Origin of the sequence: Citrobacter sp. CK194 (assembly GCF_030333395.1) — a bacterium.
GTDB classification, from domain to species: Bacteria; Pseudomonadota; Gammaproteobacteria; order Enterobacterales; family Enterobacteriaceae; genus Citrobacter_B; species Citrobacter_B koseri.
Map to the genome: position 1 here is coordinate 1,249,727 of NZ_JAOWGA010000019.1, position 55,932 is coordinate 1,305,658.

The window sequence follows — 55,932 nt, forward strand, 5'->3', positions numbered from 1 at the left end:
TATTTACGTCGATGTGTCTGGTGATGTTTGGGATGGAGAAACAACAGGAAGGCCAGCGGATTACATCAGTGTTACGAAAAACACAATAACAGCGTACTTTTCGCAACTTACGCCGGGTAAGGATGTGTTTTCCGGTCAAATTTATGCCCGATTGCTAACAGCGTTTCCGACTCTTACTGATGTTACAGTAAAAATTGGCACTACATCACCCCCAACGGATAAGCATGTTCCAGTAGGTAACGGGATAATCGCGGTGACTGACTCAAATTCTGTGACGGTGGCGTAATGGAACCGGTAATCAAAAGCCCCGAGCAACTCGCCAAAGAGCGACTGACCTCAAAAGTGCGCCATCAGAGAAACATTGACTTAATCGCAGGGCTAAAATCAGGCAACGCAAGCATGGTTGCGGCGATTGAGTATATAAAAAAGGGGTTTTCTCTGACGGACTCAACGGGGACTCTCCTGGACGCATGGGGGGAGCAATACAGCATCAAAAGAGACGGGCGAGACGATGATGATTATCGTAATGCTCTGCAACAGGCTAAAGCTGGGCTGAGCGTTTCCACGCAATCAAGGCCATCAGTAGGCGCATACATGCAACAGGTATATAACCTTATCTGGCTTCCATTAAGTCGGGTAGGCTTAACTACTGGTGCAGTTGGCGCAGCCTTCAACCGTGTTCCTCTGCGTACTGTATTTGTCCAGTGTGGCGGTATGGCTCCAGATATAGAGTTACCTGATTCGCTTGTTTCATCGACTTTTGGCGGTGACGTATACAGCGCCGCCACCCCACCAAATGTAAGACTCACACACCACGCGCCAATGTTCCCCGGAAATGCGTTTCCGTGTGTATGGGCTGGGATTAAGTATGAGAAAACACAAAAGACGATCCGGGCAACAGAATCTCAGGGAATCAGGGTAAGGGCGCTTAAGTCGTTATTAACCCGCATTGACGGAACGGCAACAGTAAACGATGGCGCTCTTATTACGCCATTCAACACACTGGTTACGGTCAAACAAATGAAGGTGAAAAATGGATAGCTGGGCGGAAACAGACAAAACCTATAAGGGGCAAGGGGGAACCGATATCCCCAATAAGCAGGAGCCATCACAAGAATTACAGGCTACCGGCTTTGCGCCGACATATTTTGATGAAAACGGAAATCTTGTGTTCGGCGATGGACTTTCAGCACAAGTGATGAATTTCATACTCAAAGACTTGTACAAAAAATATCGTGATTTGTTAGCCAGGGTGGAAGCGTGATGAATAGCTTCGCGACTGTAAGCCGCATCTATCCTTTTCGTGGTCAAAAATATGCCAGCGTAAAACAGCCATCAGTTGCTAAACAGACTGATGGTTTTAAGCCGACATACATCGACCAGACGGGAAAACTGATTCAGGGTGATGCAGTTGATTTTGCTGAACTGAATTACATCTTTAACGACCTGTACGCACAAGCCGCACACATTGACCAGCTTCTTACAGCTAAGGGGAAATAATGGCATTAACACCGGAAGAACTGGTAGCAATATCCGACCTTGAAAAGGCGGCAATTAACGACGCCAGCGTTGTACCTGATTGGGTCATGCCAGCGGAGGTACGCGGCAGTAGTGCGCCAATTAACAGCATACCGTATCCACAACACACTATTGATGTGTTTGGCGGGCTTCTGGCTGGTTCGTGGTCGCTAAAGTTCCAGAACCCGCTACAGCGCATCGTGTGCGATCTGGAGATATTTCACGGCGAAAATGCACCATCATCAACGCCGCCTGACCTGTCAGCGCTACAACTTACCGTCGCTGGCTTCGACAAAGCTGTGATTTTTTGCCCTGCAAAAACAGCGACAGACAGCGCCCCGGCAAATTACCTGAATCTGGCCGTGTCCGGGATAGCGCCGAAATACAAGCTGGGAGGTAAACGGCGTTTTCTGGAACAATCCGGGCTGGTGGTCATCCCGTTAACGATGATTTTGCTGTCCACGCAGCCTTTGACGAGCCAGGAAACAAGCCGCACGCTGTCAATCACGCTTAAGCGGAAAAATGAGAGCCAGATGACAACTGCGCCGATAATCAGCGGCATGGTATACAGTAACCCTCTGCCATCAGCGCGAGATATCGCACAGGCATCGTGACCGCTGGTGAATAAAAAAAGTCATTCCGTTGATTTGTGCCAACATATCCCTGATTTGTTAATAACATTTCGGGGATTTGTCTTTTATGAAAGTAACAACACGCAAAAAACCAGCATTTCGGGACTTTTACGAAAATGGCATGTTCACACGTATAGTGGCAACCAAAACGGAGGAAGGAAAATGGCGGTTGTTCGGTCTGCATCGTTCGGTTGAGGCGGCAATTTTCGTTGAAGCGGCAAGGGGAGGCATCCGGGAATGGTCTGGGCTAAACCACCTGGGTGATTTTTGTGATTCGATAGGGATAACGCTTTGGGAGGTACATCACAAAGGGGCAAAGAAAGAACAGGCCGCGTAAGTGCGGCCTTTGCGGTTTATTCTGGCGTTTCAGGCCATTCCGGTTTGCTGGTATCAACCCTGTTAACCTGTACGCGGTACTTTTTCCACTCAATCAAAAGCGCTGTTTCTTCTTCAGTTGCTTCACCAAGATCTACAGCATCCTGAAGGGGGGCAATTGCAGCCGTAGCCACCGAGAGCAACTCAGCTTTCTTTGCTTCCGCTTGTGCTATCAATTCTTCCTGAGAATACTGACGCGGCTGAATCACGCCGTCTTTAAATACACACTGACCAATGCTGAAATCCTCCGGCAAAATCGTCACTTCCGCAACGCTTAACCCGGCCGGAAATAACGATGAAGCATCCTTATCACATGCAACAATTAATCCCTCGCTGTCATAGGCTACTTTGTATGAATCACCCCCGAACTCTGACTGGCACTCATACCAGTCAAGCCCGCTTTCATCCCGCAGATAAAGAGCACTCGGCAGGTCTTTATTATCAGGTTCATATAATTCGAAGTGTTTAAAAATTTTCATAACTGAGATACCGTTACCCATTGGTTGTTAATGAATTTTTGGACTGGACGGGCATATGCACGATCGGGGGTGTCTGGTGTCGGCCATCGCGGAGTATCCCGGTCAAGTATGGCTGTCAGCATGTGCCCAGAAGGAGCGGTAAGAGAGGCGTCTGAACCATTAGCGGAACCACTCACCATCACCTGAGCGCCCAGCCTGACATCCCGAACAAAACGCGCATCGCTTTCTGCTTTCGTATAAGCCTGACCAGCAGGGGTGTAATTACCTTTAGCCTGATAACGGTTGTCAAAGTTTGCATAATTACCGGGAATGATTTGTTCTTTCATTACCAGTCGTCCCATACGGACATCTACATATCCCATGACGCCGCGTGGCGCATCAGCAGGAAACGAACTATAAAAACCTATTCCATACCAGCTTTGCAGTAATAAATTTGCGCCATTAAAACTGGCATCATCAGCACCAAAGTTAATGCCGACCATTCCAGCATCGCCGACCTTACTCCCCCGTAGAGTAAGCCCTTCATTAAATCGAACGAATTTACTAAAAACACCCCCATTCGATGCGGATACGGCATCAACATCTGATGAGGTGGGCTTATATAATGTATTGTAGAATTTTGACCATGTAGCTGTTTTATTCGCTGTATTAACAAGGCCGACATAAAAATGTACGTTGCTGGTCAAAGTTACCAAATATTGATTGCTGTAAATATTACCAGCATAAACGGCGAATCTTGTATTACCAGAATCAGCAGGGATGCCCACTGTCGGCGAGGTGGTTCCGCTTCCCATCGCGTTATACTCGCCTGAGCAAGTAATATCATAAATACTGGCTAACGATTTAACGCTACCGTTACTCACACCAAGACCATAATCACCAACTTTTAATACCCGCCCAGCGGTTACATCATGACTTGATGTTGTCACATCATTTGTTGCGGCAGTACCAAGTCCTTTCCAGCCACCTCCAGTTAGAGTGTATACATTCCAGTCTGATGCAATAAATTTTCGTTTGGGGCTGGAAACAGGTGGAAGAACAATTAACAAACCATTAGTTGTTACTGGCGCACTGGCATTACCAGCATCAACAGGATAGATGCCGGGTGCCGTTACATTTTTTAAATCAACACTGGTTGCCAGCGCAGATTTTAGCATTAGAGCACCGTAGTTATTTTCTGACATATACACCTCTTTTAGTCGTATCGTGGCTATTAAAAGGCATGAAGGGGAAGGGATACAGCAAAGAGGGGGAGCGGTAACGCCACCAGATGAACGCTGGCGGCGTTTTAGAGGATTCAGGCTATCATCTCAAGGCAAAGGCTATATAAATGCTCCTGTGTGCCGTTTAGCGCTTCGAATGCGGCTTTACCGCCATGAATACCATCAGCATGAACCGGAACCAGCCAAGGATAAATTGCGCGTATCGCTGGTGGCGCGGCGTATTGATGATGGTGATTGCACAGTGGCAGCACAAAAGCATGAGCACCGGCAATCGTTCGTCCGTTAATGTGGTGCAAACCTACAACTTCGTTAATGACACCATGCACATAACAGGCAATACAGGGTAAAGCCCCGATTTTATCCATCAGCAACCGTTCAGCGGCGCAGGGTGTCCGTCCCTTTAACCCGCGTTTAAATGGTTTGTTTTTTGCCCGTTCAATGTAGCGGGATTGACGTTCCCGCTGTTTTTCGTATTGAGCCTGACGCCATTCAGGGTTAGCCAGCTTTTCCCGCTGGCGCTCTATAGCTCGCTGTTGGTACGTGCGCTGACGCTCAAAGTTACGTTGTAACTTTTCTTCTGTAGTTTTCATGTAGAGCACCCCGCATATCAGTACGGTAATTCTGATTCGGGGATGTATACGGGCAACTCACTATTTAGCCCGTCGCATTCAACATGAAGAATAAGCGTGTCTATATAACTGGCTGTATGAGCATCACAGCGTTGCGCTATTTCGTGAAGCTGTTGCAGTTTGGTGTCTGTGTCAGTGTTTCCCGCAGCAATCTCACGCGCTATATCGGCTTTTTGTTGCATATCGTCAGGCGCATCAATGCGCTGTGCTGACTCTGTGAGTGTAGGCGGTAGTGTGTCAAAGTTCGCATTCCCGGCAATCAAAGCATTGGTGTAAAACACCTTACAGGCTTTGAGCCAGTTACGGCGAGCGTAGCGCGTGTCGTTGCGTTCTGCCTTAATATCCAGCCCCATAGCGATATCAGCGCCAATGAGTCGCTCGGCGATTTCCGCTATCTCATCATCATGACCAGCCTCAATTGCAGAAATAAAGGCTTCTTCTTCCGGGGTGGTAGGTCGTTTGTCTGGCACAAAGGCAGATGCTGTGACAACGCTGACCGCTTCGCGGGTATCAACAATGCTGTTGGCGGCAGCGGCAGAAACAGCACATGACGTAACTGATTCAGCAATAGCCATTGCCACATCAGCGGTTACATGGTTCCCTGTTTCATCGTCTATCAGTTCGTCACCGTCAACGCGATAACCATTGTAAAAATCCTGCCAGAGTGCATCCGTCAGGCCAAAACGGGCGACGGTATCACGCGCTATGCCTTCGTCATCCATGATGCGATCTGCGCCGCTTATAAAGTCCTCAGCAAGTTCAGAAGGTGTGCGCAAAAACGGGTTGCGGGACTTAGCCTGGGCGATGGTAGCACTACCAGAAAACTCGCCCGAGGCAACCAACACATTGAGAATGGATTCAGGTTTTGTCCGGCTGCTGGTGGTCGGCTTCCACTTGCGGCTACTGTTCCGCGCCCGTGCTTTCCGGCGTTCGCGTTTCGCGTCAGCCTGGTCAATGTCGTCATCACCGTCAGTGATATCCAGCGCCTGACGCAGACCATAGCGGCGAAAATAGCTAAACGACGCGCCCACGCGCTGACATTCGTCCAGGCGTTTATCTTCTTTGATGTAGGCTGGGAGACGGAAAGAAACTTCCGTGCCGGTTGGGATATGGATAAACGTTGTCACCATATCTAAAGGCAGTTCATCACCTTTCTCAAACTCCTGTTTGAGCATCAGGCCATGCTGGTAAATCGGCTCGCGCAATAAGTCCAGCAGTTGAGCCAGCGAAGCAAACGTAAAATCCAGCGTTTCGTTGTAGTTGTCGCGTTGCGGGTTTTTCAGTTCGCGCACCATATGCGCAAGCGCTTCCTGCGCGTTGGCATACTGCTTGCCGGGCGCTACATACACTTCTGGTGCAGTAGTGGGTTGCTGCTGTACTTCCGTTTTTTCGCCTTCATTTGAGGTATTTTTATGAACAGGCATCATTGCGGCACTGGCATAACCAGCAGCTTTAAGGGCGGTAAGGGTGTGTGCGACCAGTTCGGCGGCATCGGGGATAGTGAGTAATGTACTCATAGTTGTTGCTCCTTTGCATGAGACTGAAACCCTTTTGTAGAGGGTGGGGTGGAGCTACAAACCGTGCAAAGTCGGCGGACTTATTCACAGACGGAGAGGCCTGCTATTCGTCGCACTCCACCCCATAATTCAGCACTCATACGGCAACAGCCGCCAGAGCATAAAATACGGGCGCAAAAAAATCACACTGACGGGGTGATTCACCGCTTTGCATAGGTGTTTGTAGCACCTAAGATAGATCTTATTTCAACTACAAATTAGAATCAAGCAGGAATTGTGACCAGCAACGGGTATTGATTTGAAAACGCCAAGCTATGCCATCATCAAAGTAAATTCAAAAGGTGAGGCCAGAATAACAAAGCAACTGGAACAGCAGATAAAGGCGACATCGGAAACATTGAATAGAAATTGGCGCAGTGAGCGAAAAAACGCCCATATAGCTGGAATGAAGTATTTCCGGCTTAGGTGCATTTCAACTAATGGTGATATCTGGTGGGTGAATCCTTCGCACGTTGCTCTTGAAGGCGTTGCGTTCCATATTAGCGAGATTTTCAGTTGTCAATGTTGCTTTCCTGAATGGTTGTTTTCTGAGGATGATGTAGCTAAAGCTAAGGCTGAAATTGAGGGGCGAAAAGCAACTGTTTAATTGGTAAGTAATTTGTTGCTATAATCCCGCCCGGTGCTTGAGGCTATCTGTCTCATGTTACCGTGCGACAGATAGAGAAAAGCCCCGAAGGTCAATTTTCATTAACCAACGAGGCTCTTATCGTGACTTCGCAATCCGATTATAGCCTCCCCACAGCTAAGGAGGCAACTTTGTTTTACAAAGGAGTATTTTTGTTTGTCGCGGTATTTATCGCGGCGTTACTGGCGTACACCGCTCTAAACCGGACGCTTTGTGAAGCGTCAATAGGTCAGGGAGGTGTGCAGGTAGCGGCAAAGTTTGCCTACGAAGCTAAGGAGAGTCGCTAAATCAGGGCGGGGGTAACACCCCGCCTTTCTGACTGCGATGCATAGCCTAAGCACCTTTAAACGCCGCTCCTTCGGGGGCGGCTTTTCTTTATCTGCTGTTACCTCTCACACTATCTTTTGTCTTATCTCATCAAAAAACCATAATGGCATCTGCCACGGACAGGTAGCGCATTGCCTGTTACTCATTGCTTTTGTGACGCTTTGCCACTCCACCCCCGGAGTGGCTTTTTTTATTTGTACTACACGCCAGCGGTCACGCTGTTTTTGATCCTCTCTTTTCCCCGCTACGCTGCAAGCCTCACAAGGGGGGTATTGTGACAATAAAAATAAACAGGCGTGATGATGCATTTGCAAAGCTGGTTGCTGAGGCGCGGGAAGCGCCGGGATTCAGCTATGCAAAATCGCGCAATCGTGATTACAAGGGCTTTAACGATGATTTTCAGGCTGAAAAGTTACTTAAAGATAACGACATACAGCAAGCAGTAAGCATTTACCGTAAGCACATTATTGCGTCTGACATAGTCGGGCGTCAGGAAGCATTAATTGACCTGTCTGGCCGTTTTCGCGCCCCGGACGCCGCTGACGTGATGCTGCAATTACTGGCTCTGGAAAAAATGCGTCTTGAGCCAGAAGTATTTCAACGAAAACTAGCAGAAATAGACACAAGAGCCGTAAAAAACATCAAAAAAACAAAGCATGGCTGGCAAGTCGAGGGATTAGATAAAAGCCATCTTGCTCACCGCATCATGACGATAGCCGGGGTTGATGTGAGCAAACCTATAACCGATGAGGGTAAAGCCCGTGCGCGTCGTTTGTTGACAGATATTTTTGGTGATATGGGCGGTAAAACTCAATGACAGGAATGCCTGATTTCAAACTCAAGCCCATGCGAGCAATTATGCGACCGTTGTTTGAGTCGCATCGCGTCAAATGCCTCTATGGTGGGCGCGGTTCAGGTAAATCATGGGATGTTGTTGAAGCACTGGTAGAGCTTGCCGTCAGGTCTGATATTCGCATCTTGTGTTTGCGCCGGGTTCAAAAGTCTATTTCATCATCAGCCCACAAGTTGATAGCCGACACTATACGACGCCTGGGATATGAGCATGAATTCACTATAACCAATAATGCGATCCGTTCAGAGGAAGGCGCTGAATTCATGTTCATGGGCTTCCAGTCAAATCTGGATAGCATCAAATCTACCGAGGGCGTTGATATTGCATGGGTGGAGGAAGCGCAGGGGATTAATGCTGAGGCGTGGGACGTTCTCATGCCAACAATCCGCCGCCTGGCTTCTGAGGTGTGGATAACGTTCAACCCCGGCTATGCATGGGATGAAACGTATGTTCGTTTCGTCCTGAATGCAGAAGATGATTGGTTTGTTTTACGTGTTAACTGGGATCAAAACGAGCATTTCACGCCGGAACTGGAAAAAGAGCGTCAACACTGCCTGAAATATTATCCAGACCGATATGATAACATCTGGGAAGGCGTTCCCGTTAGTGAGTTGCCGGGCGCGGTGGTACATCGCGGCAATCTGGAAAAACTTTTTGTTAGTCCTGATTCGAAGCTGGCTAAAGCCTGTCGCACCGGGGTTAAAACGGCTGTTCTGGATGTTGCTGATGAGGGTGACGATGATTCTGTATTGTCATTCTTTGACGGGCGTTTTTTGTACCGTATGGAGCGATTACAGGCGCGTGACCCTGTGCAACTGGCAGTACAGGCGCTAAAACTCGCGGAAGAAGAAGGTTGTTCCGTTCTTATTTACGACTCCGTGGGGGTTGGTTCCGGCGTTCGTGGTGAGCTGAACAAACATGAAGATTCAGACATTGAATTTAGAAAATTTGTCGCTCAGGGCGAAGTCTTACGCAAAAAATCGCGGTATCGCGGTGGTCGTAAAAACGAAGAAGAATTCCATAACCTACGTGCCCAAGCGTGGTGGGCGTTCCGTGACGCCGTTAATGATACGGTTCGCTGGATGGAAACAGGTATTGTGCCACCAGACGGCTTATTTGCCATTTCAGACCAAATTCCGCGCCGATATCGTGAGCGCATCCTGTCCGATTCGACTGGCGTTATGTGGGAAACCACGCCAGACGACAAAATTCTTATTGAAGCGAAGAAGAAAGTTAAAAAACGGTTAGGCGTATCTACTGACTACGCCGACGCCATATTCCCCCATCTGGTACGCATGAAATCAGGAATTATCGAATGACGAACAAAACCAGCTTAATTCCCACTGAGGGAGTTTTAACAAAAGAAGGCTTGCAGCCTGCCAGCTATAACATTGACAGCTATGTGACCATGATGGAAAGCGTATCACATGGTGTTAAAGGTGCTGCCGGGATGGGTTCACCAACGGCTAACCGTATGAAGGCCAGAGCCGCAGAGGGTAAAATTCCGCTGGTGGCGGCGCTGGCGGGTGAAACATCCGGGATAGGCTGGCGCATCATTAGCGAGCCTGTAGCCGCTGCAATGCTAAACGGCTTCGATATCATTACCGATAACCCGGAAGATGATAAAAAAATAAAGCAACTGTTTGACGATATGCGCATCTGGCAGGGCGTCGAACGCGCCACTGTGCTTAAGCGCCATCAGGGATGGTCGGTGCTGGTCATGGGTGATGATTGGGTACGTAGCCACGGCGCGAACTGGATTACGCCATCAAATGACTGGTTCTCTGATTATAACGATCCACTATTCGGATTGCCGGAAGGCTGGCGTATTCAGCTTAAAAGCCCGATAGGTGGAGAAGTTTTTATTGAGCAGGAGGATTCGCTTCTGTTTGGCGATCCAGAGTATCAGCCGATTTATGGTAGCGCTGGCGTTGAATTTGGTGAGCCGGTTCTCTGTAAACCATATGCTGCGTTACAACGGCTTGGTCTGTCCCATGAGCTAATCATCAGCATACTGTCACTATCAGTACAGGATATTTATAAAAAAGAAGAACTTGCAGAAGATTTAAAAACAGCTAAAGGCGAAGCGAGAGCCGCGCGGCGTCTGGCTGGCATTGCCGCTACCAGGCATTTGAATGACATGGTGGCAATAGATAAAGATGAAGAAATTACCCGTTTGCAGTCAACCATGACGGGTACAGCCGACCTTGTTGATATGGCTATCAAGCTGGTGTGCGCTGAAACGGGTTTTCCGGTATCAATGCTGGCTGAACGGCGGTCAGGCTTATCTAATAGCGATACCAGCGCAGATGCACAATGGCAAAACCTTGTTTCACACATCACCACCAATGACATTATTCCTGCGCTGAAAAAACTGACCTTACGCTATCTGGGCGTGAAGGCCGACTTTGTGCCAAACAAATCACAGGGGCAGATAGACCGAGAGGTAGAAAGGGACAAGAAGGTAGCGGAAACAGCGCAACTTTATTACCAGATGAGAGCCATCACCAGCGAAGAGGCCAGGGCAACGGCGAAAGAAACCGCCGCCGTAACGTTACTGACAGAGACCGCGCCAGCAACTGGCACCATTGATGACCAGAATGATGACAATTCAGACCAGAACAGCGGCAATGTAAACCAGAATCACAATGATAATACCAGCGAGGATACCAATAATGCCGAAGAGTGAACCACGCTATGACGCTGGCTATCCACTGGCTATAGAACTGGTTTACGCGCAAAAGCTGGGTGATAACACCCGGCTTTTTTGTAAATGGGTTCGCGATGCCTGTTTAAAGACTTACCGGGCAATCGGTAAATCCGGCGCAATCCTTAATACTGATGCGGCTGACGGTAAAGATGTATCCGTTGACGATGTGCTGGGGGATTTCCTTGCTGCTGCAACGGTCAAAAAAGTGCGCGTTTACATTAAGCGGCGAGCCGGGAAGAACTATTCCCGTATGACGAGAGAGCAACAAGAAAGGCTGATAAGGTCTGTAACTCAGGAACTATTGCCTGATGCGTCCATTTTCCTTAAAGCTATACCAGCGTTATTAAAAGATGGGGAATTTGGCGCGGTTCCGGCTTATGTTATCAGTGAAGTCAGGCGACAGGCAGGAATAAGCCTGGCTAAAGATTTCGCCAAGGTCACAAACTCCAGACCCGATACTTATATTCGCATCATCAACCGCACCGCCGATGAAGTTCAGACCGCCATTGTTAACGGCAAATTTGGTTTTACAGATGAATACTGGCAGAACTATTACCAGCGCTTTCGCGTTGATGGCGTGAATCTGATTGACCTGAAAAAGGGATTGCCAGCCACACCAGATACGGCGGGGGCAATCTCTAAGCAGGTAGCAGCACTATCCGAACCGCTACGAACATCCAGCCTTATCCCGTCGCTGTCAGCGATGGACACGACCGCAACACAGCTTGCCGAATCTTCTCTTGATGATTTCCGTCTCATCATTAAAGCCGCCGCTAATGTTGACCTTGCGCCGGGGATAAAAATTCCACATGAGAGCATGGCAGACCTTATAGCAGTCGATATTTATGACGGTGATAAGAAGCTGTTGCAGCAAACCGCCGACTGGTTAACGGAAAGCATGGGGCGCATGGAGAATGTTTCTGATGAAGCGCTTCAAAGGGGGATTAACGTAGTCCAGCAGGGGTTACGCGAAGGGCGCGGTGTAGATTACATCGCTAATAAGCTGGCTGATGAAATGGAAATTCCTTATCGCCGCGCCCGTAATGTTGCCCGTAACGAGATTGGCAATCAGGCATGGAACCTTGAGGAAGCCAACGCCCGTATTGCCGGGATGAGCATATACCGCTGGCGGGGCATGTTAGACGAACGCGAGCGAAAAGAGCATGTTGAGCGCGAAGGTAAGGCATACACGCCGACCAGACCGCCAAGAGACGGGAACCCTGGGCAACCCAACGGTTGCCGATGCTTTCCTGAATGGTTGTTCTCTGCGTCGGATGTGGAAGAAGCGGAGAAAGAAATTGCTGCAAGAAACACAGGTTAACGTTGACGCAATAAAGCAATGGGAGATAACCCCGGAAGGTTATCTCCAGATAGATATCCCTATAGCCCGTCCGGGCGTACTGGTTTACGACCGCAAACGCGGTGACGCATTCACGGCTAAAGAGTACCGCTCAGCCGATGAATTGTTTAACCAGGACTCAATGAATACCTTAATCGGCAAGCCTGTGACGGTGTCACTACATCCTCGTGGCGGTCTGGTGACTTCCAAAAATTACCGGGCGGTCAGTGCTGGTGTAGTTACATCCGTGATGCGTCAGGGCGATGAGTTAGTAGCCCGCGCTCTTATTCAGGATGAGAAATCTATACGCCTGATTCAGCAGGATAAAAGTTTACGTGGGGCGTCTGCTGGCTACCAGTGTGACGAAAAACCCCGGCAAACGGGGCGAGCACCTGACGGGCAAGAATTCGATACAGTGCAAAAGGGGATAAATTACAACCACTTAAGCATTGTTCGCAACCCACGGGTAAAGACAGCAACATTCAATCTGGACGGTGAACCGATGGAATTAGAAGAGGCGTTAGCCAAAATCGAACAACTGGAAGCGGATAAAAAAACGCTGACCAGTGACCTTAGCACTGTGCGCGGTGACTTGCTCAAAGCAAATAACCGCCTGGTAAACATGGACTCAGCCAGCAATGAAGCATATGAGCGCGGCGTTGCTGATGGTCGTCAAGAGCATCAGCTTAAAGAAGCTGCAAAGCGCCTCAACATCAATACCGACAGTTTGGGTGATATCGGTCTGGTAAAACAGGCAATCATTCGTAAAGCCAACCCGGAAGTAAATATGGATGGCTGGAGTGATGAGCAGGTGGATGTTGCGTTATCTATGGCGCTGGTGGCTTGCGGCAAAAAATTTGAGCAAAAGCCCCGCAATCCACGCATTAACAACGATGAGCAAAATGGCATCAAAAATGACGCGCACAGTGATTACCAGTCGCGCATGTTTGGCAAAAAAGAGGCTGGGAAATAATGCAGACAACGATTAAAAGTGATTTTGACGCCGGGTTGCCGGGTGATTTGGCTGTCCTGCCGTCTTTCCGTTCATCTGCCAGCGTTACTTCCCGCCGCGCTGGTGGCGAAGTCGCGCCGGGCGATGCTGTAAAACTAACGTCAGGCAACGATTCCACCTGCATCGCGCTACCTGATGATGGTAACGCTGCTGATGCAATTGGCATTGCGGTTACAGCGCATTCAAACATGCCATCAATGCCGGGTTTTGGCAGCAATACCCGTATCGGCGTGGTCACTATCAACTGCCCGGTAGGTATCGTTGAAAATGGCCCGATTCGTGTAGCGGTTAAATCTGGTGAATCCCCGAAAGTGGGCGATCTGGCTGTGCCGAAAGGCCGTAACGCCACTACCGGCTATATGGAATGGGGCGTAGCGGAACAGGACGCAAAAACGCGTTTTCGTTTTGAAACGCCAACACAGCGCGGCGGTACAGCCATTGTGATGGTTGTTGATGGTGAACTACTGAGCGCGGGGTATCCGCGTGATGTTCCCGTAACTGGCGTGGCACTTGCCCCCAAAACAGCAACCAAAGCCGCAGGTGAGACACAGCAACTTACCGCCACAATCTCACCAGTCGGGGCAACCAATCAGGGCGTTACATTTGAGACCAGTAACGCGAATGTGGCAACCGTTGATAACGCTGGTCTGGTGACATTTAAAGAGGATGCTCAGGCTGAACAAACCGCAACAATTACGGTACGAACCGAAGACGGTGGTTTCACTGACACCGCTGTAATGACCGTTGGCTAACAGGGAAACCGCAAAACATGAATGAGAAACATTTAGGCGCATTGATGGCGCAAATTTTAGCAGAGGCTCAGGCTGGTGGCTCAATCCCAAACCTGAATACGGATGAGCAAGGGCTAATTTTTGCCCGTGACCTTATCTCCATGTCCAAAGATGTATACATGGAAGAAATGCCCGCACCTGTTGCGCTCACCATGTTCCAGCAAGAACCGGGAGTGAACGAAGGTTCAAAGTGGGTTGGATACCGCATGTATTCAGCTCAGGGTATGGCAAAAATCATGGCTGCATTCGGTACGGATATGCCAATGATGAGCGCAAGAGGGCGGGAATATTTTGCGCAAATGTATACCTTTGGGCTTGGTTATGGATATACATACGACGATGTATTATCGGCGGCTATGTCCGGGACTCCACTTGATAATATTCTGGCGCTGAATACCAGAGAAGCCCATGAGCGAACTATTTCTAACTTGCTGTGGCGTGGCAATAAGGAATATCAGATTGTGGGCTTCATTGAGCATCCGAACATCCCTATGGTGGCGCTAAAAGGTGGTTGGGCCACGGCTGATGGTGATGATATTTCGGATGATGTTTCCGCACTGATTGCTGCTGTTAACTCCAGCAAAATCTACGAAACAAACGAAGTTCATTTCCCGTCAAAAGCCTGGTCAAGGATTCAGGGTAAACGCCTTTCCGGTACGCTGGGTACTGTGCTTTCCTTCCTGCGAACGTCTTACCCGGAAATCTCATTCAGGAAAAACTCTGATCTGGACGATGAGGGAATCATTATTGCTGTTGCCATGACGCGCCGTCATTTCTCGCAAGCAACACCAATTCTATTCCGGCAATTGTCAGTTCAACGCTCAGGACTTGATTTGTCTATTCCCTGCCTGTCGAAGTCGGCAGGGACTATTGTTCGCGCACCACTGGCAGCCGCTAAATCTTCAAAGGTAATTTAAAAATGAATGAATTAAAGACCATTAACCTGATTAATTTAACCGAAGCACCAATTCACATTCTTGCAAAGAATGAAGAAGGTGGTATTGAAAATGTCGTCATTGCGCCAACCGATGTTGTACCCGTTCCCGCCGCAACGCTCTCTATTGGGGGAGTAAAACAGTTTCTGGATGAGAAAAAATTGAAACAACTTTCTGATGCAGAAGCTAAAAAACTCAAAAAAGAGCATGACGGCGCATTAACCTCCGAAGACGAATAGGGGCATAGCATGACGGTAAATGACTGGCTCGCCATTCTGCTACCGGGGGTATCACTTGATAAGGGCGCTGTTAGCGCCCTTTCTTCTCAATGTGAGCGGCTCTACGACCTTCGAGCCGCAGCGGATTCCGGTTATGACGTTGAACGCCTTAAAGCGCTGTACGTTGCCGCAAATCTTGCCCCTATAGCTGTTGAAGGGATTAGCGCCAGTGTGCGCGGCGTCGCAAGCAGACGCGAAGGGAAGGTGTCTGTGAGCTACACCGAGGCAGCGCAGAAGGCAGGATGGCAGGGGACGCAGTGGGGGCAGGAGTTTTTAGACGCTATGGGTTCTTTGTCCGGGGGTTGCATTCTCATTGGTCACGCCTCGTAACGGGATTTTATTCTGCGAAATGCTGTTGGCCAGCCTTGGCGCCCATAGTGAAAAAATGGCAAATGCGCATTATCACAGATGAATATTCCAGTTTTCAAAAAAAGCATACGGAGTTTGATCCATGCGCGGAGGTGCAAGGTTAGAAACGAAGGGGGCAGACAGGGTAATACGCCAGCGAATTAAGGCACTGGCTGGCGTACAGCTTACTGTCGGCATCCACCGGGGGAAAACCAATAACGGTGTTGATGTGGCGTTATATGGAGCATGGAATAACTTCGGCACTAAAAACGCTATGGGATGGGAGCTAATACCAGAACGCCCGTTTATGAAATTCGCCTCAGACCGTATTGCCGACTGGATGAGGTCAAATGAATACAAAGACATTTTACGTGATGTTGCGCGTGGGAAAATCACACCGCAACAAGCTATAGCAAGAATTGGCGCTAAAGCTGTATCCATTACCCGCAAGACTATAGCTGACTCTGCGCTATACCGCCCTAATTCCGATATCACTATTGCCCGAAAAGGCAGCACTAAACCGCTAATACACAGCGGTGTACTTATCCAGACCGTCAATTACAGGGCTTTCACATGAGACGATTAATTCAATTCTGGCAACCGCTACCCACTGAAATTGTAGGCGGCATAGTTCGCCAGGAATATTCAGAACAACAGTCAGCTTTTTTCAGTATGCAACCGGTTGATGGTGGCGGCTCATTCAAAGCGTATCTTGCAGCGCGTAAGCCTCAAGATTACATGGAAGCCATCGGAGAAGTTGATTTAGCTGTAACAGAAGAAGGCGAGCATAACGGCGCTATCGTATTTTGCTCTGGCAAATATTATGAGGTGGTACAGCGTCAGGAATGGCAGAACGGCGTTATTAACCACTATGAATACCTGTTATTTGGGATGAAAGAAAAGGACGCATTAGCGCTGGTGGGATAATGACTAATTATACGGTTAAATTAATGACCGTTTCAGGTGAGGTTGATTATCCAGATTACCGGGCTGAGAAAGCGACTTTCACCGCAAACGGAAACAGCAAAGATATTTTATTCACGCCATATAACGGGCGAGACCCGTCTTTCATTACATCTGTAACGCTGGATGATGGCAAAGGCAATAACGTTACCATCCCGGCAGATTTTCGTCTGGACGTTGGTTGTGTCGTCAAATTTCCAACAGGCACACTAAGAGTGTCGGACGAACAGGCAAAGCCAACGATACTTAACGGCGCACCGTATCTGGCTATGGTCAGGTTAAGACAGGCATTCATTGAATTAACTGGTGATAATCCGGTATATGCGCAACAAAAATTGCCCGAACCAGAAAGCCCGTTTACAGCCATTCACTTACTATCTTCAACGCGGGAACCAAATCCATTTGCTAAAACATGGGACGATGATTATCGCGTGTATCACTATAACTGCGCTGCACAGATTATAGCCATTCGGTCATCGGACGACGCGCAGGCTTTTCTTGAGAACTTTCTTTATGAAGCTGATTCAACTGAGGGGGAATTTTGGCAGTTTGATAACAACTGCGTCATTGACCGCTCAGGCGATTTCGAGAATAGCTCACCTCTAATTGATAACCTCATTTATCAGCAAATGGCACAGGTGACATTAACCCTGCAATTTGTTTTCCGGCACTACAAAAAAGAGCGCTGGATTGATAGCGCAACGGTGAAAAAGAACGAAGTGACGTTCCATATCAAGGGTGCATAAATGGCGAATTTAAGCAGGCTTTTTAGTGTGAAAATTGGGCGGCAAACAACAGCCGCGCAATATGGCGTGTTTGGGGTGGGGATTATCCTTGCTCCGGGTGCTGCATTTTTTGGTCTGAAATACTCAGATTTTGAGAATGCTGATATTTCCAGCTTCAATGATTTGTACCGGGTTTACACCAGTGCTGATGATGCTATTTCTGATGGCGTGTCAGGTGATAACCTGCTGGCGGTTCAGGCTTATTTCTCACAAAGCCCGTCACCTGACACGCTTGTAGTTGGCGATTTATCCGCAGCCTATAGCAAAACCATGATTAAGCTAACGGGCGTTCCTGTTGCTGGTGCTCCAGCAGAAACAAAGGCGACCATCGGATATATCAAGGGCAATGAATACCGTCATGGCAGTTTTGACGGTGAAAACTGGTCAGGAAGTAACGGGATTGCAGATGATATCGTTGCTGATTCCGGCGCTGAAGGTCAGTTCCTCGTTGAAGGGCGTATTGTTTATCTGGAAGGTGCGGCAGTTGCTCACGAATCGTCTGTTGCTTTACCAGCGGCGGTTAGCTCTGCAATTGCAGCCATTAAGAACCAGTACAACAAGTTTTTCATGTCCATGACGCCATCACGCAACCTTTCGATTCAGAAAGAAATTGCTGACTGGACTGAATCGCAAATTGATAAAATGGCGGTCTTTATTGATGATTATTCATCGCCAACCTGGGCGGACGATAACATCACCAAATACATCCACGATAAAAACATGGCGGGTTCGTTCGCCATATCCACCAAACGGGAAAAGAACTTCCTTGATGCGGCTCTGGCTGGTCGCTGTCTGGTTATGCAGCCGGGTTCCGAAACATGGGCGCTTAAGACACTTAACGCTGTCCAGGCTGATGACTTCACCGAGACCGATTATCAGAAAATTCAGGCGCTCAACGGCAACACCTTCGAAGATTACGGCTCAGGCATTACGGTAACGTATCCGGGAACTTGCGGCGATGGTGAATCCATTGAGGTGGTGCGCTTTGCGTACTGGCAGGCTGACCGTATGCAAAAAGACCTTGCGACTCTGTTTGTGAACAGAAACAAAATTGGTCACGACATGCCGGGTTATGAGTTGGTGTGTAACCAGATGGAAAGCTCACTGAAAGCAGGTCAGACCGCTGGCGGCATCCTGGAAAACTTCACTGATGAAAACGGCGACTACGTCCGTGGATTTGAAGTAATCCGCCCCACAATGGCAGAGGTCAGCGCAGCACAGCGCATCAAGGGCGACCTGACCGTTAAATTCAAATTCTACCTCCGCTATGCCATCAAGCATGTTGATGCTGTTGGTTCGGCAATGACTTACGGGATTTAACTATGTACTTAGGCATTATGTCATCAAAAGACTGGCTAATTACCGTGGGCGTTGTCCCGGTCATCGGCCTGGCAAAAGACAGCAACATCATCGTTGAAGTACCGGACGACCAGATTACTGTTTCATCCGGTATTGGCGGCGACTGGTCATTTATTGAAAACCCAAGTGAAGAAGGCTCCGTAGTATTCACCACCCAGCGAAATTCCCCGGTAAATACCGCGCTTGCGCTGATGCAAAAAACAAAAGCTGTTATCCCTGTAACCGTAACCAATACACGCAATCTTTCCGTGCACCGGCTGGGCTATGCGATGTTTGCCCGTCAACCATCAGACGGCGCTAACAATGGCGTTGGTGCGCAAACGCTGGAATGGAAACTTCTGACGGGAGAACTGGACTCAACGATTCTTGGGATGAATTTAACCAATGGATGATTCAATCAAACACGTCGATATTAACAAGCGCAAATACTGTATTGTCCGTATGAGCGCCTTTGACGCCATTCACTTTAATTTGCGTGTCGCTGAGATTCTGGCTAAGCACGGCATCAGCCAGGTAGAAAGCATTCTCTCTATGTCGTCAAAAATCTTCGGTATGCTGAATCGCGAAGACCACGACGAACTTTTGTTTACGCTGCTTTCTCAGTCACGCGCTCAACTAGTGGATAGTGGCGAGTTTCTGGATTCGTGGGACGCAGTGAACACCAATTTCACCGCAGCGAACATTGCTGATGTGTATCTGGTGGCGCTGGAATGCCTGAAATTGTCCATTCTTCCGGTAACAGCAGGGTTAAAAAAAAATATTGGACTGGACACAGCGGCAACAATGCAGGGAGCCATGCGGCAACTGTTCAACGCCTTGCTGAAAACCTTGACCGAACCATCCGCACAGAACTCGTCATCTGGCGAGTGATTGAAAGCGGCCTGATTAGCTACGATGCCGTAGTATCAGGCCGCGCATCCTTCGATTCCATTATGAGAGCCTCCGCCGTTATGCAGTTTGATAACGCGGTTCAGCACGCGCTTAGTAAGGTGAAGAAATGACAGACCAGTCAGCCGATCTCGTAACGAAAATTGACGTTATCCCCGAACTGGAGGGATTAAACACCTTTGACGCCGCCATAGAACGCGCTATTGCCAAAGTAAACCAGCTTGACGCTGCCATTAAGCGAGTTAATAACCTCAAACCAGCCAGCCCATACGCGCCAACCAGTACCGCCAGTACGCCATCAGTAGCAACCACGGCAGCGGTAGCCACAATCGCCGCTACAGGCGCAAATCTGGTAAGCAGGACGCCGTTAGCCGATACAGTAAGAAAAGAGGCTCAGAAAGTCGCCCGCGCAGCCGTAGAAGGTACTGGTAATGGTATTGCTGGACTATTACCACCTCCGGGACGTCAGCTAGCGGGTGGCGGCGGTGGTTTAATGTTGCCACCTCCGGGCGGGGCTAACTGGTCTGCTGGTCGTGCTGGTGGGCTGGTTGACCCACAATCACTAAGGCGTAGGCCGTTCGCGGATATAGACTTTTCTCCTTCTCGCTTTTCTGGCGAACCGCTGGAGGCGAAAAAGAAACCTGTTGCAGAGGGCGTAGAGAAAGCAACACGCAATCCCTTTGGTGTTGATAACATGTTGGCTGGTGCCGGACTGACGGCGGGCATAATTGCTGCTGGTAATGCTCTGGCAGACAGCCTTGATTCCATCCAGCGCCAACAGGCACAAATTGCGCGTCTGGCTCAGACAACTGGCGACGCAAAAGATGCATTTTTTGCCCTTAATCAGGCGGCTAGTGATGTACGAAGTGATAGCGGGGCGTTCATTTCGACTTATACCAACATGGCTACGGCAACCGAAAAGCTGGGGCTGTCACAGGAAAGAACGATAACGGCAACTCAGGGACTTGTAGGGGCGCTGCAATTGGGCGGTGGTAGCGCTGAGGCTGTCAACGCTGCACTTTATCAGATGGGGCAAGCATTCTCATCAGACCGGTTCGGCGGCGATGAATTTAGATCCTTCATGGAAGCAATCGGAACGATGGCACCGAAAGTAGCCGAGGCATTTGGTACAGACGTAAAAGGACTCCGTGAAATGTCGGAAAAAGGGAAGCTGACAGCGGAAACCATGATTAAAGCCTTTGAAAAGCTGGCGGCGAGCAACATGGATTTGCTGAAAAAACAGGGCTGGACGTGGGGGCAGACAATGACGGTCATGAAAAATGACTGGCAAGCCTTCTTAGCTCAGGCAACCATCGGCGGCGAGTGGCAGAAATTTACCGATTGGGCGGCTAATACGCTCATCCCGTTAGCGCGTAGCGCTGAAAAAGAAGTTGCGGAGTTTTGGTCTACCTTAGCTGATGAAAGTAAAACCGCCATACTCATTGGTATTCTTGGCGCTGTAGGTGCGGCATTTACTGCATTGGCTATTCCTGTAATGGCGGCTCTTTGGCCTTTCCTTGCCATTGGTGCAGCGGTATGGATAGTTTATGAGGCGTTTGTAGAATGGAAAGCCTGGCTGAATGGGGAAGGCGGGACAATTTTTGATAGTCTGTTTGGTAGTTTTGATGCCTTCGAGAAGCGTTACCCTGCAATAATGAAAATGCTTAGGGCATTAAGTGGCGCATCAGATGAAGCGGCTAATAATGTGAATAACGATGGCAGTAGTAGTGATAATGTTCCTGTTCAAAAAAGCACTTTTAGCGAATTATTTAACTTCTACAACTTATTTGGAAATGCTGGTGATTTCTTAAAAGAAAGAGGGAATGACTTTAACCCACTTAATGGTGTAGAGAGCTTTCTCAACATGTTCTTAGGTGAAGATAACGTAAATTCATCAGCAGAACTAATGGGAACATCAAAAGCAGGTACAGTCGTTAACAATAATAATAGCGGGAACAGGGAAACTCATATTCATGTAGGAAGTGCGAAAGAAGCCGCTGAAACTGTAAATAATTTAGATAATCCAGGTGCGATCTACAATGGTTTATCTGGTAACATAGCTGAATCAACTGGAGCATTGTAGGTGATGACATGGATTTTTTTAAGTTTGACCAATTGATAACACCCAAAATACTATCAATTGTCTATCTGTTGCTGGTAATATTTTGTATCGTTATGGCGGTTAAGACAGGCGGTACAAATGGTATGCAAATGATTGGCTGGATAATTGCCGCTATCGTTATGCGAGTGCCATTTGAGTTTGTCATGGTCACGTTCAAAAACAACGAGTATCTGCGCCGAATCTGTGAAGAAATAGAGTCGAAAAAAGCAGAGTAGCCGCCAGCGGTCACGCCATGTAACCCACGCCGATAAGGTGTAAAAATCCCCTCTACGTAGGGGATTTTTTATGGGGTTTTCATGGCTGACGGTATGGATGGGGCGATTACGGCACCACGCGACCAACGCGCAGTGATGGTGTTCGAATCAGGCGTTACAGTGTCACTAAGACTAAAAACCAGAGAGGGGTTTGAGGCCAAGCGCACAATAGCCCAGGGAAAAGTAGAAACGGGTTATAAAATCTCTGATGGTACTGTAGACGATCCAAAGATTGTAACTTTCGAAGGCATCATTACTGGTGCTGATTTCCCGTATACATACGGCCTTCTCTACACAACTCAAAACATGATTCAGGCCATGAATCAGGCACAGCAAATCATGGCCGCATACGAACTAAAAGAGTTTGTTTCTGTTTACACATCTTTCATGGCGATGCCTCAGAGCGTCATCCAGTCATTAAATATCGAAGCTGTGCCAAAGAAAAATTGCTACACGATAAAAATGACTGCTCAAAAAGTTGAGACAGTAACCTTCCAGCGTTCGCGCAATAAATCAGCACAGGCAAAAACTTCCAGCCCGGCAGGGAAGGGGACAGTTTCCGCAGGGAAGAAAAGCGCAACGCCAGTTGATGCCAAAAAAGAGCCTCAAAAAGTTTTCGCGCTTGAGAAGATGCGCCGCGTGTTCGGAGGCGTCTAAAAATGCAGCCAGCTTACTATGAAATTAGCGTTATTCCATCCATAGCAGCCCAAGAATTCACATCCTCATTAAACGGCATCGTTTTGAACATGCGGTTGTTCTTTGCGACCACAACAAAACTATGGTGGCTGGAAATTTCCAACGCAGACAGGACGGTTACACTGTCACAAATATGTTTGCGTCCAGGTGTCTGGCACAACCTTAGTGGAAAGTTACCGGGTTATGCCGGGGTTGGTGCTGTTGGTGTTGCTCGTTTACGTCCTAATGAGTCGTTTGGCGATGTGAATGCTTTTGCTGGTGGTTTTGGCCTTTTCTTTTACGACGAAGTGGAGAGTGATTAAGTGGGGAGATTCTGGAAGCGTTTTATTGAATCGCTATCGCCTAAAAAGCTGGGGCTAATGATGGCCTTAATAATCGCCGTAGCAGTTGGCGCGGTTAAGTTTTGGGACTGGTTTAAGTACAGGATAGGCATTATCACGGCGGCTCTCGCAATGCTCTCATTGAATGAATGGGCGGTAATAATCGGTATTTTATGCACGGTGATTACATGCCTTGTGAATTGGTATTACGAGCGGAAAAAGTACCTTATTGCATTAAGTGGGGGTGTCCGTGGCGAATAAAAGTAAGTTAAGTGCTGTAATGCTGGCGCTGATTGCAGCCGGGGCGAGCGCCCCGGTAATGATGGCGCAATTTCAGCATGAAAAAGAAGGCACCAGTCTTGAAGCGTATCAGGATAATAGCCGGGGAATCTGGACTATTTGCGGTGGCGTAACTTACGTTGATGGAAAGCCGGTAATTAAGGGCATGAAACTAACGCGTGAGCAGTGCGACAAAATAGACAAAGCTGAACAGGCTAAGGCGCTGGCGTGGGTTGATAAAAATATTCATGTGCCATTAACCGAACCTCAGAAAGTTGGTATTGCGTCGTTTTGTCCGTGGAATATTGGCCCTGGTAAATGTTTTCCATCCGGTTTTTATCGGGATCTAAACGCTGGAAATTTTAAAGGAGCCTGTGCACAGATTAAACGTTGGGTATGGGATGCAGGGCGTGATTGTCGTATCCGTGAGAATAATTGCTTTGGTCAGGTTATCCGGCGAGACCAGGAATCTGAGCTAACGTGCTGGGACTTAGATAAATGAAAACTGGATACACGCTGATAGCTGGTTTTTTAATGGCATCACTACTATGCGCCGCAGGTTATGTGATTCACCAGTCGGGGTACGATGCTGGAAAGCAAGCGGAGCGCAAAGACTGGAAACTGGAATGGTCAAAACGCGATGAAGCTGACAAAACCGCACAGCTTAAACAGGAACAGAAAGAGCGTGATGAAGAATTGCGCCGTCAGAGAGAAATACAGGAAATCACCAATCATGCTGAACAGGAAAAACAAAAAGCCCTGGCTGATGCCGTTGCTGCTAATGATGCTGCTGACAGGCTGCGCGGAGCAATCGTCAGTATCAGGCGTGAACTCGCAGCCAGTGAGACAAGCCGCATTTCCGCAGATGCCGCCCGAAGGCAGACAACCGCCGAGACCGCAAGTTTGCTTGCCGACCTGTACGAAGAATCTGACCGCCGCGCGGGAGAAATCGCTAAGTATGCTGATGATGCGGCAAGCGCCGGAAGTATCTGCGAACGCACCTACGAAGCGGTAACGCGATCTGTTGAGTGATCGAAACGGATCAATTAATGCCCGTATGTGATTGATAAAAGGGATGATGGAATGAAAAGGGCGGGGGTGTGATGTTTGTCGCTTGTTTGTAGTTGCATTATAATTGAACTACATATACGATTAGCACTTAGGGAGAGAAGGCTTTCTCTGAGTTAACGTAGATAACAAGCGGCTTACGTGTTCCCGCCCGCCATTTAACATAATATACATTATGCGCACTAAAGAGGATAAAGGGAGAATCTGTGGTTTTGTAGTCATCCTTTGTGCTGGCCGCTATAGTCTCTGAAGCACTTTCTCCAGCACGACTCCGTTGATTCTGGGGCTCTGTTTCACATCTCCGGCACTTCCCGCGATGTCTAAATACATTTTCCAAATACATGTAACACGCTTTTTTGCTTAGGCGTTGTGAATTCCTCATCCGCAAGATGCTGCATCCCCAGGGATTCATAAAACCGACGCCCGCTGTCGTTACCCTTAAGAACCTGCAACCAGAAAAAATGCTGCTCCTTATGCCTTGCTATCTCGATAGCTTTTTCGAAAAGAATTCGGCCATATCCTTTACCGGTTTCTCCGGGTGCAAAATACAGTTTGTTTAAGAGCGCTCCTGAGTGATTACCACCGCTAACTGGACGGTCCCAGCTTATCTTCGCAAAACCTACTGGCTTATCGCTTTCCGCAATGAGCCAGGTGACTGACGGATCATTTAAACTATTTTCAAGTTGGTCCGGCACGTACTCACTGTCAATAAATTGTCGAAGCTCTACAGGACAATCCCATAACTCTTTGAAATGATGGTAATAACTTGACCTCCCCAGCGTTTGCAATATCGGGGTATCGGCAGGTACAGCATAACGTATGGTCAAGTTCATACACTCTCCTGAAACGGCTTAAATTTAAGTTAACGCACAACATAATGCTGAATATGATATTTATCACAAAGCGCTCAGAAGTGCTGTAGCAAGATTAAAATATGCTATGGTTAATATATAATGTTTTCATCGGGTACATCCATCAGTTGTTGTTAACATACTAAGGAACCTGTCGCTTACTCACATAAACATACCGATATTACTCGTTTAAATCCTTGTCGTTATTATTTTAAGGAGAAGAGTATGAAAGAGCTTAATATCTTCGGTCAATATGTAGGCAGACATCTTGAGGGTAACCTTGATTTTATTTTACCTGACACGCGCCAGTTGTCAGGCCGTTACTGTCACTTACAACCCCTTGCGACTTACCACTGTGATGATCTTTATCAGGGCTGGCATAGCATAGAAGACCCACGGGACTGGACTTATCTTCCTGATGAACGCCCCGAGACAAGGCAAGCAACCTTTGACTATATCAAACGCATCATCAGTCAGGGCGGAATTTCATATTATGCCATAATAGAAAATAAATCTGCGAAAGCCCGAGGCACCCTCGCCCTTTTTAATATAGACAAGAATAATGGCGTTGCGGAAATCGGATATGTACATCTCACGCCAGCGATAAAACGCACCTTTTTAAGCACGGAAGCAATTTATCTTTTACTGATGTATGTTTTTGATGTCCTTAAATATCGTCGTTGTGAGTGGCAAACAGACACGCTTAATCATGCTGGAATGAATGCTGCTGAAAGAATTGGGTTTCGGAAAGAAGGTATCTTACGTGATAAGCAAATCATAAAATCAAGGAGCGTGGATATCGCAACATATTCAATTATTAGCGCCGAGTGGCCGAAGATATCCAGTGCGATATCTGTCTGGCTAAGAACGGAAAATCTCGACGAGCGTGGACATCAGATTCACCCTTTACGGCACTATCTGGCGGAGCCTGAAGTGTAATCAGGAATACGGGGCCGTGACGACGGCCCATGCTTTTATTTATCCCATAAGCATTCAAGTTTTAAACACTCAGCGCCTTTGTATAAGCATTCATCATAAATACGGTAGCCCACATGCTCAGCAACACGAATGGACGGAATGTTATTCTTTGCGATAAGACAAATTGTCTTCGAGGGTGAAAACAAATGGACAAACCACTGATGTGCAGCGGCAGCGGCTTCCTTTGCTACGCCAGCCCCTGAGCTGAACGTGAAATAACCCATGATGCCTCGACACAGTTCTCAAAGTTTTCATCAATGCCACGATGAAAATTAGCCAGTCCTGTTTCGCCTAAAAACGTGCCGTCAGACTTTTGAAAAATAGAAAATATACCGTAACCAAAAACAGACCAATGCCCGATGTTTCTCAACAGGCGGTTCCATGCCTCTTCTGGTGTAAAGCCTGGGGCATTAACCAGATGAAATATTTTAGGGTCTGAATACATCGGATACCATACATCATAATCTGTGATGGCTTGAGGGCGCAGAATGAATCTTTCCGTGACGATAGCAGACATTATTTTCCACTCATTATGCTTACGTTGCTTCTATTGTAACTGAGTTATCCACTCATTCCGTCCAAAACTTTCTGTGGATAACGCGTTGGCGTTAATCCCGTGTGTTGACGGAAAAACGCAACAAATGCGCTGTCGCTGGCAAATTCCAATAGACAGATAGACACGGTTTTCCCGCCATTGAGATATCTGTTTAGCCTCCGTTGTAACACAGATCCCGCTTTGTCATTATGATCCTGCGTCTGTTCTCCTTTCTGCCATTCATCACTGGTTGAGTGTGGGATCATCTGATAGTGTCGGGAAATGAATGTTTAACGGAAATGACGATGAGCAAAGTCTATACTGGCGGCTGTCTGTGCGGTTTTATCCGTTTTTCGGCAGTAGCGCCGAAAAATCCACATACCTGTTCCTGCTCGATTTGCCAAAAACATACAGGTGCCTATTCGGTCAGTTGGGTTGAGTTCGACGCTCAGGATGTGACGTGGACAGGACAAGGAGACAAGCCTGCGGTCTGGCGCTCTTCGGATATCTCCAGTCGGGCATTTTGTTCTCACTGCGGAAGTTCAGTAGGCGCAATTGATGATGCGCCTACCGTTGCGTTGTTAACTGGCGTATTTGACGAGCCTCAGGATGAAGATCTTCATGCGCATTAAGCGCATCGCCCTCACCCTGTCTGCCTGTTTCGCCAGCCCTTCCTTTTCTGTCTGACGGGTAAACGCACGGAAGTTTCAGACAGCGATTAATTTCCCTTCAAAAGTATGTTGTAACTAAATAACATGAAAACAAAACCCGGCCGCAGCCGGGTCAGATGATTAGCACAGCGGTTTTACCGCTTCACGCATCCCTTTCGTCAGGATTGCATCCAGGTCGGTCGTAACCTGTTCGACCAGACCTGCAACGTGCGTCAGATCCTGCTCCCAATGCGCGTCCACGGCCAGCACGGTATGAACCAAATCCTGTGTGCTGATAAGACCGTCGCTATGTTGATGCCACCACTGTTGATAGCGCTCAATCCAGTGCGCATCATCCTGGAGCGGATACGTCTCGCCGCGACGTTCACCACGATAAAATGCGATCAGCGCCGCAAGCGCAAACGTCAGGCGCGCCGGTAAAACGCCGCTGACCTGCTGCCCTGCCAGTAGCTGCGGTAAAATACGGGTGCGAAATTTAGTCATGCCATTTAACGCAATCGACAACAACTGGTGTTTAATATACGGATTCTGGAAACGCCCCGTCACCGCACTGGCGAACGACATTAGCTCGTCGCGAGGTAAATCCAGTACCGGAATAATCTCTTCATAGATGGCTTTTTCAACAAAGGCGCAAATGTCGCGGTCATTCATGGCTTCACCAACGGTATCCAGCCCGGCCTGGAACGCAACGGGCACCAGCGCCGTATGCGCACCATTCAGGATCGCGACCTTACGCTCTTTGTACGGCTTGATGTCATCAACAATCAGCACGTTGAGCGGATACTTATCAAGACGCAGCTCAGACGCTACCTTTTTTGGCCCCTGAATCACAAACAGATAAAAATGCTCCGCTGTATCGAGAAAAGCATCGTGATAGCCAAGTTCCGCTTCAAGTTGCGTCACTTCATCACGCGGATATCCGGTCACAATCCGGTCAACCAGCGTGGAGCAAAAGGTGTTCGCCTGATCCAGCCACTGCACAAACGCAGCGGACAAGTTCCACTCCTGAGCGTAACGCAGTACCAGCTCGCGCAACGCCTCACCATTGTAATCAATCAGTTCACAAGGAATGATAATCCAGCCTTTATCAAGCGCGCCGTCAAAACAGGTATAACGTTCAAACAGCAGTCGCGTCAGCTTCGCGGGGTAGCTGACCGCGGGCGCGTCATCAAATGCGTCACCGGCATGGTAGCTAATACCGGCTTCTGTGGTATTAGAGAAAACAAAACGCATGTCCGGGTTATGCGCCAGTTTCAGGAATTCATCGTAATCATCATAGACACTGATTTCACGGTTAACAGAACGGATCAAACGCGCGTCGCTAACCGCCTCGCCCTTTTCATTCAAACCACGAATAATCGTGGTATAGAGCCCGTCCTGGGTACTCAATGACGGCGGAAACGTGCTTTCGATAGGGCGAACAATGACCACTCCGGCGTTCAAATCGGTATGTTCATTCAGCAGATCAACTTGCCAGTCAACAAAGGCGCGCAGGAAGTTTCCCTCACCAAACTGAATGATGCGCTCAGGATAGCTGGCACCGGGAAAATCGCGACGGTTTAGAGTTTTCACAATGGGTTCCCTTCTTAATTAGTCATACAACCTGTTTGAATTGGTAGAACAGGTTAGCAAACTTTATGATATTGAAACCCTGTTTTGATCAAGTAGTCACGATTAATCAAAACTGTTTTATGCTTTAACATCTCTCACGACGCGGAGATTTACGGCTGAGTCATCTGGATAACCAGCCAGTGGTGAATGACGGCAACAACATACTGCTGCTGTTCTTCACTCAGCGGTTCTCCCTGGGGAATGTTGTGCCATTTCGCCAGACAACCACGGCAGCAGGTCGCCGTCGCGTGTTGGGCAATAAATACGGGGTGGCCGCGCATCGGCGTTTGTTTACCATCGTTGCGCGGAAAAGCCGGGGCCAGCCGCTTAGCAATAAACTCGGCGGCATGTTGTTCAATAACCTGCGCGCCTTTATCCCAGCAATACTGCCTTTCTTTTGCGCCAAGACGAAACCGCGCGCGAAATGGCGAACGTGACAGGCGAGAAAAAAGTGGATCAAGCGCGTTCATCAGTAAACCGAACGACCTAATTGTTGGGTGAGTTGTTCGAGTACCGCAATACCCGCCAGGGAGTTGCCCGCCGGGTCCAGTTCAGGGCTCCATACCGCAATCGCCATTTCGTGCGGGACAATCGCCACAATCCCGCCGCCAACGCCTGACTTGGCAGGTAATCCTACTCGCCAGGCAAATTCGCCTGCGTTCTGGTACATTCCACTGGTCGCCATCAGCGCGTTGATTTGTCGGGCCTGCATCGGCGAGACAACCGGTTCATCAAGGTGAAACGCCTGCCCCTGTCTGGCCAGAAAAACAAATGTACGCGCCAGTTCCGCACAGCTCATTTTCAACGCGCAGTAGTGAAAGTAATTTTGCAAAACGGTAGTGACATCATGCTGGAAATTACCAAATGACTTCATCAGCCAGGCAATAGCAGCATTGCGTGCGGAGTGCTCAAATTCAGAACGGGCGACCGTGACGTCATACGCAATATCCGACACGCCGCTAAGCGCCCGGACCACTTCCAGCATACGCTGGCGCGGCGCGCTCAGTCGCCCTTGCAGCATATCGCAGACCACCAGCGCGCCAGCATTAATGAAGGGGTTACGCGGTATCCCTTGCTCCAGTTCCAGTTGCACCAAAGAATTGAATGGCGACCCGGAGGGATCTTTTCCGACACGTTGCCAGATTTCCTCTTCCGGGTAGTGACGCATCGCCACCACCAGACTCAGCACCTTTGATATGGATTGTATTGAGAAGCGTTCCTGCGCATCGCCAGCCTGATAGTATTGCCCGTCAACGGTGCAAATGGCGATCCCCAGTTTTGACCCATCGACAGAAGCCAGCGCAGGGATGTAATCAGCCACTTTCCCCTGTCCAATCAACGGGCGCACCTGCTGAAGGATGGTCTCTAAAATTGAATTGTCCATGGCCCTGGCCACAATGTGCTCCTTGCTCGCAGGTCTGAAAAGGCCTGCGAGTATAACAGAGCTGAATGTGCGGCGTCAGGCAGAAAGACGAAATCGCGCCACCGCGTTCAGAAGCTGATGAGATTCATGATGCAGTTGCAGCGATGATGCCGATGCGGTATTCACCAGGCTGCTGGTCTCTTGCGCCGCACGGTTAAGCGCCTGTAGCTGCCCCGTCATCTGGTGGATGCTGTCCCCCTGGCTTAACGTGGCGCCAGAGATGTCATTCAACAGTATGCCCAGATTGTCTACTAACGAAATCACCTGCTGTAAATTCTCTTCCAGCCGATTAACCGCATGTGAACCCTCCTCGATTCCCTGCAAGGAGTGGTGGATAAGTTCCTGTATGTTCTGCGTGGACTGACTGCTTTTACGGGCCAGCAGTCCCACTTCTTTTGCCACCACGGCAAATCCGCGACCTTGTTCTCCGGCATGGGCCGCTTCGATAGCCGCGTTCAGCGCCAGGATATTGGTCTGGAACGCGACGCTGTCAATCAGAGAGATGATCCCGCGCATTTCTGACGATCGCTCAACAATCGCCTGCATCGAACGGTTAACGGTCTCCATCATACGATCGCCGCCAGCTGCTACCTGACGCGCCTCGGCTGCACGTTGATTAGCCAGTCTGGCAAAGCCGCTATTGTCCTCGACATGCGTTTCCAGAAACGAGATATGCGAGGTGACACTACTTAACTCTTCGCTCTGTTTCGCCGATTGCTGATAAAGCTGTTTGTTGCTCTGCGCAAGTTGATCGATGTTGCCGACCATTGCGGTGGTGGCATCGCTCACCTGCTGCACCAGCTGCCTCAGCCCCTGTTGCATCGCATCAATGCGTGAACTGAGTTGCGCGACCTCGCGGTTAAACCCGCTCACCTTCGGCATCGGTTCGGATAGATCGCCTGCGGCCAGAATATTAATATGGGCGATCAGGCGGCGCAGCGGAGAAATAACCCAACGAGACATGCCGCTCCAGACCAGCAGGGCAATCACCACCAGCACAAACGGGATGAACAAAAAGAGGTGCTGCAACCCTTCCAGGCTGGCAATCAGCTGCTGCCTGCCACCCTCTGTCTGACGCCCGCTCTCTTGCTGAAAGCGGGCATAGTTTTCATTGAAATCTGTCTGAAACGCCTGAACAGGAACTGCAAAGAACGCGTCGATGGCGTTAGTCTGGCTCAGACCATCCGCCTGTTCCTGAATACCGCTATAAAAACGCTGATAACTCTCAATCAGGCCGTCGTCTTTATGAGGGGCCATTGCAAGCCAGGCATCCCAGGCCGTTTTTGACTCTACCAGCGCCTGCTGAGCTTCATCCATCAACGGGCGCCAGCTGCCTTCTGATCCCGTTGCGGCATCCTGCATAAAGTAAACGCCCGCCCGGTTCAGCAGATCGCTTGCGGACAACAGCGCTACCCTCGCCTCATCCACCTTCGTTTGTTGCAGCAGTGCCTGCTGGTTACGTTGTTCGTTACGCTGAGCGTCTCGCACGGAAAACGACAGCATCAGGGATGACGCAACCTGCAAAATAGAAAACAGCGCGATAATGCAAAATATTCCCGTTAACAGACCAAACTGGCGGGGAGTGAAACGACGAATTAAGCCTCGAAAAATTTGCGTTAAGTTCATGATATTCTTCTGTATCAATGCGTTATGCGCGAGTGTACGGAGAGAAAATGACAGAACTATTGCAGTAATGTGACATGGCGCCTCAAGAAGACGCCAGAACGATCACAGACGGTTTTTCCAGACAGTTTGTACGTTGCAAAACTCATGCAGGCCAAAATGGGAGAGCTCGCGACCAAAGCCGCTTTTCTTCACGCCGCCAAATGCCACACGCGGATCGCTGGCGCTGTATCCATTGATAAACACCCCGCCGCATTCCAGGCGCGATGCCATCTCCTGAGCCAGTGCATCACGCGCAGTGAACAGCGTCGCCGACAACCCAAAGTCGCTGTCATTAGCCAGATGCAAGGCATGTTCGGCGTTCTTCGCCACGGTAATCGCCGCCACGGGCCCAAACAACTCCTGACGAAACGCCGTCATCTCAGGCGTCACATCGCCCAGCACCGTCACGGCATAATAGTTGCCTTCCCCGGCGAGCTTTTCACCGCCCAGTAATAAACGCGCGCCTTCTGCTATTGATGCCTCCACTTGCTGATGCAGCTCATCCCGTAGATCAAAACGCGCCATAGGGCCGAGATCGTTCTCTTCCGCCAGCGGATCGCCCATTTTCAGTGCGCTGGCGGCGGCAACAAACCGTTCAGTAAATTCCCCGGCAATCCCCTCTTCAACAATAAAGCGCTTCGCCGCCGCGCATACCTGCCCGGTATTTTGATAGCGACCGGCGACAGCGGCTTTAACAGCCAGATCCAGATCGGCATCGTTAAGAACGATAAACGGATCGGAACCGCCCAGTTCAAGCACGCATTTTTTCAGCGCAGCCCCGGCCTGCGCGCCAATCGCGGCCCCGGCACGCACGCTGCCCGTTACCGTCACGGCGGCAATACGGGGATCGTTAATCATCTGGCTAACGCCGTCGTTACTGGCATTCACCCAACCATAAACGCCCGCCGGAATACCGGCATCGGCGAAGATCTGCGCAATACGTTCAGCACAACCGATCACATTCGGCGCATGTTTTAGTAAATAGCCGTTACCCGCCAGCAGGATGGGAATCGCCCCGCGTAATACCTGCCAGAGCGGAAAGTTCCACGGCATGACCGCCAGTATTGTCCCCAGCGGACGATATGCAATCACCGCCTGCTGATTTTCCACCAGCGTCGGTTCCGGGTTAAGCATCGCGGGGCCATGTTCTGCATACCAGTCACAGAGCGCCGCAGATTTCGCCACCTCGGCGCGCGCCTGCCGGATCGGTTTTCCCATCTCACGGGAAATACTGTGCGCCATCTCTTCTGTACGGTTACGCAGCGCTTGCCCGATATCGCGAAGTTTCTGCGCCCGGTATGCCACCGTCGTGCGTTTCCATTCCTCAAATCCACGGGCAGCCAGAGTGAGTGCATTTTCAATATCATCAGCGCTGGCCCACGGCATCATCGCCAGCGTTTCACCGGTTGTCGGGTCCACGGAAATCGCATGTGTAGCAGGTGTCATCGTCATCGGTTTGTCTCTCTACGTTGCGGGATATGCCTGCATAATGGGCGCATTTACTCTTTCTGAAAAATGAATAATATTAAGCACTGCGTTCACAAAAAGAGAAAACTATGGATCTGACTCAGCTGGAAATGTTCAATGCCGTGGCCGAAACCGGCAGTATTACGCAGGCGGCGGCGAAGGTGCATCGCGTCCCGTCGAACCTCACTACGCGAATCCGCCAGCTTGAGGCCGATCTTGGCGTGGATCTGTTTATTCGTGAAAGTCAGCGGCTGCGCCTTTCGCCCGCCGGACATAACTTTCTGCGCTACAGCCAGCAGATCCTGGCGCTGGTTGATGAAGCGCGAATGGTGGTCGCCGGTGATGAACCTCAGGGACTGTTTTCACTCGGCGCGCTGGAAAGCACCGCTGCGGTACGCATCCCGGCCACGCTTGCCGGGTACAATCAGCGTTACCCCAAAATCCAGTTCGCCCTCTCTACCGGGCCTTCCGGGACAATGCTCGAAGGCGTTCTGGAAGGCAGACTTAACGCAGCGTTTGTTGATGGCCCGATTACTCATCCGGGTCTTGAAGGTATGCCGGTATACCGTGAAGAGATGATGATTGTCGCCCCTCATGGGCATTCCCCCGTACGGCGGGCAAAAGACGTGAATGGCAGCAATATCTACGCCTTTCGCGCAAACTGCTCTTATCGCCGTCACTTTGAAAGCTGGTTTCATGCCGATCGCGCGATGCCCGGCACCATTCATGAAATGGAGTCGTACCACGGCATGCTGGCGTGCGTTATCGCCGGAGCGGGCATCGCGCTGATCCCTCGTACCATGCTGGAAAGTATGCCCGGGCATCATCAGGTTGAAGCCTGGCCGTTGAGCGAAGAGTGGCGATGGCTGGACACCTGGCTTGTGTGGCGTCGCGGGGCAATGACCCGTCAACTGGACGCGTTTATCGCCCTGCTGAATCCGTCCTCGCAGCCATAGCATTATCCTATGGGTTTGGGGCTACGCCTGCCGGGAGAAGCGTTTTATACTGCGCAAGACGAAAACGGATATGGAACAGTCATGAACACCAAAGCGCGTAAAGTGATGATCATTGGGGCAGGTAATGTTGGCGCATCAGCAGCTTACGCTCTGCTCAATCAGAATATTTGTGAAGAACTGATTCTGGTCGATTTGAACAGAGATCGTTCGGAAGGCCATGCTTTGGATCTCGCCGATGCAGCGGCCTACATGCCGGGGATGATGACCATTTCCACCCGGGAGGCGCATGAATGCGCCGATGTCGATATCGCCGTGATTACCGTTTCCGGCGGCGCATTAAAACCAGGGCAAACACGGCTTGATGAGCTGAACAACACTGCGCGGATCGTCCAAAAGATCGTGCCGGAAATGATGGATGGCGGCTTTAACGGCATCTTTCTTATTGCCACCAATCCTTGCGATATCATTACCTGGCAGGTATGGACGCTATCAGGCCTGCCGCGCAGCCAGGTAATCGGCACCGGCGTCTGGCTGGACACCACCCGTTTACGGCGCGCGCTGGCGCAGGAACTGGATATCGGCGCGCAAAGCATCGATGCCTTTATTCTGGGAGAGCATGGCGATACGCAATTCCCGGTCTGGTCCCACTCCTCCGTCTACGGTTCTCCGATTGCGGATGTTTATCAACGCCGTACGGGTAAAATCCTGGACGTCGAGGCGATGGCGGAAAAAGTGCGCAAACATGGGTTTGAAATCTATAACCGCAAGGGCTGCACTGAATATGGTATTGCCGGAACCATTGCGGAAATTTGCCGGAACGTCTTCACCGGAAGCCATCGGGCGCTGGCCATCTCCTGCGTACTGGAGGGGGAATACGGCGTTGACGGCGTCGCCATCGGCGTACCGGCGGTGCTGACTCAAAGCGGTGTTCAACAAATTATCGAATTACAGTTAGCCGATGATGAGCTGGCGAAATTCAGATACTCCGCCGAAGTCATCAAAGCGAATATCGCAAAACTCCCCTGAATACGGTGTCCGGGATGATTTCCATACCCGGACGCTATTTCGTTTGTTTCATCAATCGGCTCATCAACGATAATGAGACATACATCACAAAATGATTGTATTTTCGCCAGCAAACGTTTTAAGATCGTGACCTCGCCTTTTCGCAACTAACCCGATTTACTCTTATGACAACAAACACTGTTTCCCGCAAGGTCGCGTGGCTACGGGTAGTTACGCTTGCTATTGCCGCTTTTATTTTCAATACCACAGAGTTTGTCCCTGTTGGCTTACTGTCGGACATCGCCCGGAGCTTTGCTATGCCGACCGCGCAGGTCGGGATTATGCTGACGATCTATGCCTGGGTTGTGGCGCTGATGTCGTTGCCCTTTATGTTGCTGACCAGTCAGGTTGAGCGGCGTAAACTGCTAATCTGCCTGTTTGTTCTCTTCATTGCCAGCCATGTGCTCTCCTTCCTGGCATGGAATTTTACCGTGCTGGTAATCAGCCGCATCGGGATCGCGTTTGCACACGCTGTCTTCTGGTCTATTACCGCTTCGCTGGCCATTCGCCTTGCGCCGCCAGGCAAACGCGCGCAGGCACTGAGTCTGATCGCCACCGGAACCGCGCTGGCGATGGTGCTGGGGCTGCCTATCGGGCGTATTGTTGGTCAATACTTCGGCTGGCGAACAACGTTCTTCGCCATTGGTATAGGGGCGTTAATCACGCTGGTATGCCTGATCAAACTGCTGCCGAAATTGCCCAGCGAACATTCTGGGTCACTAAAAAGCCTGCCGCTGCTGTTCCGTCGCCCGGCGCTAATGAGTATTTATTTACTGACGGTCGTGGTGGTCACCGCACACTATACGGCATACAGCTATATTGAACCGTTTGTACAAACGGTGGCGGGTCTGAGCGCAAACTTTGCCACGGTATTACTGCTGATCCTCGGCGGCGCCGGGATTATCGGCAGCGTGGTATTCGGCAAACTGGGTAATCAGTACGCCTCGCCGCTTATCAGCATTGCCATTATGCTGCTGGTGATTTGCCTGATGCTCCTGCTGCCCGCAGCAGACAGCGAAAGCCATCTTGCCGTGCTGAGTATTTTCTGGGGTATCGCCATTATGGTGATAGGCCTGGGGATGCAGGTGAAAGTCCTGGCACTGGCGCCGGACGCCACCGATGTGGCAATGGCGCTGTTCTCAGGCATTTTTAATATTGGCATTGGCGCTGGCGCATTGGTGGGGAATCAGGTGAGTTTACACTGGTCGATGTCCACTATTGGCTACGTCGGCGCAGTGCCAGCCCTGGCGGCGCTGGTGTGGTCGATCATTATCTTTCGCCGCTGGCCTGTTTCACTGGAAGAGCAGCCGCAGCATTGAAGTAAAACCCCAATAAAATGACTTTTTTATAAAGGGCCAGAGCAGGTAAGTTCTGGCCCTTTACTCGTTTCTTATCAATGTTACTTAATGAACGATAAGATCAGTTGCAATGATGCAACGATGAACTCAAGAACCACAATAATCGTGCTTAAGATATTCACCACGCTTTCTTCCTCTTAAAGAGGAATGCGATTACTCCGGCTTAGCCTCTCCTTGCCCGTCCACCGAAGATCAAGTGTGTTAAGTTTGGTTTATCGCATTCCTGGCCCAGGCGCTCGCAGGTACCACCCCGTAAGCCAGGACTTAGAAACTTTTTTTGCACAGGAGCAAAAGCCAGTAAAACGATAATCAACACACCTGCGCAGTATAACCTTCCCCGAAAAACGCATCAACACAATGATTTTTATACATTAATTCACAGGGTGTATATAAAAACATAAATAATTCAGCACCGAATATAAGACGGCTTAGCGATGTAATCATTAACGGTTAGATTTGTATGATGGCCTGATGTGGCGTAAGATAATGCGCGTGTTAAGTTTGGTTTATCGCACTTTTTATAAGTGCTGAAGCCTTTCCTGAATTAATGACTGGCTTCAAAAATAAAAACCACCGCTACCAACGGTGGTTTTTATTTTTTCAGGGCAACACATGTCACTTAATGGTAAGTCTTAATAATTTCCAGCACGCCGTTAATGATAAACTGCACGCCCATACAGACCAGTAAGAAGCCCATCAGGCGGGAAATAGCTTCAATTCCCCCCTTGCCGACCAGACGCATAATCGCCCCTGAACTGCGCAGAGAACCCCACAGAATCACTGACACCGCCAGAAAAATAAGCGGTGGTGCCACCAGAATAACCCAGCCGGGAAAATCGACGCCGTGACGTACGGTAGAGGCCGAACTGATGATCATCGCGATCGTCCCCGGCCCTGCGGTGCTCGGCATCGCCAGCGGAACAAAAGCGATATTGGCGGAAGGCTCGTCCTCCAGCTCTTCTGACTTGCTTTTCGCCTCCGGCGATTCGTGCGCCTTCTGCTGCGGGAACAACATCCGAAAGCCGATAAAGGCGACAATCAGCCCACCCGCAATGCGCAAACCGGGGATGGAAATTCCAAAGGTGTTCATCACCAGTTGACCGGCGTAATACGCAACCATCATGATGGCGAACACATACACGGAGGCCATCAGCGACTGACGGTTACGCTCCGCGCTGTTCATATTACCGGCCAGGCCTAAAAACAACGCCACCGTGGTTAGCGGGTTCGCCAAAGGCAGCAGGACAACCAGCCCAAGCCCTATCGCTTTAAACAAATCCATCATAATGCCATCTCTTCCCCATCAAGCTCGTTGTAAGCGGCAAGTATAAAGGGAAAACGCGGCGTTTCGCCATTAAGCATTCATTATGTCGAATAAGCATAACCAGTAATTATTATTAATAAATTACCCCGTGATGCAGCCCCTGCACTGACGCGTTTTAGCAAATCGTGGCATCCCCTTATTCATTCGATTGACTTATATTTGCCTGGGCAATAGTATCTGCCGTGACTAACTACTTGCCGGGGCAACCATTGTGAAAAGCACCAGTGACCTATTCAACGAAATCATCCCGCTGGGTCGCTTGATCTACATGGTCAATCAGAAAAAAGATCGTCTGTTGAACGACTATCTGTCGCCGCTGGATATCACCGCATCGCAGTTTAAGGTGCTCTGTTCTATCCGTTGCGCGGTATGCATTACCCCGGTCGAGCTGAAGAAAGTGCTGTCTGTCGATCTCGGCGCATTGACGCGCATGCTTGATCGGCTGGTCTGTAAAGGCTGGATCGAAAGACTGCCAAATCCACATGACAAACGCGGCGTGCTGGTAAAACTCACCGAACACGGCGCAGCAATTTGTGAGCAATGTCATCAGTTAGTAGGACAAGACCTGCACCAGGAACTAACAAAAAACTTAACGGCGGATGAAGTGGCAACACTTGAGCTTTTGCTTAAGAAAATCCTGCCGTAAACAGAAAGAGGTATGACGATGTCCAGACGCAATACTGACGCTATTACCATTCATAGCATTTTGGACTGGATCGAAGATAACCTGGAATCGCCGCTCTCACTGGAAAAAGTGTCAGAGCGTTCAGGTTACTCCAAATGGCACCTGCAACGGATGTTTAAAAAAGAGACCGGTCACTCATTAGGCCAGTACATCCGCAGTCGCAAAATGACTGAAATAGCCCAGAAATTAAAAGAAAGTAACGAGCCGATCCTGTACCTGGCGGAACGTTATGGCTTTGAGTCACAGCAGACGCTGACCCGGACATTTAAAAACTATTTCGACGTTCCACCGCATAAGTACCGTATTACCAATATGCATGGCGAATCCCGGTATTTGCATCCACTCAACCATTGTAATTGCTAATCGCCTGTTAATGACGTAATCGAGGAAATCATGAAATCTCTGTCTTCCGCAATGCTGGCTGTGCTGCTTGTTGTCTCTGGCCCAAGCATTGCGGAGCAAACCGCACAACCTGGAACACAAAATAATCGCGATGCGATGGTCATGCCGTCTGCGCATGACCAGTCGCCATTCGATTTCAATCATATGGGTGCGGGAAGCGATAAATCCGACGAATTAGGCGTACCGTATTACAACGGACACAGCCTGTAATTCGTTTTTGCCCCGCCACTGCGGGGCTTTTTTTATCCCCTTACCTGCGCCGTTTTGCGCAGCCGAAAACCAAACACGTTGATGTACAAACCCGCCATAATCAGCACCGCGCCAAGAAACTGTAACCCGGTAAGCGTCTCATTGAGCAACACAGCCGCGCTGGCCAACCCCACAACCGGCACCAGCAAAGACAGCGGCGCCACGCGCCAGGTTTCATAGCGTCCGAGCAACGTTCCCCAGATCCCGTAACCGACAATCGTGGCGACAAACGCCAGATACACCAGCGATAAAATCGTCGTCATATCAATCGCGATCAGGCTCTGAACCATCTGCGCAGAACCGTCCAGAATCAAAGAGGCCAGAAAGAAGGGAATAATCGGGATCAGCGCACTCCAGACCACCAGCGACATCACCGCCGGGCGAGTGGCATGTTGCATGATCTTCTTATTGAAAATATTCCCGCACGCCCAGCAGAATGCCGCCGCCAGCGTTAACATGAACCCGAGCATCGCAATATGTTGCCCATTGAGACTGGCTTCTATCAGCAGCAGAACGCCAAACACCGCCAGCGCGATACCGGCCACCTGTTTGCCCTGCAAACGCTCGCCGAACGCAAACGCGCCCAGTACGATGGTAAAAAACGCCTGCGCCTGTAGCACCAGTGACGCCAGCCCGGCAGGCATTCCGAATTTAATCGCACAAAAGAGAAACGCGAATTGACCAAAACTGATGGTCAGGCCGTAGCCGAGTAACAGCGGCAGCGGGATTTTCGGACGCGCAACGAAGAAGATGGCCGGAAACGCGACCAGCAAAAAACGTAATCCCGCCAGCATCAGCGGCGGCATATTGTGCAGCCCGACTTTGATGACGACAAAGTTAAGCCCCCACACCACCACGACCAGTAATGCCAATAACCCGTCTTTACGCGACATACCACAGCCCCTGCAAATATTAAATTTTTGTAAACAAGTTAAGTTAACGGAAATCATCGCCCCGGAACAGATCATTAATTCAGGTAGGGCGGGACGAGCACTTTCGAACAACATCTCGGGTATACATCACACTTTTGCCGTGCTATTGCTTTAAATCACCAATAAATATAATGAAACGCATTGTCGGGCAGGAAAATGAACACAACGCTGAGACGCTCCACCCTCGCTTTACTCGCCTCATCACTGTTATTGACCATTGGGCGCGGCGCCACGCTTCCGTTCATGACGATCTATCTTAACCGCCAGTACGATCTGAGCGTCGATCTGATCGGCTATGCCATGACGGTAGCGTTAACCATCGGCGTGATTTTCAGCCTGGGTTTCGGCATCCTCGCGGATAAGTTCGATAAAAAGCGCTATATGCTTCTGGCAATTTCGGCGTTCTTGCTGGGCTTTATCGCCATCCCCCTGGTGCACAGCGTCACGCTGGTGGTGCTGCTTTTCGCCCTGATAAACTGCGCCTACTCCGTCTTTGCCACCGTGTTGAAAGCCTGGTTTGCCGACAATCTTTCCGCCACAACCAGGAGCAAAATATTTTCCCTCAACTATACCGTGCTCAATATTGGCTGGACCGTCGGGCCGCCGCTTGGCACCCTGCTGGTCATGCAAAGCATCAACCTGCCGTTCTGGCTTGCGGCCATTTGCTCTGCTTTCCCGCTGGTGTTTATCCAGACCTGGGTGAAGCGCGCAGAGACGCCCGTTGAAGGAACAACGGCGTCAGTCTGGTCGCCATCGGTGCTGTTACGCGATAAAGCCCTGCTCTGGTTTACCCTCTCGGCCTTCCTGGCGTCATTTGTCAGCGGCGCGTTCGCCTCATGTATTTCCCAGTATGTCATGGTCGTCGCGAACGGTAATTTTGCCGAAAAAGTGGTGGCTGTCGTACTCCCCGTCAACGCGGCGATTGTCGTCAGCCTGCAATATGCCGTAGGCCGTCGGTTAACGACCGCAAATATCAGACCCTTGATGGCGACCGGCACAATCTGTTTTGTGGCTGGGCTGGTTGGTTTTATGATTTCAGGAAACAGCCTGCTGCTCTGGGGGCTCTCCGCCGCCGTATTTACCATTGGCGAGGTTATTTATGCCCCGGGCGAATATATGCTGATCGATAACATTGCTCCGGCGGGGATGAAAGCAAGCTACTTCTCAGCGCAGTCGCTTGGCTGGCTCGGCGCGGCGGTCAACCCGCTGGTCAGCGGCGTGATCCTCACCACCTTGCCCGCCTGGTCCCTGTTTGCGGTGCTGATCGTCACGATTATTCTTGCCTGGACGCTGATGCTAAAAGGGATGCGGGCCAGACCCTGGGGGCAGCCCGCAATGTGCTGACGGCACGCCAGACTGTGCCGGATAACGTCCGGTGCAGTCCCGGAACTCAGATCGCGACCAGACCGCGGACGCCCTCCGCTTCCATATTCTCACCCCTGCCGCTCTGAATAATGCTTCCCCGCGACATCAATAAGTAATGATCCGCCAGTTGGGCGGCAAAATCATAGAACTGCTCCACCAGCAAAATCGCCATATCCCCCTGACGCGCCAGATGTGAAATCACCTGCCCAATCTCTTTGATCACCGACGGCTGTATCCCTTCGGTCGGTTCATCCAGAATTAACAGCTGAGGACGGCAGGCCAGCGCCCGGCCAATTGCCAGCTGCTGCTGTTGCCCCCCGGAGAGATCGCCCCCTCGCCGGTGCTTCATCTCTTTAAGCACCGGAAACAGCGCGTAAATATCATCCGGCACCTGTTTTGCATCGCGGGCGGAAAAACGCGACAGCCCCAACAGCAGGTTTTCCTCTACCGTCAGGCGAGGAAAAATCTCCCGCCCTTGCGGCACATAGGCGACACCGGCCCGCACGCGCTGATGCGGTTTACGCTGGGTGATGTTCTTCCCCTGCCAGATCACATTGCCGGTGCGTGCCGGGATTAACCCCATCAGACACTTCAGTAAGGTGGTTTTTCCCACGCCGTTACGCCCAAGCAAACAGGTTACTTCGCCAATGCGGGCCTCAAAACTTACCCCGCGCAGGATATGACTGCCGCCGTAATATTGATTCAGTTCATTCACCTGTAACATCCGTCCTCCCTATCGCCCGAGGTAAACTTCAATAACCTGTTCATTGGCCTGGACGTCGCGCAGGCTCCCTTCCGCCAGCACGCGCCCCTGATGCAAAACGGTAACATGGTCGGCAATGGTTTCGACAAACCCCATGTCATGCTCCACCACCATCAGCGAGTGTTTCCCCGCCAGAGTGCGAAACAGCTCAGCGGTATACTCCGTTTCCGCGTCCGTCATCCCCGCCGCAGGTTCATCCAGTAGCAGCAGGTGCGGCTCCTGTACCAGCAGCATACCGATTTCCAGAAACTGCTTTTGTCCGTGCGAAAGCAGCCCGGCGCGACGCCCACGCTCCGCGCCCAGGCGCAATAGCCCGAGCATCTCGTCAATGCGATCCCGCTGTTCGCCCGAGAGGCGCGCTCTTAACGTGGCCCAGACGGATTTATCCTCTTTCATCGCCAGTTCCAGATTCTCCTCCACCGTCAGGGCCTCAAACACGGTCGGTTTCTGAAATTTACGCCCAATGCCCTGGCGGGCAATCGCAATAGGATCGAGCGAAGTTAAGTCCGTGGACTGATCGTAAATCGCGCGTCCGCTTTGCGGCCGGGTTTTACCGGTAATCACATCCATTAAGGTGGTTTTTCCGGCGCCATTAGGGCCAATAACGCAGCGCAATTCCCCTACGCCAATGTTCAGGGTTAAATCCGTCAGCGCCTGGAAGCCGTCAAAATTGACGTTGATCCCTTCCAGTTGCAGAACCGGGTCTGTTTGATCGCGAAAACGATCCCCCGGCAACTGGCGGGTAAAAAGTCCGTCATCCGGTTGCATCATTTTTCTCCTTTGCGAAACAGACCAATGACGCCGCGCGGTAAAAACAGCGTAACGCCAATAAAGATCAGGCCGAGAAACAGCTGCCAGTACTCCGGCATAATCACCGTAAACAGACTTTTAGCGCCGTTCACCAGCACTGCGCCAAACACCGGGCCAATTAAGGTGCCGCGCCCGCCCAGCGCGACCCAGATAGCCGCTTCAATAGAGTTGGTCGGCGACATTTCGCTGGGGTTAATGATGCCGACCTGAGGAACGTACAGGGCGCCCGCCAGACCGCACAGAACAGCGGAGAGCGTCCATACCAGCAGTTTGAAGCCACGCGGATCGTACCCACAAAACATCAGGCGATTTTCCGCATCGCGCACGGCGGTCAGAACGCGGCCAAACTTACTGCGTGCAAGGAGATACCCCAGCCACAGCGCCAGCACCAGTAATATGACGGTCGCGAGAAACAGCGCTATGCGCGTGGAGGTCGCCGCAACAGGGAAGCCCAGCAACGTGGTAAACCCCGTAAACCCATTATTGCCGCCAAACCCGGTTTCGTTACGGAAAAACAGCAGCATGCCTGCGAACGTCAGCGCCTGGGTCATAATGGAAAAATAGACGCCTTTGATTTTTGAGCGAAAGGCAAAATAGCCGAACACCAGCGCCAGCAGTCCCGGAACCAGCACGACCAGCAGCATCGCCCAGGCGAAGTGCTGCGTTCCCCACCAGAACCACGGTAATTCACTCCAGGAGAGGAAAGACATAAACGCGGGAAGTCCGTCGCCAGAGGCCTGACGCATCAGATACATTCCCATCGCATACCCGCCCAGCGCGAAGAAAATACCGTGCCCCAGCGACAGCATCCCGGCATACCCCCACACCAGATCCAGCGCCACAGCGACAATGGCGTAACAGAGGATCTTCCCGGCCAGCGTTAACACCCAGACCGGGACAGCCAGCGGGTGTTCCGCAGGCAGCAGCGCCAGAAAAGGCAGAATCAGCAGCGCCGCCAGCAGGCAAAGGCCAAAAACCCGGACAGTACGCGGCGCTCTACGCGCCAGTGTTAATGTCATTGGCATGGTCATTAATCAATAACCCTCCCTTTCAGCGCAAACAATCCCTGAGGCCGTTTCTGGATAAACAGAACGATCGCAATCAGAATGACGATTTTGCCCAGCACCGCGCCCATTTGCGGTTCCAGAATCTTATTGAAGATACCCAACCCAAATGCGGCGGCCACGCTTCCCGCCAGCTGTCCGACGCCACCGAGCACCACCACTAAAAATGAATCAATAATGTATCCCTGACCCAGTTCCGGCCCGACGTTGCCCAGTTGCGACAAGGCCACGCCGCCCAATCCGGCGATACCCGACCCGAGGCCAAACGCCAGCATGTCCACGCGCCCCGTCGGCACGCCGCAACACGCCGCCATACTGCGGTTCTGCGTTACCGCGCGAACGCGCATCCCGAGGCGGGTTTTATTCAGCAATAGCCAGGTGAAAAACAGCACCAGCATGGCGAACCCCAGCACCACGATACGGTTCCAGGGCAATGTCAGGTTGGCATAGACCTGCACCCCGCCAGAAAGCCACGCAGGGTTGGCAACCTCCAGGTTTTGCGCGCCAAAGGTCATGCGTACCAGTTGGATCAGCATCAGGCTAATCCCCCAGGTCGCCAGCAGCGTTTCGAGAGGACGACCATAAAGATGGCGAATAATGCCGCGCTCCAGCGCCATTCCAGTTCCGGCAGCGATCAGGAAGGCAACCGGCAACGCCACAACGGGATAAAACGCCAGCCACTGTGGCATGAACTGCCCCATAAACTGCTGAACCATCCATGTGCTGTACGCGCCAAGCATCAGCATTTCACCGTGCGCCATATTGATTACGCCCAGTAATCCATAGGTGATCGCCAGCCCCAGGGCCGCCAGCAGCAGAATCGATCCCAGCGACAGCCCCATAAATGCCTGCCCCAGGAGATCGCCAATCACCATCCGCTGCGCGATTGCGTTCAGGCTTTCTGTCGCGGCCTCGCGAACACGCGCATCCGGTTCATGTTCAGCATCCGTAAAGGGTTGCAGGCGTGATTGCGTTTCCGGGTCGCCCGACTGCCCCAGTAGGACAATCGCCTGACGCCGGACGTCAGCGGAAGGACTCACCAGTTGCAGGTTAGCCAGCGCAATCTCCAGACGTGATGTCACTTCGCTTTCCGTTTCCTGCGCCAGCCGCTGCTGTAAAAGCGGCAGCATCGCGGGCGTGGCCTCCCGCTGTAACAGGCTGGCGGCAGCGGCTCTTTCCGTGACATTGTCACTTAATAGTTGATGCGTGGCTAACGCCCCACTGACCAGGTTTCGCAGACGGTTAGTCAGACGAACTTTTTTCAGTTCGCCATCGGGTGCGGCGACAGCGCCGAGCGGCAGAACCTGCGTACCCTGCCGAATGAAAGCGTGCTTTGCGCTATCAGTCAGCACATTCTCACGCGCTAATGCGTTCAACAAAGGCAAACGCTGCGCCTCAGGCGTGATGGCCCATTGTTCTAATAACGTCGCCTGTTGCGCCCGGCTGGCGCCAACAAACACATCGGCATCGGTTGCCTGCACGATCCACGGCACCAGCCACGTCATTAGCAACACACCCCGAATAAAGCGCATGGCTTTCATGAAAGTGTTCTCCAGAATGTGCCCTCCCGCAGGAGGGCAAAAGATCAGTTGCTGGCGGTTTTAACAGGCTGGTCTGATTTTTTATCGTTACCGGCGATAAACGGGCTCCAGGGCTGGGCGCGAACCGGTTCGTCGGTTTGCCATACCACATTGAACTGGCCGTTATCTTCAATTTCGCCAATCATGACGGGTTTATGCAGATGGTGGTTGGTGGCGTCCATCGTCAGGGTAAAGCCAGACGGCGCAGCGAAGGATTGCCCCGCCATCGCCTCGCGGACTTTATCGACGTCGGTCGTACCGGCTTTTTCTACTGCCTGCGCCCACATATGCAGGCCCACATAGGTCGCTTCCATCGGATCGTTGGTCACGACGGTGTCGGCATTCGGCAGCTTATGCGCTTTGGCGTATGCCCGGTAATCCGCAACGAATTTCTGGTTAGTGGGGTTGTCGACAGATTCAAAATAGTTCCACGCCGCCAGGTTGCCCACCAGCGGTCTGGTATCGATACCGCGCAACTCCTCTTCACCGACCGAGAATGCCACGACCGGCACGTCTGTCGCTTTTATCCCCTGATTCGCCAGCTCTTTGTAGAACGGAACATTTGAGTCGCCGTTAATGGTGGAGACCACCGCCGTTTTGCCGCCCGCAGAGAATTTTTTGATATTGGCGACGATAGTCTGGTAATCGCTGTGTCCGAACGGGGTATACACCTCTTCAATATCTTTATCCTCGACGCCTTTGGCATGCAGCCAGGCGCGAAGGATCTTATTGGTGGTACGAGGATAGACATAATCGGTTCCCAGCAGGAAAAAGCGTTTCGCGCTGCCGCCGTCTTCACTCATCAGATATTCAACAGCCGGAATAGCCTGCTGATTTGGCGCTGCGCCGGTATAGAAAACATTCGGTGATAACTCTTCCCCTTCGTATTGCACAGGGTAAAACAGCAGCCCGTTTAACTCTTCAAATACCGGCAACACCGATTTACGCGATACCGACGTCCAGCAGCCAAACACGACCGCGACTTTATCCTGGCTCAGCAGCTGACGCGATTTCTCTGCAAACAACGGCCAGTTTGAGGCCGGGTCAACCACCACCGGTTCCAGCTTTTTGCCCAGCACGCCGCCTTTAGCATTGATCTCATCAATCGTCATCAACGCCATATCTTTAAGCGGGGTTTCCGAAATGGCCATCGTGCCGGATAGCGAATGCATGATGCCGACCTTAATCGTATCGGCCGCCTGAACGCTAAAGCTCAGCCCCATCGCAACCACCGAGGCGGACAGTGCAAAGGCTTTTAATAATGTACGACGCTGCATAGTTTCACTCCTGAAATTAAGCTTGCTGGAAGTCCCGGTGCAACCGGACGGGCAAATGGTGCAAATTAAGGATGTTCAGAAGTGATAAGGCAAAATCGGTGCCAGATTTTTAAATGTCTATAAATATCAATTTATTAACCGGCAACAGGGCTGAAACAAGAAAATCGGAAACCACAAGGCGGGAAATACAACGAGGAAAATGATCCAGAATGAAACAGCGTTGCATTACGAATGTGCAACGCTGTGTAACAAAGAGAGGAAACTTACCAGACCTGACTGGCGATTTCGGTGATGAGGCGTACTTTGCCCCATTGCTGGGCCTCCGTCAGCGTATTCCCCTCTTCCGTGGAGGCAAATCCGCACTGTGGGCTAAGGCAGATCTGCTCTTTTGCGACATAGCGCTCTGCCTCCTGCAAGCGGGCTTTCACCCCTTCCGGGTTTTCCAGCTCGCCGTTTTTCGTGGTCACCAGACCCAGAACCACCTGCTGACGTCCGGGCCGAACAAAGCGCAGCGGCGCGAAATCACCGGAGCGATCGTTATCATATTCCAGGAAAAACGCATCAACGTTCACCGTGCCGAACAACACTTCCGCCACCGGTTCATAGCCCCCTTCAGAGATCCACGTCGAACGGAAATTTCCCCTGCAAACATGCAGCCCGACCGTCAGATCGGCTGGTTTATCCTCCAGCGCACGGTTAATCACGCGGGCATAAATCTGCGCCAGCTCGTCAGGATCGTCACCCCGCTCACGAATCTGCTGGCGTTGCTGGTCGGAGCACAAGTAAGCCCAGACCGTGTCATCCAATTGCAGATAACGACAGCCAGCTTCATAAAAAGCATGAATCGCATCGCGCCAGGTGGTAGCCAAATCATCAAAATAAGCGTCCAGATGCGGATAAACGGTAGCATCGATATCTTTGCGCCCGCCACGGAAATGCAGCACGCTGGGGGATGGAATGGTCATTTTGGGCTCGGCTGCACCGCTAATGCTTTTTAGATAGCGGAAGTCTTCCAGCATAGGGTGATCGCCAAACCCCAGTTTTCCGGTAACGCGCACGCCGTGCGCTTTTGTCTGCACGCCATTAAACTGGATCCCCTTCTCAGCGTCATAGCGTTCAACGCCTTGCAGTCCATCGAAGAAATCAAAATGCCACCAGGCGCGGCGAAACTCGCCATCCGTGACGACATGCAGCCCGCAGGCACACTGCTGCTCCACAACGGTGCGGATAGCGTCATCTTCCACCGTACGCAATTGTTGCGCCGTTATCTCACCGCGTGCGAATCGCAAACGAGCTTGTTTGATCGTGTCCGGGCGTAAAAAACTGCCGACGATGTCTGCGCGAAACGGGGCCTGTTGTTTTTGCATGTGATCTCCTCATTCACCCGGCATTAGTTGCCTGACGTGATAATTTATCATTTGAAGCTTAGACTTCTGGATGGCTATCCGTCTAAAAATGACATGCAACCTGCTCACTGACAACCGAGAAAAATTCATCACCCTTGAAATAAATTCACATTGCCTCATCGTTTTGTGACGCTTTTTCATAGTCTGAAATCCCGTACCGGAAAAATCCTGACGTTAACGTTGAAATAATCACCTAATTCAGCATTTGTTTAGATTTAATCTGCTACTATGGGTGCTCATGAGGTGAATTAAGGTAAGAGAGGAAACACACAAATAAAAGGAGGCATTATATGCTGGGTAATATGAACGTTTTCATGGCCGTTCTGGGAATTATTTTATTTTCTGGTTTTCTGGCCGCGTATTTCAGTCATAAATGGGATGATTAATGAACGGAGATAGCTCCTCACCGACAAGGCCCCTTGTAGCGTAACTGCACAAGGGGCCATTTTTTTACCCGCCCGGCAGACAGACAAAAAAAACCGCCGGATAAACCAGCGGTGAATGCTTGCATGGATAGATTTGTGTTTTTACCTTATGCGTTATCAGGCAATTCCCTGCGCAGATAACGGATCGTTTACCATTCTGACACAGACAATATCAATGAAGGTTAAACAACATAGAACTAAACCAGCAAAACCGACGTTTCGCGCTTCCATCCCTTTGCACACTTATGTCAGTGAATAACCGGTGATGTAAAGAGCGTGCCGTTCGGCTCATGTTACACACGCGTGATTTGCTGATCTTTGCCCATAAACATGCAGCGATTCCTTCCGGTTTGTTTACCCCGGTACATTGCCCTGTCTGCGCGTCCGATGACGACATCCAGCGGTTCTCCCTGCTGCGCTTGGGTAATGCCCGCAGTTACCGTTATCGAAAGTTCTCCATCAGGGTAGTTAATCGGATTATCCGCCACTAGCTGGCAGATACGTAACCCTGCCCGACAGGCCTGCTCATCCGTTTTTGTACGGATGATAATCACAAACTCCTCCCCGCCATAGCGGTAAGGCGTTTCATCGTAGCGCGTCCAGACGGATAAATTCGACGCCAGGGTGCGCAACACGCTATCACCGACCAGATGACCATAGTTGTCATTGACCAATTTAAAGCGGTCAATATCAAAAAGCAGCAAATATAAATTAAGCGGTTGTGCATCAATAAGCTGACGATCGAAAGATTCATCAAGGACTCTGCGCCCGGGTAATCCGGTTAATATATCCATATTACTGCGAATATTGAGAAGATATATTTTGTAGTCCATCACCGCCGAGGTAAATGCTAATAACGCTTCCTGAAAACGGTCAAAATGGTGATCTTCCGAACGTTTTTCCGCGATCGCCCGCAGTAATTCCCGACCTCGTGTATGCATGTGTTCATGAGCAATAATAATCTTGATAACAAAGCCCTTTTCTTCAGGTTCGTGTACCGGATGATTATTTAGCCATTGGCTGAACTGACACAGACAGTGAGAATTGATATCGAAAATATCGGGTTGATTGACATCGCCAGACACTGTGCAACGAAACATTTTCACCAGCCACTGATAGTGGGCATCAATAGACTGGTTCAGATCTAACAAGATGGTATCGATTTCTATCGTTTTTTTAATCATTGCCGCTCCTTGGGCATACATCCTTGATGTACCGTAGTCTAGCGGTACAAAAGCAAATTTATGTCAATTTATTAATAGAAGGCCGAACCAGGAAATGGAGAATCTATAACGCTATGATTTTAAAGTGGTAATAAAGGAAAAAAGTGAATAATCCTGGAATATTTGCAATGCACTTAACATCTTTAATCGCCCTTCCCCTGCTGCGCCAGGCGAGTCAGGATCGTCTGACCGATATAATTACTCCAGTTGAAACTATTTTGCAAAACCACTACCGCGTTACGATTTCTTTTATCAAACCCAATATAGCTGGAATACCCACCAATATATCCGACCTGATAGGTGATCTTTTGCGCAGAAAACTCATCACTCACCCACGCAATATTCGCTGCTTCTTTCTGTCGATAATAATAAGTCTGTGTGGCTTCAGCAAAAGCCTGATCGATGGCCGAAACGGTTGTGGATGTAAAATGCGCGCGGGCATAATTAGCCAGATCGCGGGCGCTACTGTATAAACTGGCCGCCCCCATCATATTTTTGTTAAAAACCCAGTCTGGCGTCAGATGGCCACGGGTAATGAGCTTAGGCTGATCGCCAGCATGGCCCAGCGCTCTTCGCGGGTATGCCTTCAATAAGGTGGGCGTATAACTGCTGTTTGTCATCGCCAGTGGTTCAAATATCATGCGTTGCGCCAGCGCCTGGATCGGCTCTCCCGTTCTGCGCTGCAAAATATACCCCAGGATGGCGTAGCCGATGTTGGAATACTGCGGAACGCGCGCGTCCGGCGCAGTAAAATCACTGAGATAACCCAGCACGGCGTCGCTGTCCAGTTGCGTATAAAAGTTCTCGCCGTTACTGAAATAGCGCATTAAGTTTTCCAGCGTCAGCAAATCCATAGGCTGCCGGGGTAAACCGGAAGTGTGAGTCACCAACTGGAGGAGCGTAATATTTTTGGCGTCAGGGCTTAAAGGCGTATTCTGTGGAAGCAACGTTTCCAGTGTATCCGTCCAGTTAAACACACTTTCATCCACCAGCATCGTTGTCACTTCTGCCGTCACGCCTTTACTCAGCGAGCCTAAAGCGAACAGCGTATCTGGCGTGATGGGATAACGATTTTTATCATCGGTTATCCCGTAACTGTGAAATTCTGCCGGGCCATTACTCTGAATAACAGCAACAACGACGCCAGTCACCTCTTTTTCCCGCATATATTGCCGAATCATCGGATCAATACCGCGCCCGTAGTATCCCACCACAACTTGCGTGCTTTTTTGCGCAGGCATATCCAGCTGTGAAAGCGTACTGTTGCCACACCCGATGAGCACAAATAAGGATACGCAGAGCATCTGGTGTTTAATTTTCATTGTTCGCATCAGTTCTGATTCACAGACACAACAGGTTTTTTCTCAAACAAAGAGAAAAGCGGAAGATAATACGAACACATGAAAACAGGGGCCCCGGATAAAAAGAAGCCCGCATTGTACACCAGTATCCCGGCAGCTTACTTAATATTGACAAAAAATCAGAGCGTTGCCTGATAAACATTCAGGCAGCGCCCTTACGCTTAGCGGTCTAAACCCCGGTGTTTTAACATGGGTTCGATACGCGGTTCATGACCCCGCCACGCCGGGTAAAGACGTTCCAGGTCCGTACTGTTGCCGCGTGACAAGATGGCATCACGGAAACGCTGTCCGTTCTCACGCGTTAACCCTCCCTGTTCAACAAACCACTGGTAGCCGTCGTCCGCCAGCATTTGCGTCCACAAATAGGAGTAATAGCCTGCCGCATACCCGCCACCGAAAATATGGGCGAAATAGCTGCTCCGGTAGCGCGGCGGCACTGCCGGAAGATCGAGTTCTTCCGCCGCCAGCGCCTGCTGTTCAAAGAGATCGACCGACTGCGATGCCGAAAAGGTTTCAAGACTGTGCCAGCGCATATCCAGCAATGCGGCGCTGAGCAGTTCCGTCATGTCATAGCCTTTATTAAACAGGCTCGCCCGCCGCATTTTTTCCTGCAACGCTTCAGGCATTTTTTCACCCGTCCCGACGTGGCGCGCATAGCGTTCGAACACCTGCGGATGACTCGCCCAGTGCTCATTAATCTGCGAAGGAAATTCGACAAAATCGCGCGGGGTGTTCGTCCCCGACAGCGTCGCATAGCGCTGTGTCGCAAACAGGCCGTGCAGCGTATGACCAAATTCATGGAACAAGGTGATCACATCATCCCAAAGCAGCAATGCGGGCTGCCCTGCCGCTGGCTTCTGGTAATTACAGACGTTGTAGATAACCGGTCTGGTTTCGTTAAGCGTGGATTGTTCAATAAAATTGCCCATCCATGCGCCGCCGCTTTTTGACTCGCGGGCAAAGAAATCACCATAAAACAACGCCAGACCGACGCCATCATGATCGAAAATTTCCCAGATGCGCACATCAGGATGGTAAACCGGGATATCAAAGCGCTCGATAAATTTAATGCCGAACAGCTGGTTTGCCGTCCAGAACACGCCGTCGTTCAGTACCGTATCTAACGCAAAGTAAGGTTTGAGCTGCGCTTCATCCAGCGCGTATTTTCCACGGCGTACCTGCTCAGCATAGTACGCCCAGTCCCACGCCTGGGTCGTGAATCCTCCCTGCTCATCATCGATCACTTTCTGGATCTCAGCCTGCTCATCCAGCGCGCGCTGACGCGCGGCCGGAACAATGGCGCGCATAAAAGCGAGCGCCGCGTCAGGCGTTTTCGCCATCTGATCGGCGGTTTTCCAGGCGGCATAACTGGCAAACCCGAGTAATGTTGCCTGCCGGGTACGGATGTCCACCAGACGCTGAACAATCGCACGCGTGTCGTTGGCGTCGTTCTTTTCCGCACGAGTCCATGCGGCGTTAAACAGATTTTCACGGGTCTGGCGATCGCGTAAAACGGCCAGTGTCGGTTGTTGTGTGGTATTGAGAAGCGGAATAAGCCAGCGATCCGCCAGCCCTTTTTCTCTGGCGGCATCAGCGGCAAGAGCGACCTCCTCCTGACTCAATCCGTCCAGTTGATGGCGATAATCAACCACCATCCCACCGGATTTATTCGCCGCCAACAGCCGCTGATTAAACTGGCTGGTCAGCGTGGCGGATTCGGTATTCAGGCTCCTGAGCTGCGCTTTATCGTCATCGCCAAGCTGCGCGCCGGAAAGTACAAAACGCTGGTGGATAATCTCCACAAGACGCAACGACTCGGCATCCAGCGCCAGCGTCTCCCGCTGTCGCCAGACCGCATCCACACGCGCAAAGAGCGTACTGTTGAGATAAATATCATTTGCCAGCGCCGCCAGTTCAGCGGAAAAGGCTTCATCAAGGCGCTGTAATTCGTCATTGGTATGCGCCGCTGTCATGGCGAAAAACACGCTTGTCACACGGGTGAGCAACGCGCCGCTTTGCTCCAGCGCCAGATACGTGTTCTCAAAATCAGGCTCCTGCGGGTTTTGGACAATCGCATCAATTTCAGCGCGCTTTTGCCGCATCCCTTCGTCAAACGCCGGGCGGTAATGGCTATCTTCAATCAGATCAAAACGCGGGGCCTGGTAAAGCAATACGCTCTGGCTAAAGAATGGATTCGTTAACGACATTTTTCACTCCTGCAAACGATTTGTTCATTAGAGTAGGTCCCCCTTGAAATGACCGCAATCCCATTAACGAGGATTACCCCTGAACAGAGATGGCGTGCTATGGTAATACAACACAAAAAGCGTTGAGGAACAGTGAGATGATCGTTTTAGTCACCGGTGCGACCGCAGGTTTCGGCGAATGCATTACACGTCGTTTTATTGAGAATGGACACAAAGTGATTGCCACTGGCCGTCGCCAGGAACGCCTGCAAGAACTGAAAGATGAGCTGGGCGACAATCTGTTTATCGCTCGTTTAGATGTGCGTAACCGTGCATCCATTGAAGATATGCTGGCGTCATTACCCGCAGAGTGGCGCAACATTGATGTGCTGGTCAACAACGCCGGGCTGGCGCTGGGGCTTGAGCCCGCGCATAAAGCCAGCGTGGAAGACTGGGAAACCATGATCGACACGAACAACAAAGGTCTTATTTACATGACCCGCGCGGTTCTGCCTGGCATGGTGGAGCGCAATCGCGGCCACATCATCAATATTGGCTCTACCGCAGGTAGCTGGCCATACGCGGGTGGCAACGTATATGGCGCAACCAAAGCGTTTGTGCGCCAGTTCAGTCTGAATCTGCGCACGGATTTACACGGTACGGCAGTACGCGTTACCGATATTGAACCCGGTCTGGTCGGCGGCACGGAGTTTTCTAACGTCCGCTTTAAAGGCGATGACGACAAAGCGGGTAAAACCTACGAGAACACAACCGCGCTCACGCCGGATGATGTCACAGAAGCGGTATGGTGGGTCGCTAATCTGCCTGCGCATGTGAACATTAATACGCTGGAAATGATGCCGGTTACGCAGTCTTTTGCCGGACTGAGCGTTCATCGGGGTTAATTTTTATACCCGGCCTACGGGTCGGGTATAGATAGTGACAAAAAAGTGGTAGAGTACTCTGGTTAACTCTCTAAAAAGTAAGAACGAATGACCGTCGAAACCCAACTCAATCCTACGCAGCCTGTAAATCAGCAAATTTACCGCATTCTCCGACGTGACATCGTGCACTGTCTGATTGCGCCAGGCACACCGCTTTCCGAGAAAGAGGTTTCCGTGCGCTTTAACGTGTCGCGCCAGCCTGTACGTGAAGCGTTTATTAAGCTGGCGGAAAACGGTTTGATTCAAATCCGCCCTCAGCGCGGCAGCTATGTGAATAAGATTTCATTATCGCAGGTGCAGAATGGGTGTTTTGTCCGACAGGCCATCGAATGTGCGGTCGTTCGTCGCGCGGCGTTGATGATCACCGACAGCCAGTGCTATCAGCTGGAGCAGAACCTTCACCAGCAGCGGATCGCCATTGACCGCAAGCAACTCAACGATTTCTTCCAGCTTGATGATGAATTTCACCAGAAACTGGCATTAATTGCCGATTGCCAGCTGGCGTGGGATACGGTTGAAAATATTAAAGCCACCATTGACCGCGTGCGTTATATGAGTCTGGATCATGTGTCGCCGCCTGAAATGTTGCTGCGCCAGCATCATGATATTTTTGCCGCCCTGGAAAAGCATGACGCCGACGCGGTGGAACGCGCAATGACTGTGCATCTACAGGAGATTGGCGAGTCCGTTCAGCTTATCCGCCAGGAAAACAGCGACTGGTTCAGCGAAGAGTGATCCCGCTGACAAACAAGCCGGATGGCGGCGTAACCGCCTTATCCGGCCTACAATAGTCAATGATGTTGAACGTTGCAGGCCTTATCCGGCCTACAACCATGCAGAGATTATGCTGATGCGATATTCGCCGCATATTTTGCAACGGTTGCTTTCGCACCGTTGGCAAGCAGCGACAGATACGCTTCTTTCACCTTATTCGTAAACAGCTCAACGTGCGGCAATTCGTTACCGAAAAT

Annotated in this window: 65 protein-coding genes (2 of these 65 only partly in view); 41 read left to right on the forward strand and 24 right to left on the reverse strand. The window is 50.6% G+C overall.

All coding sequences use genetic code 11. The features are described 5' to 3' along the window. The 6 genes from OGX80_RS21965 to OGX80_RS21990 form a co-directional block, all read left to right on the forward strand. Positions 1–286, forward strand: partial view of a baseplate protein gene (locus tag OGX80_RS21965; protein WP_286471456.1) — the 3' end only. 1,124 nt of this gene lie to the left of the window's left edge; only the last 286 of its 1,410 coding nucleotides appear in the window; the start codon falls outside the window, past its left edge; the stop codon is at positions 284–286. Further along, positions 286–1,041 (forward strand): hypothetical protein, encoded by a 756-nt coding sequence (locus OGX80_RS21970; RefSeq protein WP_286471457.1) that lies wholly within the window; start codon positions 286–288, stop codon positions 1,039–1,041. Before OGX80_RS21965 ends, OGX80_RS21970 begins: the two co-directional genes overlap by 1 nt. Then, complete coding sequence (locus OGX80_RS21975; protein ID WP_200076341.1) at positions 1,034–1,264, forward strand: phosphoglycolate phosphatase; 231 nt, start codon at positions 1,034–1,036, stop codon at positions 1,262–1,264. Before OGX80_RS21970 ends, OGX80_RS21975 begins: the two co-directional genes overlap by 8 nt. Further along, on the forward strand, positions 1,264–1,500 hold the full coding sequence (locus OGX80_RS21980; RefSeq protein WP_286471458.1) for a hypothetical protein: 237 nt from the start codon (positions 1,264–1,266) through the stop codon (positions 1,498–1,500). Before OGX80_RS21975 ends, OGX80_RS21980 begins: the two co-directional genes overlap by 1 nt. Then, complete coding sequence (locus OGX80_RS21985) at positions 1,500–2,132, forward strand: hypothetical protein (protein ID WP_286471460.1); 633 nt, start codon at positions 1,500–1,502, stop codon at positions 2,130–2,132. The genes OGX80_RS21980 and OGX80_RS21985 overlap by 1 nt, the downstream gene beginning before the upstream one ends. A gap of 85 nt (positions 2,133–2,217) precedes the next feature. Next, positions 2,218–2,487, forward strand: a complete 270-nt coding sequence (locus OGX80_RS21990; protein WP_200076338.1) for a hypothetical protein — start codon at positions 2,218–2,220, stop codon at positions 2,485–2,487. A gap of 16 nt (positions 2,488–2,503) precedes the next feature. Here the strand turns inward: OGX80_RS21990 and OGX80_RS21995 are convergent, their stop codons facing one another. The 4 genes from OGX80_RS21995 to OGX80_RS22010 all read right to left on the reverse strand — a co-directional run bounded on the left by OGX80_RS21995 (position 2,504) and on the right by OGX80_RS22010 (position 6,373). Further along, on the reverse strand, positions 2,504–3,004 hold the full coding sequence (locus OGX80_RS21995) for a tail fiber assembly protein (protein WP_286471461.1): 501 nt from the start codon (positions 3,002–3,004) through the stop codon (positions 2,504–2,506). Then, a complete protein-coding gene (locus OGX80_RS22000) occupies positions 3,001–4,188 on the reverse strand; it encodes a tail fiber protein (protein WP_286471462.1) in 1,188 nt (395 codons plus the stop codon). Before OGX80_RS22000 ends, OGX80_RS21995 begins: the two co-directional genes overlap by 4 nt. 113 nt (positions 4,189–4,301) lie before the next feature. Further along, positions 4,302–4,817, reverse strand: coding sequence for a Ref family recombination enhancement nuclease (locus tag OGX80_RS22005; protein ID WP_286471463.1), 516 nt, complete (start codon positions 4,815–4,817; stop codon positions 4,302–4,304). Positions 4,818–4,834: 17 nt separating this feature from the next. Then, positions 4,835–6,373, reverse strand: coding sequence for an ERF family protein (locus tag OGX80_RS22010; protein ID WP_286471465.1), 1,539 nt, complete (start codon positions 6,371–6,373; stop codon positions 4,835–4,837). Between the two features lie 298 nt (positions 6,374–6,671). Here OGX80_RS22010 and OGX80_RS22015 point away from each other — a divergent pair, with 298 nt between their 5' ends. The 23 genes from OGX80_RS22015 to OGX80_RS22125 all read left to right on the forward strand — a co-directional run bounded on the left by OGX80_RS22015 (position 6,672) and on the right by OGX80_RS22125 (position 24,349). Beyond that, positions 6,672–7,019 (forward strand): hypothetical protein, encoded by a 348-nt coding sequence (locus OGX80_RS22015; protein ID WP_286471466.1) that lies wholly within the window; start codon positions 6,672–6,674, stop codon positions 7,017–7,019. 640 nt (positions 7,020–7,659) lie between these two features. After that, positions 7,660–8,202: a hypothetical protein gene (locus tag OGX80_RS22020; protein ID WP_286471468.1), complete on the forward strand. Its 543-nt coding sequence runs from the start codon at positions 7,660–7,662 to the stop codon at positions 8,200–8,202. After that, a complete protein-coding gene (locus OGX80_RS22025; RefSeq protein WP_286471470.1) occupies positions 8,199–9,557 on the forward strand; it encodes a PBSX family phage terminase large subunit in 1,359 nt (452 codons plus the stop codon). Before OGX80_RS22020 ends, OGX80_RS22025 begins: the two co-directional genes overlap by 4 nt. Continuing rightward, positions 9,554–10,927, forward strand: a complete 1,374-nt coding sequence (locus OGX80_RS22030) for an anti-CBASS protein Acb1 family protein (RefSeq protein WP_286471471.1) — start codon at positions 9,554–9,556, stop codon at positions 10,925–10,927. Before OGX80_RS22025 ends, OGX80_RS22030 begins: the two co-directional genes overlap by 4 nt. Further along, on the forward strand, positions 10,914–12,269 hold the full coding sequence (locus OGX80_RS22035) for a phage minor head protein (RefSeq protein ID WP_286471472.1): 1,356 nt from the start codon (positions 10,914–10,916) through the stop codon (positions 12,267–12,269). The genes OGX80_RS22030 and OGX80_RS22035 overlap by 14 nt, the downstream gene beginning before the upstream one ends. Continuing rightward, the gene (locus OGX80_RS22040; protein ID WP_200076354.1) at positions 12,247–13,260 is read left to right on the forward strand and encodes a DUF2213 domain-containing protein; all 1,014 of its coding nucleotides are present in this window, start codon (positions 12,247–12,249) and stop codon (positions 13,258–13,260) included. The genes OGX80_RS22035 and OGX80_RS22040 overlap by 23 nt, the downstream gene beginning before the upstream one ends. Beyond that, on the forward strand, positions 13,260–14,051 hold the full coding sequence (locus OGX80_RS22045; RefSeq protein WP_286471474.1) for an Ig-like domain-containing protein: 792 nt from the start codon (positions 13,260–13,262) through the stop codon (positions 14,049–14,051). The genes OGX80_RS22040 and OGX80_RS22045 overlap by 1 nt, the downstream gene beginning before the upstream one ends. Before the next feature lie 17 nt (positions 14,052–14,068). Beyond that, positions 14,069–15,007, forward strand: a complete 939-nt coding sequence (locus OGX80_RS22050) for a major capsid family protein (protein WP_286471475.1) — start codon at positions 14,069–14,071, stop codon at positions 15,005–15,007. A gap of 2 nt (positions 15,008–15,009) precedes the next feature. Beyond that, positions 15,010–15,264, forward strand: a complete 255-nt coding sequence (locus tag OGX80_RS22055; protein WP_286471476.1) for a hypothetical protein — start codon at positions 15,010–15,012, stop codon at positions 15,262–15,264. Positions 15,265–15,273: 9 nt separating this feature from the next. Then, entirely contained in the window at positions 15,274–15,633 is a 360-nt protein-coding gene (locus OGX80_RS22060) for a DUF4054 domain-containing protein (protein WP_286471478.1), read from the forward strand. A 121-nt stretch (positions 15,634–15,754) separates the two neighbouring features. Continuing rightward, the gene (locus OGX80_RS22065) at positions 15,755–16,228 is read left to right on the forward strand and encodes a hypothetical protein (RefSeq protein WP_200076326.1); all 474 of its coding nucleotides are present in this window, start codon (positions 15,755–15,757) and stop codon (positions 16,226–16,228) included. Then, a complete protein-coding gene (locus OGX80_RS22070) occupies positions 16,225–16,578 on the forward strand; it encodes a hypothetical protein (RefSeq protein WP_286471480.1) in 354 nt (117 codons plus the stop codon). Before OGX80_RS22065 ends, OGX80_RS22070 begins: the two co-directional genes overlap by 4 nt. Beyond that, positions 16,578–17,360 (forward strand): phage neck terminator protein, encoded by a 783-nt coding sequence (locus tag OGX80_RS22075; protein WP_286471482.1) that lies wholly within the window; start codon positions 16,578–16,580, stop codon positions 17,358–17,360. The genes OGX80_RS22070 and OGX80_RS22075 overlap by 1 nt, the downstream gene beginning before the upstream one ends. After that, a complete protein-coding gene (locus OGX80_RS22080; RefSeq protein WP_286471484.1) occupies positions 17,361–18,719 on the forward strand; it encodes a DUF3383 family protein in 1,359 nt (452 codons plus the stop codon). Positions 18,720–18,721: 2 nt separating this feature from the next. Beyond that, the gene (locus OGX80_RS22085; protein ID WP_286471485.1) at positions 18,722–19,150 is read left to right on the forward strand and encodes a hypothetical protein; all 429 of its coding nucleotides are present in this window, start codon (positions 18,722–18,724) and stop codon (positions 19,148–19,150) included. After that, a complete protein-coding gene (locus tag OGX80_RS22090; protein WP_286471486.1) occupies positions 19,143–19,628 on the forward strand; it encodes a phage tail assembly chaperone in 486 nt (161 codons plus the stop codon). Before OGX80_RS22085 ends, OGX80_RS22090 begins: the two co-directional genes overlap by 8 nt. A gap of 127 nt (positions 19,629–19,755) precedes the next feature. Further along, complete coding sequence (locus OGX80_RS22095; protein WP_286471488.1) at positions 19,756–21,729, forward strand: tape measure protein; 1,974 nt, start codon at positions 19,756–19,758, stop codon at positions 21,727–21,729. A gap of 8 nt (positions 21,730–21,737) precedes the next feature. Then, positions 21,738–21,983 (forward strand): DUF4282 domain-containing protein, encoded by a 246-nt coding sequence (locus tag OGX80_RS22100; protein ID WP_286471490.1) that lies wholly within the window; start codon positions 21,738–21,740, stop codon positions 21,981–21,983. An 81-nt stretch (positions 21,984–22,064) separates the two neighbouring features. Next, positions 22,065–22,679: a phage baseplate protein gene (locus tag OGX80_RS22105; RefSeq protein ID WP_286471491.1), complete on the forward strand. Its 615-nt coding sequence runs from the start codon at positions 22,065–22,067 to the stop codon at positions 22,677–22,679. Positions 22,680–22,681: 2 nt separating this feature from the next. Further along, on the forward strand, positions 22,682–23,020 hold the full coding sequence (locus OGX80_RS22110; RefSeq protein ID WP_286471492.1) for a phage baseplate plug family protein: 339 nt from the start codon (positions 22,682–22,684) through the stop codon (positions 23,018–23,020). A gap of 60 nt (positions 23,021–23,080) precedes the next feature. Further along, positions 23,081–23,299 (forward strand): HP1 family phage holin, encoded by a 219-nt coding sequence (locus OGX80_RS22115; protein ID WP_286471504.1) that lies wholly within the window; start codon positions 23,081–23,083, stop codon positions 23,297–23,299. After that, the gene (locus tag OGX80_RS22120; protein ID WP_502873591.1) at positions 23,289–23,819 is read left to right on the forward strand and encodes a lysozyme; all 531 of its coding nucleotides are present in this window, start codon (positions 23,289–23,291) and stop codon (positions 23,817–23,819) included. The genes OGX80_RS22115 and OGX80_RS22120 overlap by 11 nt, the downstream gene beginning before the upstream one ends. Then, complete coding sequence (locus OGX80_RS22125; RefSeq protein WP_286471493.1) at positions 23,816–24,349, forward strand: DUF2514 family protein; 534 nt, start codon at positions 23,816–23,818, stop codon at positions 24,347–24,349. The genes OGX80_RS22120 and OGX80_RS22125 overlap by 4 nt, the downstream gene beginning before the upstream one ends. 356 nt (positions 24,350–24,705) lie before the next feature. On the opposite strand, the gene OGX80_RS22130 is transcribed toward OGX80_RS22125, so the two are convergent. Continuing rightward, entirely contained in the window at positions 24,706–25,218 is a 513-nt protein-coding gene (locus OGX80_RS22130; protein ID WP_115181645.1) for a GNAT family N-acetyltransferase, read from the reverse strand. A gap of 243 nt (positions 25,219–25,461) precedes the next feature. On the opposite strand from OGX80_RS22130, the gene OGX80_RS22135 reads away from it, so the two are divergent. Then, positions 25,462–26,175 (forward strand): GNAT family N-acetyltransferase, encoded by a 714-nt coding sequence (locus OGX80_RS22135; protein WP_012132412.1) that lies wholly within the window; start codon positions 25,462–25,464, stop codon positions 26,173–26,175. Between the two features lie 35 nt (positions 26,176–26,210). Here the strand turns inward: OGX80_RS22135 and OGX80_RS22370 are convergent, their stop codons facing one another. Both OGX80_RS22370 and OGX80_RS22140 read right to left on the reverse strand, forming a co-directional pair. Then, a complete protein-coding gene (locus OGX80_RS22370; RefSeq protein WP_115181646.1) occupies positions 26,211–26,438 on the reverse strand; it encodes a GNAT family N-acetyltransferase in 228 nt (75 codons plus the stop codon). After that, positions 26,402–26,731: a GNAT family N-acetyltransferase gene (locus OGX80_RS22140; RefSeq protein ID WP_115181647.1), complete on the reverse strand. Its 330-nt coding sequence runs from the start codon at positions 26,729–26,731 to the stop codon at positions 26,402–26,404. The genes OGX80_RS22370 and OGX80_RS22140 overlap by 37 nt, the downstream gene beginning before the upstream one ends. A 323-nt stretch (positions 26,732–27,054) precedes the next feature. On the opposite strand from OGX80_RS22140, the gene OGX80_RS22145 reads away from it, so the two are divergent. After that, on the forward strand, positions 27,055–27,381 hold the full coding sequence (locus OGX80_RS22145) for a GFA family protein (RefSeq protein ID WP_024130336.1): 327 nt from the start codon (positions 27,055–27,057) through the stop codon (positions 27,379–27,381). 159 nt (positions 27,382–27,540) lie between these two features. Here the strand turns inward: OGX80_RS22145 and OGX80_RS22150 are convergent, their stop codons facing one another. The 5 genes from OGX80_RS22150 to sad all read right to left on the reverse strand — a co-directional run bounded on the left by OGX80_RS22150 (position 27,541) and on the right by sad (position 33,571). Beyond that, positions 27,541–28,992: a tagaturonate reductase gene (locus OGX80_RS22150; RefSeq protein ID WP_115181649.1), complete on the reverse strand. Its 1,452-nt coding sequence runs from the start codon at positions 28,990–28,992 to the stop codon at positions 27,541–27,543. A 149-nt stretch (positions 28,993–29,141) separates the two neighbouring features. Beyond that, a complete protein-coding gene (locus OGX80_RS22155; protein WP_115181650.1) occupies positions 29,142–29,501 on the reverse strand; it encodes a DUF4186 domain-containing protein in 360 nt (119 codons plus the stop codon). Continuing rightward, complete coding sequence (gene glsB / locus OGX80_RS22160) at positions 29,501–30,427, reverse strand: glutaminase B (protein WP_058669100.1); 927 nt, start codon at positions 30,425–30,427, stop codon at positions 29,501–29,503. The genes OGX80_RS22155 and glsB overlap by 1 nt, the downstream gene beginning before the upstream one ends. Positions 30,428–30,490: 63 nt before the next feature. Further along, positions 30,491–32,080 (reverse strand): methyl-accepting chemotaxis protein, encoded by a 1,590-nt coding sequence (locus OGX80_RS22165; RefSeq protein WP_047457125.1) that lies wholly within the window; start codon positions 32,078–32,080, stop codon positions 30,491–30,493. 102 nt (positions 32,081–32,182) lie between these two features. Further along, entirely contained in the window at positions 32,183–33,571 is a 1,389-nt protein-coding gene (gene sad / locus OGX80_RS22170) for a succinate-semialdehyde dehydrogenase (protein ID WP_071258314.1), read from the reverse strand. 104 nt (positions 33,572–33,675) lie between these two features. Between sad and ptrR the strand changes: the two genes are divergently transcribed. The 3 genes from ptrR (at position 33,676) to OGX80_RS22185 (ending at position 36,926) form a co-directional block, all read left to right on the forward strand. Next, positions 33,676–34,542 carry a putrescine utilization regulator PtrR gene (gene ptrR / locus OGX80_RS22175; RefSeq protein ID WP_047457132.1) on the forward strand — a complete coding sequence of 289 codons (867 nt, stop codon included), beginning with the start codon at positions 33,676–33,678 and terminating at the stop codon, positions 34,540–34,542. An 81-nt stretch (positions 34,543–34,623) separates the two neighbouring features. After that, positions 34,624–35,568, forward strand: coding sequence for an L-lactate dehydrogenase (locus OGX80_RS22180; RefSeq protein ID WP_024130338.1), 945 nt, complete (start codon positions 34,624–34,626; stop codon positions 35,566–35,568). A gap of 164 nt (positions 35,569–35,732) precedes the next feature. Then, positions 35,733–36,926, forward strand: coding sequence for a sugar transporter (locus OGX80_RS22185; RefSeq protein WP_012132421.1), 1,194 nt, complete (start codon positions 35,733–35,735; stop codon positions 36,924–36,926). Between the two features lie 658 nt (positions 36,927–37,584). On the opposite strand, the gene OGX80_RS22190 is transcribed toward OGX80_RS22185, so the two are convergent. Next, positions 37,585–38,250 carry a MarC family NAAT transporter gene (locus tag OGX80_RS22190; protein ID WP_012132423.1) on the reverse strand — a complete coding sequence of 222 codons (666 nt, stop codon included), beginning with the start codon at positions 38,248–38,250 and terminating at the stop codon, positions 37,585–37,587. Between the two features lie 250 nt (positions 38,251–38,500). On the opposite strand from OGX80_RS22190, the gene marR reads away from it, so the two are divergent. From marR to marB, 3 genes are read left to right on the forward strand one after another with little or no spacing between them, the layout of a single operon-like run. Beyond that, positions 38,501–38,935, forward strand: a complete 435-nt coding sequence (gene marR, locus OGX80_RS22195; protein ID WP_012132424.1) for a multiple antibiotic resistance transcriptional regulator MarR — start codon at positions 38,501–38,503, stop codon at positions 38,933–38,935. Positions 38,936–38,953: 18 nt separating this feature from the next. Next, positions 38,954–39,337: an MDR efflux pump AcrAB transcriptional activator MarA gene (marA, locus tag OGX80_RS22200; protein WP_024130339.1), complete on the forward strand. Its 384-nt coding sequence runs from the start codon at positions 38,954–38,956 to the stop codon at positions 39,335–39,337. A 30-nt stretch (positions 39,338–39,367) separates the two neighbouring features. After that, on the forward strand, positions 39,368–39,586 hold the full coding sequence (gene marB, locus OGX80_RS22205; protein ID WP_110494266.1) for a multiple antibiotic resistance protein MarB: 219 nt from the start codon (positions 39,368–39,370) through the stop codon (positions 39,584–39,586). A gap of 32 nt (positions 39,587–39,618) precedes the next feature. Here the strand turns inward: marB and eamA are convergent, their stop codons facing one another. Continuing rightward, a complete protein-coding gene (gene eamA, locus OGX80_RS22210) occupies positions 39,619–40,518 on the reverse strand; it encodes an O-acetylserine/cysteine exporter (protein ID WP_115181651.1) in 900 nt (299 codons plus the stop codon). 195 nt (positions 40,519–40,713) lie between these two features. Between eamA and ydeE the strand changes: the two genes are divergently transcribed. After that, a complete protein-coding gene (gene ydeE / locus OGX80_RS22215; protein ID WP_115181652.1) occupies positions 40,714–41,901 on the forward strand; it encodes an efflux MFS transporter YdeE in 1,188 nt (395 codons plus the stop codon). 46 nt (positions 41,902–41,947) lie between these two features. On the opposite strand, the gene urtE is transcribed toward ydeE, so the two are convergent. From urtE to OGX80_RS22245, 6 genes are all read right to left on the reverse strand, one after another. Beyond that, complete coding sequence (gene urtE / locus OGX80_RS22220) at positions 41,948–42,646, reverse strand: urea ABC transporter ATP-binding subunit UrtE (RefSeq protein ID WP_012132431.1); 699 nt, start codon at positions 42,644–42,646, stop codon at positions 41,948–41,950. Positions 42,647–42,655: 9 nt separating this feature from the next. Next, positions 42,656–43,453: an urea ABC transporter ATP-binding protein UrtD gene (gene urtD / locus OGX80_RS22225; protein ID WP_024130341.1), complete on the reverse strand. Its 798-nt coding sequence runs from the start codon at positions 43,451–43,453 to the stop codon at positions 42,656–42,658. Beyond that, a complete protein-coding gene (urtC, locus tag OGX80_RS22230) occupies positions 43,453–44,526 on the reverse strand; it encodes an urea ABC transporter permease subunit UrtC (protein ID WP_286471496.1) in 1,074 nt (357 codons plus the stop codon). The genes urtD and urtC overlap by 1 nt, the downstream gene beginning before the upstream one ends. Then, entirely contained in the window at positions 44,526–46,100 is a 1,575-nt protein-coding gene (gene urtB, locus OGX80_RS22235; RefSeq protein ID WP_012132434.1) for an urea ABC transporter permease subunit UrtB, read from the reverse strand. The genes urtC and urtB overlap by 1 nt, the downstream gene beginning before the upstream one ends. A 44-nt stretch (positions 46,101–46,144) precedes the next feature. Further along, positions 46,145–47,416: an urea ABC transporter substrate-binding protein gene (gene urtA, locus OGX80_RS22240; RefSeq protein WP_049009976.1), complete on the reverse strand. Its 1,272-nt coding sequence runs from the start codon at positions 47,414–47,416 to the stop codon at positions 46,145–46,147. Between the two features lie 263 nt (positions 47,417–47,679). Then, positions 47,680–48,783 carry a cobalamin-independent methionine synthase II family protein gene (locus OGX80_RS22245; protein WP_115181654.1) on the reverse strand — a complete coding sequence of 368 codons (1,104 nt, stop codon included), beginning with the start codon at positions 48,781–48,783 and terminating at the stop codon, positions 47,680–47,682. A gap of 329 nt (positions 48,784–49,112) precedes the next feature. Between OGX80_RS22245 and mgtS the strand changes: the two genes are divergently transcribed. Further along, positions 49,113–49,208: a protein MgtS gene (mgtS, locus tag OGX80_RS22250; RefSeq protein ID WP_000901367.1), complete on the forward strand. Its 96-nt coding sequence runs from the start codon at positions 49,113–49,115 to the stop codon at positions 49,206–49,208. 332 nt (positions 49,209–49,540) lie between these two features. On the opposite strand, the gene OGX80_RS22255 is transcribed toward mgtS, so the two are convergent. The 3 genes from OGX80_RS22255 to dcp form a co-directional block, all read right to left on the reverse strand. Beyond that, the gene (locus tag OGX80_RS22255) at positions 49,541–50,431 is read right to left on the reverse strand and encodes a diguanylate cyclase (protein ID WP_115181655.1); all 891 of its coding nucleotides are present in this window, start codon (positions 50,429–50,431) and stop codon (positions 49,541–49,543) included. 182 nt (positions 50,432–50,613) lie between these two features. Further along, positions 50,614–51,792: a serine hydrolase domain-containing protein gene (locus tag OGX80_RS22260; RefSeq protein WP_115181656.1), complete on the reverse strand. Its 1,179-nt coding sequence runs from the start codon at positions 51,790–51,792 to the stop codon at positions 50,614–50,616. A 200-nt stretch (positions 51,793–51,992) separates the two neighbouring features. Continuing rightward, positions 51,993–54,038: a peptidyl-dipeptidase Dcp gene (gene dcp, locus OGX80_RS22265; RefSeq protein ID WP_115181657.1), complete on the reverse strand. Its 2,046-nt coding sequence runs from the start codon at positions 54,036–54,038 to the stop codon at positions 51,993–51,995. Between the two features lie 137 nt (positions 54,039–54,175). On the opposite strand from dcp, the gene ydfG reads away from it, so the two are divergent. Beyond that, the gene (gene ydfG, locus OGX80_RS22270; protein ID WP_024130344.1) at positions 54,176–54,922 is read left to right on the forward strand and encodes a bifunctional NADP-dependent 3-hydroxy acid dehydrogenase/3-hydroxypropionate dehydrogenase YdfG; all 747 of its coding nucleotides are present in this window, start codon (positions 54,176–54,178) and stop codon (positions 54,920–54,922) included. A gap of 87 nt (positions 54,923–55,009) precedes the next feature. Further along, positions 55,010–55,696, forward strand: coding sequence for a GntR family transcriptional regulator (locus tag OGX80_RS22275; RefSeq protein WP_012132443.1), 687 nt, complete (start codon positions 55,010–55,012; stop codon positions 55,694–55,696). Positions 55,697–55,803: 107 nt separating this feature from the next. Here OGX80_RS22275 and OGX80_RS22280 read toward each other — a convergent pair whose 3' ends face one another. Beyond that, positions 55,804–55,932, reverse strand: the 3' end of a protein-coding gene (locus OGX80_RS22280) for a mannitol dehydrogenase family protein (RefSeq protein WP_115181658.1). 1,344 nt of this gene lie beyond the right edge of the window; 129 of the gene's 1,473 nt are visible here — the last part of the coding sequence; its start codon lies off the right edge, out of view — the gene reads right to left on this strand; it ends in the stop codon at positions 55,804–55,806.

Bases quoted from the DNA above. Each gene is read 5' to 3' on its own strand.
- urtD (WP_024130341.1), bottom strand. From the start codon at position 43,453: ATGCAACCGGATGACGGACTTTTTACCCGCCAGTTGCCGGGGGATCGT.
- OGX80_RS22190 (WP_012132423.1), bottom strand. From the start codon at position 38,250: ATGATGGATTTGTTTAAAGCGATAGGGCTTGGGCTGGTTGTCCTGCTG.
- OGX80_RS22005 (WP_286471463.1), bottom strand. From the start codon at position 4,817: ATGAAAACTACAGAAGAAAAGTTACAACGTAACTTTGAGCGTCAGCGC.
- urtE (WP_012132431.1), bottom strand. From the start codon at position 42,646: ATGTTACAGGTGAATGAACTGAATCAATATTACGGCGGCAGTCATATC.
- OGX80_RS22110 (WP_286471492.1), top strand. From the start codon at position 22,682: ATGCAGCCAGCTTACTATGAAATTAGCGTTATTCCATCCATAGCAGCC.
- urtB (WP_012132434.1), bottom strand. From the start codon at position 46,100: ATGAAAGCCATGCGCTTTATTCGGGGTGTGTTGCTAATGACGTGGCTG.
- OGX80_RS22055 (WP_286471476.1), top strand. From the start codon at position 15,010: ATGAATGAATTAAAGACCATTAACCTGATTAATTTAACCGAAGCACCA.
- OGX80_RS22145 (WP_024130336.1), top strand. From the start codon at position 27,055: ATGAGCAAAGTCTATACTGGCGGCTGTCTGTGCGGTTTTATCCGTTTT.
- urtC (WP_286471496.1), bottom strand. From the start codon at position 44,526: ATGACCATGCCAATGACATTAACACTGGCGCGTAGAGCGCCGCGTACT.
- OGX80_RS21970 (WP_286471457.1), top strand. From the start codon at position 286: ATGGAACCGGTAATCAAAAGCCCCGAGCAACTCGCCAAAGAGCGACTG.
- OGX80_RS22095 (WP_286471488.1), top strand. From the start codon at position 19,756: ATGACAGACCAGTCAGCCGATCTCGTAACGAAAATTGACGTTATCCCC.
- dcp (WP_115181657.1), bottom strand. From the start codon at position 54,038: ATGTCGTTAACGAATCCATTCTTTAGCCAGAGCGTATTGCTTTACCAG.
- marA (WP_024130339.1), top strand. From the start codon at position 38,954: ATGTCCAGACGCAATACTGACGCTATTACCATTCATAGCATTTTGGAC.
- OGX80_RS22050 (WP_286471475.1), top strand. From the start codon at position 14,069: ATGAATGAGAAACATTTAGGCGCATTGATGGCGCAAATTTTAGCAGAG.
- OGX80_RS21980 (WP_286471458.1), top strand. From the start codon at position 1,264: ATGAATAGCTTCGCGACTGTAAGCCGCATCTATCCTTTTCGTGGTCAA.
- OGX80_RS22065 (WP_200076326.1), top strand. From the start codon at position 15,755: ATGCGCGGAGGTGCAAGGTTAGAAACGAAGGGGGCAGACAGGGTAATA.
- OGX80_RS22100 (WP_286471490.1), top strand. From the start codon at position 21,738: ATGGATTTTTTTAAGTTTGACCAATTGATAACACCCAAAATACTATCA.
- OGX80_RS21995 (WP_286471461.1), bottom strand. From the start codon at position 3,004: ATGAAAATTTTTAAACACTTCGAATTATATGAACCTGATAATAAAGAC.
- OGX80_RS22255 (WP_115181655.1), bottom strand. From the start codon at position 50,431: ATGATTAAAAAAACGATAGAAATCGATACCATCTTGTTAGATCTGAAC.
- urtA (WP_049009976.1), bottom strand. From the start codon at position 47,416: ATGCAGCGTCGTACATTATTAAAAGCCTTTGCACTGTCCGCCTCGGTG.
- OGX80_RS22135 (WP_012132412.1), top strand. From the start codon at position 25,462: ATGAAAGAGCTTAATATCTTCGGTCAATATGTAGGCAGACATCTTGAG.
- OGX80_RS22115 (WP_286471504.1), top strand. From the start codon at position 23,081: ATGGCCTTAATAATCGCCGTAGCAGTTGGCGCGGTTAAGTTTTGGGAC.
- OGX80_RS22060 (WP_286471478.1), top strand. From the start codon at position 15,274: ATGACGGTAAATGACTGGCTCGCCATTCTGCTACCGGGGGTATCACTT.
- ydfG (WP_024130344.1), top strand. From the start codon at position 54,176: ATGATCGTTTTAGTCACCGGTGCGACCGCAGGTTTCGGCGAATGCATT.
- OGX80_RS22035 (WP_286471472.1), top strand. From the start codon at position 10,914: ATGCCGAAGAGTGAACCACGCTATGACGCTGGCTATCCACTGGCTATA.
- OGX80_RS22180 (WP_024130338.1), top strand. From the start codon at position 34,624: ATGAACACCAAAGCGCGTAAAGTGATGATCATTGGGGCAGGTAATGTT.
- OGX80_RS22140 (WP_115181647.1), bottom strand. From the start codon at position 26,731: ATGTCTGCTATCGTCACGGAAAGATTCATTCTGCGCCCTCAAGCCATC.
- sad (WP_071258314.1), bottom strand. From the start codon at position 33,571: ATGACGATGACACCTGCTACACATGCGATTTCCGTGGACCCGACAACC.
- OGX80_RS22125 (WP_286471493.1), top strand. From the start codon at position 23,816: ATGAAAACTGGATACACGCTGATAGCTGGTTTTTTAATGGCATCACTA.
- ydeE (WP_115181652.1), top strand. From the start codon at position 40,714: ATGAACACAACGCTGAGACGCTCCACCCTCGCTTTACTCGCCTCATCA.
- OGX80_RS21990 (WP_200076338.1), top strand. From the start codon at position 2,218: ATGAAAGTAACAACACGCAAAAAACCAGCATTTCGGGACTTTTACGAA.
- OGX80_RS21985 (WP_286471460.1), top strand. From the start codon at position 1,500: ATGGCATTAACACCGGAAGAACTGGTAGCAATATCCGACCTTGAAAAG.
- OGX80_RS22010 (WP_286471465.1), bottom strand. From the start codon at position 6,373: ATGAGTACATTACTCACTATCCCCGATGCCGCCGAACTGGTCGCACAC.
- OGX80_RS22030 (WP_286471471.1), top strand. From the start codon at position 9,554: ATGACGAACAAAACCAGCTTAATTCCCACTGAGGGAGTTTTAACAAAA.
- OGX80_RS22000 (WP_286471462.1), bottom strand. From the start codon at position 4,188: ATGTCAGAAAATAACTACGGTGCTCTAATGCTAAAATCTGCGCTGGCA.
- OGX80_RS22045 (WP_286471474.1), top strand. From the start codon at position 13,260: ATGCAGACAACGATTAAAAGTGATTTTGACGCCGGGTTGCCGGGTGAT.
- OGX80_RS22075 (WP_286471482.1), top strand. From the start codon at position 16,578: ATGACTAATTATACGGTTAAATTAATGACCGTTTCAGGTGAGGTTGAT.
- ptrR (WP_047457132.1), top strand. From the start codon at position 33,676: ATGGATCTGACTCAGCTGGAAATGTTCAATGCCGTGGCCGAAACCGGC.
- marB (WP_110494266.1), top strand. From the start codon at position 39,368: ATGAAATCTCTGTCTTCCGCAATGCTGGCTGTGCTGCTTGTTGTCTCT.
- OGX80_RS22090 (WP_286471486.1), top strand. From the start codon at position 19,143: ATGGATGATTCAATCAAACACGTCGATATTAACAAGCGCAAATACTGT.
- OGX80_RS22165 (WP_047457125.1), bottom strand. From the start codon at position 32,080: ATGAACTTAACGCAAATTTTTCGAGGCTTAATTCGTCGTTTCACTCCC.
- OGX80_RS22085 (WP_286471485.1), top strand. From the start codon at position 18,722: ATGTACTTAGGCATTATGTCATCAAAAGACTGGCTAATTACCGTGGGC.
- OGX80_RS22370 (WP_115181646.1), bottom strand. From the start codon at position 26,438: ATGGGTTATTTCACGTTCAGCTCAGGGGCTGGCGTAGCAAAGGAAGCC.
- OGX80_RS22080 (WP_286471484.1), top strand. From the start codon at position 17,361: ATGGCGAATTTAAGCAGGCTTTTTAGTGTGAAAATTGGGCGGCAAACA.
- OGX80_RS22245 (WP_115181654.1), bottom strand. From the start codon at position 48,783: ATGCAAAAACAACAGGCCCCGTTTCGCGCAGACATCGTCGGCAGTTTT.
- OGX80_RS22185 (WP_012132421.1), top strand. From the start codon at position 35,733: ATGACAACAAACACTGTTTCCCGCAAGGTCGCGTGGCTACGGGTAGTT.
- OGX80_RS22260 (WP_115181656.1), bottom strand. From the start codon at position 51,792: ATGAAAATTAAACACCAGATGCTCTGCGTATCCTTATTTGTGCTCATC.
- OGX80_RS22275 (WP_012132443.1), top strand. From the start codon at position 55,010: ATGACCGTCGAAACCCAACTCAATCCTACGCAGCCTGTAAATCAGCAA.
- OGX80_RS22025 (WP_286471470.1), top strand. From the start codon at position 8,199: ATGACAGGAATGCCTGATTTCAAACTCAAGCCCATGCGAGCAATTATG.
- OGX80_RS22070 (WP_286471480.1), top strand. From the start codon at position 16,225: ATGAGACGATTAATTCAATTCTGGCAACCGCTACCCACTGAAATTGTA.
- OGX80_RS21975 (WP_200076341.1), top strand. From the start codon at position 1,034: ATGGATAGCTGGGCGGAAACAGACAAAACCTATAAGGGGCAAGGGGGA.
- OGX80_RS22130 (WP_115181645.1), bottom strand. From the start codon at position 25,218: ATGAACTTGACCATACGTTATGCTGTACCTGCCGATACCCCGATATTG.
- eamA (WP_115181651.1), bottom strand. From the start codon at position 40,518: ATGTCGCGTAAAGACGGGTTATTGGCATTACTGGTCGTGGTGGTGTGG.
- mgtS (WP_000901367.1), top strand. From the start codon at position 49,113: ATGCTGGGTAATATGAACGTTTTCATGGCCGTTCTGGGAATTATTTTA.
- OGX80_RS22155 (WP_115181650.1), bottom strand. From the start codon at position 29,501: ATGAACGCGCTTGATCCACTTTTTTCTCGCCTGTCACGTTCGCCATTT.
- OGX80_RS22105 (WP_286471491.1), top strand. From the start codon at position 22,065: ATGGCTGACGGTATGGATGGGGCGATTACGGCACCACGCGACCAACGC.